Source organism: Micromonospora sp. DT63 (assembly GCF_049841615.1).
Taxonomy (GTDB): Bacteria; Actinomycetota; Actinomycetes; order Mycobacteriales; family Micromonosporaceae; genus Micromonospora.
Genome location: NZ_JBNCKQ010000004.1, coordinates 407,213 through 464,883, shown reverse-complemented (window position 1 = coordinate 464,883; position 57,671 = coordinate 407,213). Strand labels below are relative to the sequence as shown.

The following is a 57,671-nucleotide window of genomic DNA, read 5'->3' as shown; positions in this document are numbered from 1 at the left end:
CGTGCAACGCCATCCGGGTGGTCTGCAACGAGGAGGCGCAGTAGCGGGTCAGCGTGGCGCCCGGGACGGTGTCCAGCCCGAGCAGGGTGGCCACCACGCGGGCCATGTTGAAGCCCTGCTCACCGCCGGGCAGGCCGCACCCGAGGTAGATGTCGTCGATGGTGGTCGGGTCGAGTTGGGGGACCTTGTCCAGCGCGGCCTGGACGATGGTCGCGGCGAGGTCGTCGGAGCGGACACCGCGCAGGGACCCCTTGTGCGCCCGACCGATGGGGGAGCGGGCGGTAGCGACGATGACGGCGTCGCGGGACGACTCAATCGGCATGAGCCAACGTTAACCCGCCGGTAACATGGCACGGAAGAAGCAGGCGCGGCGGGAAATGTCACCCCGCCCGGACGTCGCTCTAGCGCCGGGAGGCGACCGCCGCCGCAGCAGCGACGGCCGGCAGCAGGGCGTGCGCCCACACCCGGTAGCCGTCGGCGGAGGGGTGGAAGCCGTCGTGGCAGAGCGTCCCCGCGTCGGCCCGGAAGACCGGACCGGTCTCGGTGGCCAGGTCGACCACCGCGCCGCCCGCCTCCAACACCGCAGTGGTCTGCGCGCGGGCCATCCGCCGCCCCGACCAGCCGACCAGCTGCCGCAGCGGCGGCGCGATGGCGCGTACGGCCCCGAGGTCGGGGCAGGTGCCCACCACCACCTCGACGCGCGCCTCCCGCAGCCGGTGCACCGCCGCCCCGAGATAGGCGGACGCGTCGGCGGGTCGGCGCAGCCCGGTCGCGTCGTTCGCGCCGATCAGGATCAGTGCCACGTCGGGACGCTCGCCGAGCAGGGCCCGGGCGACCTGGGTCGCCAGGTCCGTCGAGCGGGACCCGGAGACACCGACGCTGGACAGGTGCACCCGGCGACCGGTCGGACCCTCGGCGAGCAGGTTGGCCAACTGTCCGCCGATGGTGTCGTCGAGGCGGTCGACGCCCACGCCCAACGCCGACGAGTCACCGAGCAGCACCAGCCGCAGCGGCGCGGCGTCGGCCCGACCGATAGTGGCCCGCAATGCCAGCCCCAGCTCCGGCTCGGCGTAGCGCCGGTGCCGGGCGACGAACGCCTCACCGGCCAGGACGGCGGCGCCGCCCACCGTGCCGGCGAGCAGCGACATCGCCGCCGCCCGACCCAGGCGGCCGGGGAGACCGGCGGTCACGCTCCGCTCGCTGCGCTCGTTCATGCCAGTCCCTCCACTGTCGAGGTGTCCGTCGCGGAGCCGGACTGCGGCACCGTGTTGACACCGAAGAACGCCCGGCGACGCAGCTGCGCCCACCGGCCGGCCGGCCCTCGATCGCGGCCCCGGACCTGGGTGCCGCTGACCTCGGTGCCGGCGTGCCGGGCCGCCTCCTGCGCGGCCTTTGGCAGCGACCGTACGCCCTCGCCCCGCGCCGGTGTGGCCCGTCGCTCCGGCCCGGAGCCGAGCGCCGAGAGCATCGTCGGCAGCAGGGCGGCGGCGGCCATCGCGTACCCCTCGGCGGAGGGGTGGAACCGGTCCCAGGCGAACATCCGGTGCGGCTCGGCGGCGAACCGTGGGCCGAGCAGGTCGCCGAGGGACACCGTCGAGCCGCCCGCCTCGACCACCGCCACCGTCTGGGCGGCGGCGAGCTGGCGACTCCACCGGTGCGCCAGCCAGCGCAGCGGTGGCTGGATCGGCCGGATCGCGCCGAGGTCGGGGCAGGTGCCGACGACCACCTCGCAGCCGGCGTCGCGCAGCGCGTGGACCGCCTCGACCAGATAGCGCACCGCCAGGCCGCGCGGCGTGCGGTTGGTGATGTCGTTGCCGCCGATCAGGATCACGGCGATGTCCGGCGCGCACTCCAACGCCGCCTCCACCTGGTGCCGGAGCGCCGCGGAGATGGCGCCGACCACCGCGAAACGGCGCACCAGTACCGGCCGGTGCAGCCGTCGGGACAGCCCGGTGGCGAGCAGCGCTCCCGGTGTCTCCCGGCGGCGGTGCACTCCGTAGCCGGCCGCCGACGAGTCACCGAGCACGACCATGGTGAGCGGAGGGCCGGGGAACTTCGCGCCGTACATCCCGTCGCAGCGCGGCGGCGGGGCCTCGGCCATGGGGATGGTGCGCCGGGCCTGGCGGGCCTGGCCGAGCAGCACCCCGCCGGTGGCCATCGCGGCCGCCGCGGTGGCGCCCGTCCCGATGGCCGCCAGCCGGGCGATCCGCCAGGCCTGCCGCCAGCGCGGACCAACGGGTACGACAGAACCAGCCACCCCCATATGCCGACATTATCGCGCCGGCCCGACACGCCGCTGTCGTCGTCCCGGCTCGGGAGTGCCTGGAAACCGACGCGACGGGGTACCTGTCCGGTGGAGGCCGGCCGACTTGCGCCGACCCGCCACGCTGATCCGGCGGAGAGGAGCGCGACGATGGGGAAGACACTGAAGCGCAGCGCGGCGTTCACGGCCCTGGCGCGGGCACTGGCGGCGGGGGCGCGCGGCGGGCCCTCGTTGGGCACCCGACTCGCGGCGCTGCCCCGGATGATCCGGGCGACGACCCGGGGGCAGTACGACGGCGGCCTCCGGCTGGCCCTGATGACGGCGGCCACGGCGTACATCGTCTCGCCCATCGACCTGCTGCCGGAGATCCCACTGGCGATCTTCGGGCTGGCCGACGACGCGGTGATGATCACCTGGCTGGCCGGCAGCGTGCTCGCCGAGACCGACCGATTCCTGGAGTGGGAGGCCCGACGCAGCTCGGTCATCCCCGGGGGGCTGGTGCCCTGACGGCACGTACGCTGGTCGGCGAGGATACGTCTGCCCGGCCGCCGTCGCCGGCGCCGCAACGAAGGGCACACCGTGCAGTACTACGACAACGTCGTCGACATGATCGGCAACACCCCGCTGGTCCGCCTGCGCAACGTCACCGAGGGCATCCAGGCAAGCGTGCTCGCCAAGGTGGAGTACCTGAACCCGGGTGGCTCGGTGAAGGACCGGATCGCGCTGCGCATGGTCGAGGACGCCGAGGCGGCGGGCCTGCTGCGGCCCGGTGGCACCATCGTCGAGCCGACCAGCGGCAACACCGGTGTCGGGCTCGCCCTGGTGGCCCAGCTCAAGGGCTACAAGTGCGTCTTCGTCTGCCCCGACAAGGTCAGTCAGGACAAGCAGGACGTGCTGCGGGCGTACGGCGCCGAGGTGGTGGTCTGCCCGACCGCCGTCGCCCCGGAGGACCCGCGCTCGTACTACAACGTCTCCGACCGGCTGACCCGGGAAATCCCCGGCGCGTGGAAGCCCGACCAGTACAGCAACCCGGCGAACCCGCGCTCGCACTACGAGACGACCGGCCCCGAGCTGTGGAAGCAGACCGAGGGCGGGCTCACGCACTTCGTGACGGGCGTCGGTACCGGCGGGACGATCTCCGGCATCGGTAGGTACCTCAAGGAGGCGTCCGACGGTCGGGTGAAGGTCATCGGGGCCGACCCGGAGGGCTCGGTCTACTCCGGCGGCACCGGCCGCCCGTACCTGGTCGAGGGCGTCGGCGAGGACTTCTGGCCGGAGACGTACGACAGGGGTGTGGCCGACGAGATCGTCGAGGTCTCCGACAAGGCGTCCTTCGAGATGACCCGGCGGCTGGCCCGCGAGGAGGGCCTGCTGGTCGGGGGCTCCTGCGGGATGGCGGTGGTCGCCGCGTTGGAGGTGGCCCGCAAGGCCGGCCCGGACGACGTGATCGTGGTGCTGCTGCCCGACGGCGGCCGGGGCTACCTGTCGAAGATCTTCAACGACTCGTGGATGGCCCGGTACGGCTTCCTGGACAACTCCGGCCACGAGCCGACGGTCGCCGACGCGCTGGCCAGCAAGCCGGGCGGCCTGCCCGAGCTGGTGCACGTGCACCCGACCGAGACGGTCCGCGACGCGATCGACTACATGCGCGAGTACGGCGTCTCCCAGCTGCCGGTGCTCAAGGCCGAGCCGCCCGTGGTGACCGGTGAGGTGGCCGGCTCGATCGCCGAGCGGGACCTGCTCGACGCGCTGTTCACCGGTCAGGCTCACCTGCACGACACCATCGAGCGGCACATGGGCGACCCGCTGCCGATGATCGGCGGTGGTCAGCCGGTGAGCGAGGCCGTCGGCCTGCTGGAGAAGTCCGACGCCGCGCTGGTCCTGGTCGACGGCAAGCCCAAGGGCGTCCTGACCCGCCAGGACCTCCTGGCCCACCTCGGCGCCCACTAGCTGCCCCCGAGCTGCTACCGCCCCCGCGACGTGCCCCCGCAGGCTGCCCCTGCGGGGGCACAGGACACCCCGCGCGTCCTTTGCTCTGCTTCAACCCAGGCAACAGAAATGCCCGGTCACTGTTGCCTCCGCTGAAGCAGAGCAAAGGCTCTGCGTGAGGTGGGTGGGGTGGCCGGCTGGGCCGTTGCCGGGCCGGCGTTGAGGGTGGTCGGGCCGTTGCCGGCCGGTGCTCAGAGGGGGCGGGTGTAGCGGACCTGCGGGGTGCGGGCCGCGCCGATGTGCTCCTCGCGCTCCACGCCCGTCGACGTCCAGCCGCCGCGCTCATAGAAGGAGCGGGCGTGCGCGTTCTCCCGGAGCACCCAGAGCACCGCGCGGCGCCAACCCCGGGCGCGCATGGCGTCCAACGCGTCCACCATCACCAGGCGGCCGGTGCCCCGGCCCTGCTCGGTTGGTTCCAGGTGGATCGCGTTGAGCAGCCCCGTCGCCGGGTCGTCCTCGTCGTCCGGACCCAGGTAGCTGAACCCGACGAGCGCCCCGGCCCGCTCCGCGACCGTCAGTCGGTGGGTGTCCCGCTCCCAGCGCCACCGCTCGGTCCAGTACGCGCCCATCGCCTCCGGTGTCGGGTCGGCCAGGGCTTCGACCGGCAGGAAGGCGGAGTACGCGGCGACCCGGGAGCGCTGGTGCAGGGCGCCCACCGCCATCAGGTCGCCTTCGGTCGCGGGGCGGAGCGTGACGGTCATCCGGCCGAGGCTACCCGGCGCGGCGGGACCTGCACGGTGGTCAGATCCTCGGCGATGACCAGATCCCCGTCGAAGTGCGCTCGGGCCTCGTCGTAGAACCGGCGCGGGTCGGGGTAGCGCTGCGAGAAGTGCGTGAGCACCAGGGTGCGTACCCCCGATTCGGTCGCCACCCGCGCGGCCTGCGCCGCGGTCAGGTGCCCGACCTCGGCGGCGAGCGCGGCCTCCGACTCCAGGAACGTCGACTCGATGACCAGCAGGTCGGCGTGCTCGGCCAGGGCGTACACCCCGTCGCAGAGGCCGGTGTCCATCACGAAGGCGAACCGCTGCCCCGGTCGGGGCACGCTCACCTCGTCGCGGGTGACGCGACGACCGTCGAGGTCCAGGTGCCCGACGCGGATCAGCTCGCCGACGGCCGGACCGGCGATGCCGTACGCGGCCAGCTTGTCCGGCAGCATCCGGCAGCCGTCCGGCTCGATCAGCCGATAGCCGTACGTCTCGATGGGGTGCCGCAGCCGGCGGGCCTCCAGCGTGCCGCAGCTCAGGGCGATCTGTTGACCGTCGGTCTCGATCGGGGTGACGGCCAGCTCGGCCGTCTCGTAGAAGGAGGTGGCGTGCCGCAGTCGGGCGAAGTACTCGGCGCCGCCCGCCGGGAAGTGCACGGCGACCGGATGCGCCACCCGGTCCAGCGAGAGTCGCTGGATGGTGCCTGGCAGACCGAGGCAGTGGTCGCCGTGGAAGTGCGTGACGCAGATCCGGGTCAGGTCGGTCGCGGTGACAGTGGTGTGCAGGAGCTGCCGCTGGCTGCCCTCACCCGGGTCGAAGAGGATCACCTCGTCGTCCCAGCGCAGCACGTACCCGTTGTGGTTGCGCTGCCGGGTGGGCGCCTGGCTGGCCGTCCCGAGAATCACCAGCTCGCGCATCGACACACTGATCTCCCGCGGATATGGAGCGACCCCCGGGGCGCTCCACGCTGTCGCGCGGGCCGGCTGGACTTGGCCGGCACCCCGGGGGTCGGGTGGCTGTCTGGAATTCGCCGCACCGCTGCCACACGGTCTCGACGGTCGTACTGGTTGCCCGCCTCGCGGCGGACGGATCACTGTCGAGGACAGCGGCTAGCTGACAGCCACCTCACGAGTCCGATTGCTATACAAGTCTGGACCACCTCCTTTCACGTGTACCTGCACGCTATCGAGTCCCCGGCGGGCTCGGCAACGGATTTCGATCACAGGGCCGAACGGGAATGCCCGGCCACCTCGTCGGCAGCCGGGCATCGCGTTCACGCAGGTGGGTCAGCCAGCGGTACGGGCAACGCCGACCGGGCAGCTCAGGCCGTTCGGGCCGTGGTTGCAGTACCCGTTCGGGTTCTTGGTCGGGGCGAGGTACTGCTGGTGGTAGTCCTCGGCGAAGTAGTAGCTGCCGAGCGGGGCGATCTCGGTGGTGATCTCGCCCTTGCCGGCCCGCGTCACGATCGGCTGGAACGCGTCCCGGGACGACTCCGCGATGGCCCGCTGCTCGTCGGTGGTCGTGTAGATCGCCGACCGGTACTGGGTGCCCACGTCATTGCCCTGGCGCATGCCCTGGGTCGGGTCGTGGTTCTCCCAGAAGACCTTCAGCAGGTCCTCATACGTGATCTTGCTGGGGTCGTACACCACCTGGACGACCTCGGCGTGCCCGGTTCGGCCGGAACACGTCTCCTCGTACGTCGGGTTCCTGGTGATGCCACCCGCGTAGCCGGCGGAGGTGGTGTAAACGCCGGGCAGCGTCCAGAACAGCCGCTCAGCGCCCCAGAAGCAGCCCATGCCGAAGACCGCTACCTGCAGCCCCTGCGGGAACGGGCCCTTCAACGGGGTGCCCAGCACCTCGTGGCGGTCGGCAACCGGCATGGCGATCTGACGGCCCGGCAGGGCCTGGTCGGGCGAAACCATCTCGGCGTTCATACGGCGCAAAAACACGTGGGGATCTCCTCTCGTACCTCTCGCAGCGTGCAACACCGGTGGGTCCACCTTCCTTACCCGCACGGGTGTGAGTCAGGCAGCGCCCGAGAGCGCGGCGGCGACCCGGTGGGCGTAGGTCTGGGCCTCGGCGTCGTCCGCGTAGCGGGTGCGCGGCCAGAAGAACCCGCGCAGCCCGTCGCCCTTGGTGCGCGGCACCACGTGAGTGTGCAGGTGCGGGACGGACTGGGACACCTTGTTGTTCATCGCCACGAACGTCCCACCGGCCCCCAGAGCGGACTCCACGGCCACCGCCAGGCGCTGGACCAGCGCGAAGTAGCCGGGCAGCAGGTCGGCCGGAAGCTCGGCCAGGGTCACCAGGTGCACGCGCGGCACCACCAGCACGTGCCCCTTGAACACCGGACGGGTGTCGAGGAACGCCACCCCGTCCGGTTCGTCCGCGACCCGGAACGCCGGCACGTCACCCGACACGATCCCGCAGAACACGCACCCGCTCATCGCCCCAGGCTATGTCGCCGGCCACGCGGGGACGCGCGCCCCCCGCGCATCCATCGGCCGTGGTAGACATTTACCAGTCTGGATCAATACACGGGGGAAGGACGCACCTTGCACATCAGAAGAGGCACGACCCTGGCGCTGGCGGCACTGACCGCCGGGCTGCTCACCGCCGCGATACCGGGCGCCGCCCAGGCAGCCGTCGCGCCGACGGCCACTCCACTGTCGTTGCCGGCGGTGTCCGACGTGGTGTCCGCCGGTGACCGGGTCTTCGTCAGCGGTGGCCCCTCCTCGACCGACGTCGTGGTGGCCAGCGCGACGGGCGCGGTGGTCGGCACCCTGTCCGGCCTGCCCGGCCCCTCCGACCTGCTGCTCAGCGCCGATCGGCAGACCCTCTACGTGGCGCTGCCCACCGCCAACGCCATCGCGGCCTTCGACACCGGCTCACTTGTCGAGTCGGCCCGGTACGACACCGGCGCGGGCGCGTGCCCGTCGTCGCTCGCGCTGACCGGGCGGTACCTGTGGTTCGGGTACGGCTGTGGCGGTTGGGACGGCAACATCGGCCGGATCGACCTGGGCCGCCAGCCGGCCCGCGTCACCACGGGCCTGGACACCGGTAGCGGCTTCTACGGCGCTCCGCTGCTGACCGCCGCCAGCCAGAACCGTTCGGTGCTGCTGGCCGGGCAGCCGGGCCTCAGCCCCGCCTCGGTGTACGCGTACGCGATCGGCACCGGGGGCGTGCTGGGCCCGCCGAGCACCAACGACTTCATGGCGATCGGCAGCAACCTGCGCGACATCGCGCTCGACCCCACCGGCACCACCCTCTTCACCGCGTCCGGCGCCCCGTACGAGGTGCAGGCGTTCCCGGTCGCCGCCATCAGCACCCCCTCCGCGACCTACCCCACCGGCGCGTACCCCAATGCTGTCGAGGTGTCGCGGGACGGCACCCGGATCGCCGGCGGAGCGGACGCCTCCTACGACCCGGACGTGTTCGTCTTCCGCCCGGACGGCACCGAGCTGGCCCGCTTCGAGCTGGGCGACGAACTCAGCTCCGGCGCGCTGGCCTGGGCGCCCAACGGGGCCCGGCTCTACGCGGTCTCCTACGACTGGACCGGCGCCCACCCGGTCACCCTGCACGTCCTGCCCGTTCCGGCCGGCTGACCGGCCCGCCGGCCTCCCGGCCGGCACGCGGGGGCCGGGCCGAAAGGTCCGGCCCCCACCGGAGCACGGGTTCCGTTCCAGCCCGCCGGACGGGGGCACTAGCCTCACCAGAATGAGTCACGGCTTCGAGACGCTCGCCATTCACGCCGGTCAGGACCCTGAGGCCCGCACCGGCGCGGTGATCCCGCCGATCTACCAGACCAGCACGTACGCCCAGGACGCCGTCGGTGCGCCCCGGCTCGGCTACGAGTACAGCCGCTCGGGCAACCCGACCCGTGACGCCCTCCAGGAGTGCCTGGCCGCGCTGGAGGGCGGGCCCGTGGGCCTCGCCTTCGCCAGTGGCCTGGCTGCGGAGGACACCCTGCTGCGGGCGGTCTGCCAGCCGGGCGACCACGTGATCATCCCGGACGACGCGTACGGCGGCACCTACCGGCTCTTCGCCCGGGTCGCCCAGCGCTGGGGCCTGGAGTTCACCCCGGCCAAGGTCTCCGATGCGGCCGCGGTCCGGGCCGCCGTGCAGCCCGGCCGGACGAAGATCGTCTGGGTGGAGACGCCGACGAACCCGCTGCTCGGCATCGCCGACATCGCCGCCCTGGCCGCCGTGGCACACGACGCGGGCGCGCTGCTGGTTGTCGACAACACCTTCGCCTCGCCGTACCTGCAGCAGCCGATCGCCTTCGGCGCGGACGTGGTGGTGCACTCCACCACCAAGTACGTCGGCGGGCACTCCGACGTGGTCGGTGGTGCGCTCGTCGTCGCCGACGCCGGGCTCGGCGAGGAGCTGCGCTACCACCAGAACGCGATGGGCGCGATCAACGGCCCGTTCGACGCCTGGCTCACCCTGCGCGGCATCAAGACCCTCGGGGTACGCATGGACCGGCACTGCGACAACGCCGAGCGGCTCGCCGCGTACCTCGACGGGCACGCCAAGGTGGCCCAGGTGATCTACCCCGGGCTGCCCTCGCACCCCGGTCACGAGGTCGCCGCCAAGCAGATGCGTCGGTTCGGCGGCATGATCTCGTTCCGCGCCTCCGGCGGTGAGGACCACGCCGTCGAGATCTGCAACCGCACGAAGCTCTTCGTGCTCGCCGAGTCGCTCGGCGGCGTGGAATCCCTGATCGAACACCCGGGCCGGATGACACACGCAAGTGCTGCCGGCTCGCCGCTTGAAGTTCCCGGCGATCTCGTGCGACTGTCTGTCGGCATCGAGACGGTCGACGACCTGCTCGCCGATCTGGAGCAGGCGCTGGGCTGACCGCTGGGGAGGATGGCCGTGCAGGACATCATGGCGACCTGGGTCGGGGCGACCGCCAAGCAGATCGCCCGGGGCGTACGCCGGGGCGACGTCTCGGCCACCCAGGTCGTCGCCGACCACCTGGAGTACATCGCCTCGGCCGACCGCGAGCTGGCCGCCTTCCGCGCCGTTCGCGGCGGCGAGGCGATCACCGAGGCCGAGAAGGTCGACGAGCAGGAGGACCTGGCCAACCTCCCCCTGGCCGGGGTGCCGGTGGCGGTCAAGGAGAACACCCCGGTCGCCGGCCTGCCCACCTGGAACGGGTCGGCAGCCGTACGGACCGACGTCGCGGAGGCCGACCACGAGGTGGTGCGTCGGCTGCGCGGCGCCGGCGCGGTGATCCTCGGCGTCACCCGGATGCCGGAGCTGGGGCTGTGGGCACTCACCGATGACGACAGCGCGGTGACCCGCAACCCGTGGGACAACACGCGTACCCCCGGTGGCTCTTCGGGCGGCGCCGCCGCCGCGGTCGCCGCCGGCCTGGTGCCGATCGCGCACGGCAACGACGGGCTCGGCTCGATCCGGATCCCGGCGGCCTGCTGCGGCCTGGTCGGCCTCAAGCCCGGCCGGGGCGTGGTGCCCTGCCAGCTCGGCGCGGACGACTGGTTCGGCCTCACCGAGCACGGCATGTTGACCAGCACCGTCGCGGATGCCGCGGTCGGCTTCTCGGTGCTCGCCGGCCGGCGAGCGGAGAAGCTGGTCCCGCCGCAGCGGCTGCGGGTGGGTGTCTCACTGCGCTCCCCGGTGCGCGGCGTCTCCCCGGACGCGCCCAACCGGGACGCGGTGGCCACCGCCGGCCGGCTGCTCGCCGCCGCCGGGCACGACACCGTGCCGGCCGATCCGGTCTATCCCACGGCCCTGGGCCTGCAGGGCATCGCCACCTGGTTCGCCGCGGCCGCCACCGACGTCCGGGCCGCCGGGCTGGACCGACGCGGCCTCCAGCGCCGCACCCGGCGGCACGTCGCGCTGGGCGAGTGGGCGCAGCGTCGCGGTTACGTCCGGGAGGCCGACCGGGCCGCCTGGCGGCAGCGGTCGGTCGACTTCTTCACCGACCACTCGGTCGACCTGCTGCTCACCCCCGCGCTGGCCAGCGCGCCGCCGGAGGCCGGGCGCTGGTGCGAACGGTCCTGGCGGGCGAACATGTCGGCCAACATCCGGTACGCCCCGTACGCCGCGCCGTGGAACATCGCCGGCTTGCCCGCCATCGTGGTGCCGGTGGGCCGCCGGCCGGACGGCCTGCCGGTAGCCGTCCAGATCGTCGGCCCGCCCGGCTCGGAGCTGCTGCTGCTCGGCGTGGCCGGTCAGTTCGAGATGGCCGCCCCGTGGCCGCGGCACGCCCCCGGCTACCCCGTCGTCGGAACGGGGTCGCCGGCCACCGCATGATCGTCTACGGTGTCCGCGCAACGTCGCGCGGACCCGGGGGACACCAATGCGCTGCCAGACCTGCGGGGACCCCACGTCCCCCGAGCACAACGACTGCCAGCGCTGCCACACGCCGCTGGGCCAGCCCGCCGTCACGCCGGGCCTGCCGACCTACCGCGTACGCGGGATCGGCCTGGCCGCGAACATCGCCGTCGGCGCGACCGCCGTGCTCTACCTGGTGGTGGCGCTGTCCCCGCTGATCGGGATGGCGATGGCCCGGCAGGCCAGGGCCAACGACGACCCGGACCTGCTGCTCGGCCCGCTGCTCATCGGAGGGCTGCTGTCGCTGCTCATGCTGGTGGCGCAGCTCACCGCCGCCGTACTGGTGATCATCTGGACGTGGCGGACGCGGAAGAACACCGACGCCTTCCCCGGTGCGCTGCCGACGCTCGGGGCCGGCTGGGCGATCGCCGGCTGGCTGGTGCCCTTCGCGAACTTCGTGGTGCCGGCCCGGGTCGTGGCCAACGTGGCGCGGGACAGCCTCTGGCGGCGGTTCACGCCGACGCTGGTGGTCGTCTGGTGGTGTGCCTGGCTGCTGTTCAGCGTCGGCGACCGGGTGAGCAGCCGCCTGGACGATCGGGCGTACGAGCAGCTGCCGGAGACCCCGTCCACCGACGCCGGCTACCAGGCGTACGTCGACTACTACGGCGACTCCCTGCTCCGCAACAGCCTGCCCGCGCTGGGCTGCGCGATCGCCGCGGTGACGCTGATCGTGCTGATCCACCGGATCTCCGCCGCGCAGGAGGCCCGGATCGCCCGCGCCGCCCCGGTGTGGCCGACCGCCCCGGTCTGGCCAGCGGCCCCGGTGTGGCCGGCGACGCCATGATCCACTCGGGATCGCCGAGGTGGCGGTGTCGGGGCGCGGTTGACACCGCCACCTCGGGGACGTCGAGTGGATCAACCCGGTGTCGCCGCAGGGGACGCCGGAGCCGGGTGGCACGATCTGGGGCATGACGGAACTGGTCGGCCTCGACGACGTACGGGCTGCACGGAAACTGCTCGCCGACGTCGTCCGGACCACCCCGCTGGAGCCATCCCGGCCACTGAGCGCGGCACTGGGCGGCCCGACCTGGCTCAAGTGCGAGAACGTGCAGCGCGCCGGCTCGTACAAGGTCCGCGGCGCGTACGTGCGGATCTCGCGGCTGTCGGCGGCCGAGCGCAAACGGGGCGTGGTCGCGGCGAGCGCCGGTAACCACGCGCAGGGCGTCGCTCTCGCCGCCGGGCTGGTCGGCACGCACGCGACGGTCTTCATGCCGGTCAACGCGCCGCTGCCGAAGGTCGCCGCCACCAAGGGGTACGGCGCGCAGGTCGAACTGGCCGGCAACACGGTCGACGAGTCGCTGGTGGCGGCGCAGACGTACGCCGAGCGCACCGGCGCGATGCTCATCCACCCGTTCGACCACCGGGACGTGATCGCCGGGCAGGGCACGGTGGCGTTGGAGATCCTCGAACAGTGCCCCGAGGTGCGCACGATCATCACCGGGGTGGGCGGCGGCGGCCTGATCTCCGGCATGGCGGTGGCAGCCAAGGCACTGCGGCCGGACGTCCGCATCATCGGCGTCCAGGCGGCCGGCGCGGCGGCCTTCCCGCCCTCCCTGCTGGCCGGGGAACCGGTCCGGCTGCCCACCTTCGCCACGATCGCGGACGGCATCGCGGTCGGGCGGCCGGGGGAGATCACGTTCAACCATGTCCGCAAGCTCGTCGACGAGATCGTCACGGTCACCGAGGAGGACATCTCCCGGGCCCTGCTGATGCTGTTGGAGCGCGGCAAGCAGGTCGTCGAGCCGGCCGGGGCGGTCGGCGTGGCCGCGCTCCTGGCCGGTGTGGTGGAGGTGGAGACGCCAGTGGTCGCGGTGCTCTCCGGCGGCAACATCGACCCCCTGCTGATGATGCGGGTGATCGAGCACGGTCTGGCGGCCGCCGGCCGCTACCTGCGGGTGACGGTGCGCTGCTCCGACCGGCCGGGGCAGCTCGCCTCGCTGCTCAGCCAGATCGCCGAGCACCGGGCCAACGTGGTGGACGTGGAACACCAGCGGGCCAATCCGCACCTGGGCCTCGGCGAGGTCGAGGTGGCGCTGTCGGTGGAGACCCGTGGTGTGGAGCACTCCGACACGCTGATCAGCGCGTTGCGAGCCAGTGGCTATCAGGTGGTCTTCGCCGCCGAGGCGTGACACGGGTGGGTGTCACGCCTCGGCGGCGGCACACGTCGAACGGCGCTCAGGTGCCCGGAAAGGCGGCTCGGTGACCGCGGCACGGAGCCGGGTGAACGCTCAGCCGGAGAACGGCTCGAAGCTGACCACTGTCACCTTGATGTCGGCGCCGCTCGGGGCCGTGTAGGTGCAGGTCTGCCCGGAACGGCCACCCAGGATCGCCTTGCCGAGCGCCGACTCGGGGCTGTAGACGGTGAGGTCGGTGGTGGCGGCGATCTCCCGGGAGCCGAGCAGGAAGGTCTCGGTGTCGTCGGCGTCGTCGTCGAAGTAGATCGTCACGACCATGCCGGGCGACACCGCGTCGGCCGACGGGGCCTCGCCGACCTTTGCGGTACGCAGCAGTTCCTGCAGGTAGCGGATGCGACCCTCGGCCTTGCCCTGCTCCTCGCGGGCGGCGTGGTAGCCGCCGTTCTCGCGGAGGTCGCCCTCCTCGCGCCGAGCGTTGATCTCGGCTGCGATCGCCGGACGGTTGGCGATGTGCTCGTCGAGCTCGGCCTGGAGGCGGTCGTACGCGTCCTGGGACAGCCAGGTGGCGGGCGCCTCGTTGCCAGTGGACACAGGCGTTCTCCTCAGTTGTGCGTGGCTGGCTGACAGGTGAACTACCAAGTTACCAGTGCGGTACGACACAGCGTGTCGGCGATCACCGTCGGTGTCCGCATCCGGCACTCGCGGTCGACCCGCCGCGACGGGTTGCCCGGGGGCGTTGCGGGATGACGTTTCCGCAGCTCAGGCAGGGGCCCGACAGCGCAGCACCTCGCCGATGAACGGTCGGGCGGAGGTGCTCAGACGGTGCCGGGTGGTGACGTGCCGGTCGCCGGGTGCGGCGCTCACCGTGACCTCCTCGCGGGCCACCTCCACGCCGGCGCGGTCCCGGGCGCGCAGCACGCAGACCGCCGATCCGCCCGGCGGCACGGTCACCCGGAAGTCGACGACCACCTGGCTGTCCGTGATGTCGGTGTACGTGATCACCTGGGCGTCGTAGACCGGGTCGCCGTACTGCCGGTAGAGCCGCAGCGAGATCAGGCTCAGCACCGCCACCAGCACCAGGAGCACCAGCGCCGCCAGCAGCGTACGACGGCGGCCGTTGCCGGGCGCCCGGCGGCGTCCGTAGCGCCCGGCGGGGAAGACCGGGGTGCCCGGCGAAATTGTGGCGTGCGTCTCGGTCACCGGCGGGTATCTCCTGGCGTTGTTGTCGGCGGCATCGGCAAGAATGGCAGAAGCCCATCCTCCCAGCCCGGCCAAACGGCAGGAATGGCAGGTCGGGCCCCGCGGCGCCGACTCGCAGCGGGGCGAGGAGGGTCCCGGCAGGTCAGCCGGTCGAGCCCGGTCGGGTCCACCGGCCGGCACAGACGAGGAGCGCCGAAGTTGGCAGAGCAGCTGCGTCTCATGGCCGTCCACGCGCACCCGGACGACGAGTCGAGCAAGGGTGCGGCGACGATGGCGAAGTACGTCGCCCAGGGGGTGGACGTGCTGGTGGTGACGTGCACCGGCGGCGAGCGCGGCAGCGTGCTCAACCCCAAGCTCGACCGGCCCGACGTCTGGGCCAACATCGCGGAGATCCGGCGTGCCGAGATGGACGCCGCGCGGGCGATCCTCGGTGTCGACCAGGCCTGGCTCGGGTTCGTCGACTCCGGCCTGCCCGAGGGCGACCCGCTGCCGCCGCTGCCCGAGGGTTGCTTCGCCCTCCAGGACGTCGAGGTGGCGGCCGGCCCGCTGGTGCGCCTGATGCGTGAGTTCCGTCCGCACGTCGTGACCACGTACGACGAGGAGGGTGGCTACCCGCACCCCGATCACATCATGTGCCACAAGGTGAGCGTGGCCGCGTTCGAGGCCGCCGGCGACCCGGAGCGCTACCCGGAGCTGGGCGCCCCCTGGCAGCCATTGAAGCTCTACTACGACATCGGCTTCTCCAAGGCCAAGATCATGGCCCTGCACGAGGCCGTGCTCAGCACCGGCGCCGAGTCGCCGTACGTGGACTGGATCAAGCGCTGGGACGAGCGTCCGGACAAGGGCCCCCGTATCACCACCCGGGTGGACTGCGCCGAATACTTCCACGTCCGGGACGACGCGCTGCGCGCCCACGCCACCCAGGTCGACCCGGACGGCTTCTGGTTCCAGGTGCCCATGGAGCTGCAGCAACGTGCCTGGCCGACGGAGGATTTCGAGCTGGCGCGCACAGTGGTGGACAGCCCGCTGCCCGAGTCCGACCTCTTCGCCGGTGTGCGGGAGACGGCGCACGCGGGCTGATTCCGGCCGGGTCTACCCTGGTAGGCAATCGCACATCGGAGGAACGTCATGCTGACCGCTGCCCAGGTGCTCGCGGAGAACAACTTCGGGGACACCCGCACGGGTGGCCTGGCCGGGCCGATGGGTCTCTTCCTCATCCTGCTGCTGGCCGCCGCGACCATCCTGCTGATCCGCAACATGAACGCTCGACTGCGGCGTCTGCCCGACCGGTTTCCCCAGCAGGGGCGGTCGACCGATGCGACCAGGGCCGACGCTTCAGTCGTCGATCCGACAGACGGGACCAGCGCGCATGATTCATCCGCGCACGCTCCCAATGGGCACCAGCAGCAGCGGAACGGGTAGTCCGCGCATGATTCACGCCGAACCGGGTGGTGGACCCCTGTTGCGACCACCCGGTTTGGCTTAGCCTTCCGCCGGGGGGACCAAAAGTCCCCGAGCCGTGCGCGGGAGGGGGCGCCGATGTCCGTCACAGCACCGGCCGCCCGCCGTACCCTCGGTCGGTCGGCTGACGGGGGAGGTCGATGACCTCCGGCGCGGGCGGCGACCCGTTCGACCGGCTCGGGGTGCACGGCATGCCGGCCCGGCTGCTCGTGCTGACGACCGCGGTGACGGTGACGGCTCTGGCCGCCGCCGTGGTCGGTCTGACCCTTCCGGCCGGGCTGCCGTCCGACGATCCGCTCGGTGGACCGGCCCGCTTCGGCATCGCCGTCGCCGTCCTCGCCGTGGCCCAGCTCGCCCGGCTTCGCTTCCGCAGCTCCGCCGGCATGGTCAGCATCACCTGGGGCGAGGCCGCCCTGATCGTCTGCCTCTACCTCGCGCCGGCCGGCTGGCTGCCGTCGGCCACCCTGCTCGGCACCGGGCTGGCCTGGACGGCGCTGTCGCTGCACAGCGACCGCCGTCCGCCGCTGGAGATCGTCCGGATCGCCGCGTCGCTGACCGCCGCGTCGGCGCTGGCCGTGTCCGTGACCACCGCCCTGGGGCATCCGCTGCTCGCCGCGCCGACACCGATGCTGGCGCTGGCCGTGATCGCGGGATCGGTGACCTACCTCCTGGTGACCGCGTGGCTCGGTGGGGTGACGCTGGGCCTGCGGCACGGGCTGCCCATCGGACCGCCGCTGCTCGCCGCGCTGCGCGGCAAGCTGCTGATGTTCGTGGGCAACGTGGCGGTCGGCCTGGTCGTGATCGCGCTGCTGGAGCTGGACCCACGCTGGTTGCTGCTGCTCCCGCCGTTGCTCTGGCTGCTGCAGCAGACCTACCGCTACCGGCTGCGCGCGGACCAGGAACGCCGGACGTGGCGTGCCTTCGCCGAGGCCACCGCGGCTCTCAACCAGCTCGACGAGCGGGGCGTGGCCAGCGCGGCGGTGACCGGCGCGCTGGCGCTGTTCAACGCCGAGCTGGTCGACGTCGACGTGGCCCGGGCCGACGGCAGGTGGCGCCGCTACCGGGGAGACGCCGGCGGCCAGCTGCTCGACCGTGAGGTGGGCCCTCCGGACCGGTCGGAGCCGGACGAGTACGAGTTGGTCCGTCAGCTGTCGGTGGGCGCCGCGCCGGTAGGCCAGCTCCGGGTCCGGTTCCCGCGCTCCGCTCCACCCGCGACCCGGGAACGGGACGCGGTGGCGGCCTTCGGCGACGCGCTCGCCGCAGCCCTGCACGACGCCGCGACCCATCGTGAGCTGCGGCTGGTCACCGCCCGCTCGTCGTACGAGGCGGTGCACGACCCGCTCACCGGGCTGGCGAACCGTACGGCGATGCTCGGCAAGGGCGACCAGTCGCTGCGGCAGCTCGCCCACGACCACCCGGTGGCGTTGCTGCTGCTGGACATCAACCAGTTCAAGGAAGTCAACGACACCCTCGGGCACGCGGCCGGCGACCAGTTGCTGCGGCTGACCGCCAACCGGCTCAGCGCGCTGGCCCGCCCCGGTGACCTGCTCGGCCGGCTCGGCGGCGACGAGTTCGCGCTGCTGCTCACCTCGGTTCCCGTGCTCGGTGACCGGGCCGCGCCGATGGCGCACGCCCTGCGCCAAGCTCGCGAGATCGCCGAGCGGCTGGCCGCGCCGACCGAGGTGGCCGGGGTGCGGATGTCCATCGAGGTCTCCGTCGGGGTGGTGGTCGCCGACGCCGGCACCGCCGACCTGACCGAGCTGCTGCGCCGCGCGGACATCGCGATGTACCAGGCCAAGGAGGGCGGCGGCAGCGTCGCCGCGTACGACAGCACCCGGGACGCGGCCAGCACGGACCAGTTGGCCCTGCTGGCCGAGCTGCGCGAGGCGCTGAAGGTCGACGACCAGTTGGTGCTGGCGTTGCAGCCGGCTGTCGACCTGGCCACCGGCGCTCCCACCGGGGTGGAGGCGCTGATCCGCTGGCAGCACCCCCGGCGCGGCTGGCTGAACCCGGCCGACTTCATCCGCCCGGTGGAGAACAGCGAGCAGCTCGGCACGTTCACGCGCTACGTGCTGGACAAGGCGCTCGGCGTGGCCGCGGGCTGGGCCCGCGAGGGGCTGGACGTCCCGATCTCGGTCAACCTCTCCGCGCGCAGTCTGCTGGATCCGCGCCTGCCGGCGGAGATCGCCGACGCGCTGCGCCGACATCAGGTGCCGCCGCACCGGCTGGTCCTGGAGATCACCGAGACGGTGGTGATGAGCGAGCTGGAGATCATCGACGAGGTGCTCGCCACCCTCCGGTCGATGGGTGTGCAGCTTGCGGTGGACGACTTCGGCACCGGCTTCTCCTCGTTGACCTTCCTGACCCGGATCGCCGTGGACGAGTTGAAGGTGGACCGCTCTTTCGTGATCCGGATGGCCGACTCGCCGGAGGCCGCGGCGATCGTCCGGACCACCGTCGGGCTCGCCCACGAGCTGGGGCTGCGGGTGGTCGCCGAGGGGGTGGAGACGGCCGAGCAGCGGCTGGCCCTGGCCGAGCTGGGCTGCACGTCCGCGCAGGGCTACCACTTCTTCAAGCCGATGCCGGCGGACAAGATCGGCGCGGTGCTCGGGTCGCTGCGCGACTCGGCCGAGTCGAACGTCTTCCGCCTGCGCGCCGACGGCGCCTCCTGACCGCCCGGCGCGTCCCGACCGAGGTGGTTATGGTCGTCGGGTGAACCGACTCGCGGACGCCACCAGCCCGTACCTGCTCCAGCACGCCGACAACCCGGTCGACTGGTGGCCGTGGTGCGACGAGGCGTTCGCCGAGGCGAAACGGCGTGACGTCCCGGTGCTCATCTCGGTGGGCTACGCGGCCTGCCACTGGTGCCACGTCATGGCCCACGAGTCGTTCGAGAACGAGCAGGTCGGCGCCCTGATGAACGACAACTTCGTGTCGATCAAGGTGGACCGTGAGGAGCGCCCCGACGTCGACGCCGTCTACATGACCGCCACCCAGGCGATGACCGGGCAGGGCGGCTGGCCGATGACTGTCTTCGCCACCCCGGACGGCACCCCGTTCTTCTGCGGCACCTACTTCCCACGCGCCAACTTCATCCGGCTGCTCCAGTCGGTCACCACCGCGTGGAAGGACCAGCGGGACGAGGTGCTGCGCCAGGGCGCCGCAGTGGTCGAGGCGATCGGCGGCGCACAGGCCGTGGGCGGCCCCACCGCCCCGCTGGACGCCCCGCTGCTGGATGCCGCGGCGGCCAACCTCGCCGGTGAGTACGACGACACGAACGGCGGGTTCGGGGGCGCCCCGAAGTTCCCGCCGCACATGAACCTGCTCTTCCTGCTGCGCCACCACCAGCGCACCGGAGACCCGCGCAGCCTGGAGATCGTCCGGCACACCGCCGAGGCGATGGCCCGTGGCGGTATCTACGACCAGCTCGCCGGCGGCTTCGCCCGCTACTCGGTGGACGCGTACTGGACCGTGCCGCACTTCGAGAAGATGCTCTACGACAACGCGCTGCTGCTGCGCGTCTACACGCAGCTCTGGCGGCTCACCGGCGACCCGCTGGCCCGTCGGGTCGCCCGGGACACGGCCCGGTTCCTCGCCGACGAGCTGCACCGGCCGGGGGAGGGGTTCGCGTCCGCGCTGGACGCCGACACCGAGGGCGTCGAAGGGCTCACCTACGCCTGGACGCCGGCGCAGCTCGTCGAGGCGCTCGGCGACGAGGACGGCCGGTGGGCCGCCGACCTGTTCACCGTCACCGACGAGGGCACCTTTGAGCACGGCACGAGCGTGCTCCGGCTCGCCCGGGACGTCGACGACGTGGCGCCGGAGGTCCGGGCTCGCTGGCAGCGGGTCGTCGGGCAGCTGCTCGCGGCCCGCGACACCCGGCCCCAGCCGGCCCGCGACGACAAGGTGGTGGCCGCCTGGAACGGCCTGGCGATCACCGCGATCTGCGAGTTCCAGCAGGTAGCCGCGCTGTACGCGTCGCCGCAGGACGAGGACGCCAACCTGATGGAGGGCGTCACCATCGTCGCCGACGGCGCGATGCGCAACGCCGCCGAGCACCTGGCCACCGTGCACCTGGTCGACGGCCGGCTGCGCCGGGTCTCGCGCGACGGCCGGGTCGGCGAGCCGGCCGGGGTGCTGGAGGACTACGGCTGCGTGGCCGAGGCGTTCTGCGCGCTGCACCAGCTCACCGGCGAGGGTCGCTGGCTCAGCCTGGCCGGTCAACTGCTGGACACCGCGCTGGAGCACTTCGCCGCGCCCGGGGGTGCCTACTACGACACGGCCGACGACGCGGAGCAGCTGGTCGCCCGGCCCGCCGATCCGACCGACAACGCCACCCCGTCGGGCCGGTCGGCCCTGATCGCCGGCCTCGTGTCGTACGCCGCGCTGACCGGGGAGACGCGCTACTCCGAGGCGGCCGGGGCCGCGCTCGCCACCGTGGCGCCGATCGTCGGGCGGCACGCCCGGTTCGCCGGGTACGCGGCAATGGTCGGCGAGGCGCTGCTCTCCGGGCCGTACGAGATCGCTGTGGCGACCGACGACCCGGCCGGCGACCCGCTGGTGGCCGCGGCCCGGCGGCACGCCCCGCCCGGAGCGGTGGTGGTCGCCGGTCGCCCGGACCAGCCCGGGGTGCCGCTGCTCGCCGACCGGCCGCTGGTCGACGGGCGGTCCGCCGCGTACGTCTGCCGGGGTTTCGTCTGCCAGCGACCGGTCACCTCGGTCGAGGACCTGGTCGCCGAGCTGGGGTGAGCCGTAGCGCCCGGTAGTTGCCGGCGCTGGGTGCGGGGCGGCCGGTGCGGCCTTGTCGGGTGGGTCACCGGCCCTGCGCATCGGCACGTCGGCGGCCCGGATAGGCTGGCCGCGCTATGGATTCCCGTACCGGTCTGCCAGTTGTCGGCATGGTGGGTGGCGGCCAGTTGGCCCGGATGACCCACCAGGCCGCGATCGCCCTCGGCCAGTCACTGCGTGTGCTCGCGAGCGCCCCCGACGACGGCGCGGCGCTTGTCGCCGCCGACGTCCAGTACGGCGACCACACCGATCTGGCCGCCCTGCGCACCTTCGCCAAGGGCTGTGACGTGGTCACCTTCGATCACGAGCACGTGCCCAACGAGCACATCCGCACCCTGACGGCCGAAGGGGTGACCCTGTACCCACCGGCGGACGCGTTGCTGCACGCCCAGGACAAGCAGGTGATGCGGGAACGCCTCACCGAGCTGGGCGCTCCCAACCCCGCCTGGCGGCCGGTCGCTGAGCCCGCCGACCTGGTCGGCTTCGGTGAGCAGGTCGGCTGGCCGGTGGTGCTCAAGGCAGCCCGAGGCGGCTACGACGGTCGGGGTGTCTGGATGGTGGACGACGCCACCCAGGCCACCGAGCTGGCGACCACGCTGCTCGCCGGAGGCACCCAGCTGATCGTCGAGGAGCGGGTGCCGCTGCGTCGCGAGCTCGCCGTGCAGGTGGCCCGCTCGCCGTTCGGGCAGGTGGCCGCGTACCCGGTCGTCGAGACAGTCCAGCGTGACGGCATCAACGTCGAGGTGCTGGCCCCGGCGCCGGGCCTGGACGAGGATTTGGCAGTCGCCGCTCAGCAGCTAGCCATCGACCTGGCCACCGCGCTCGGCGTGGTCGGCCTGCTGGCCGTGGAGCTGTTCGAGGTGCGCGACGACGCGGGCCGGCCGGCGATCGTGGTCAACGAGCTGGCCATGCGCCCGCACAACTCGGGGCACTGGACCATCGAGGGCGCCCGGACCTCGCAGTTCGAGCAGCACCTGCGGGCGGTGCTGGACTACCCGATGGGTGACACGGCGCTGACCGCGCCGGTGGTCGTGATGGCGAACGTCCTGGGCGGCGAGCCGGGCGGGATCTCGATCGACGAGCGGCTGCACCACCTCTTCGCCGCCGAGCCGGGCGCCAAGGTGCACCTCTACGGCAAGCAGGTACGCCCCGGCCGCAAGATCGGGCACGTCACGGTGCTCGGCGACGACCTGGACGACGTACGGGCGCGGGCGGCGCGGGCCGCGCGCTGGATCCGCGAGGGGCACGAGTGACCCGGGCGGCCGCGAACCAAGGAGGACCCCGGTGACCACAGTCGGACTGATCATGGGCAGCGACTCGGACTGGCCCACGATGCGGGCCGCCGCCGAGGTGCTGGACGACTTCGAGGTGTCCTACGAGGTGCGGGTCATCTCGGCACACCGGACCCCGGTCGCGATGATCGACTATGGTCGCGACGCCGTCGACCGGGGGCTCAAGGTGATCATCGCCGGTGCCGGTGGCGCCGCAGCCCTGCCCGGCATGGTCGCCTCGGTGACGCCGCTGCCGGTGATCGGCGTGCCGGTGCCGTTGAAGCACCTCGACGGGATGGACTCGCTGCTGTCCATCGTGCAGATGCCGGCGGGGATCCCGGTGGCCACCGTGTCGATCGGCAACGCCCGCAACGCCGGCCTGCTGGCCGTCCGGATCCTCGGCGCGTCGGACGAGACCCTGCGCGCCCGGATGGCGAAATACCAGCAGGACCTGGAGCAGCTCATCAAGACCAAGGACGCAGCCCTCCAAGCCACCCTCCCGTAACCCCTCCCACGCCTCCCTCCTCCGCGATCTTGCACTTTCGGTCGCGGTAACGCGGCATTTGTCCCTCTATGCGGCGACAGAAAGTGCAAGATCGCGGGAAGGCCCAGGCGCGCGGACCCTGCCGTGACCCTCCGATTCATCTCATGCCGCGGAGCGCGGTCTGGAGGCGTTCCTGGGCGCGGCGGCGGCGTTCGTTGCTCGCCCCGAGGACGAGCAGCAGGAGCCCCACGGGGATCAGCGCCAGCCACGGGCCGAGGCTGAACAACGCGTGGATCGCGGCGATCGCGGTGACGGACGCGCCGACGATCACCGGGGCCTGCTGCCGGCTGGACGAGCCGAAGATCAGCACCGCGACCGCGCCGAGCAGCAGCAGCATCTGCCGCAACGTGCTGGAATCGGTGGCCAGCACGATCGCCAGCGTCGGCAGGAACGCGGCGACCAACGCCGGCCCGTACGCCACCCAGCTGCTCAGATCGGGGCGGTGCCGCAGTTCGAGCACACCGACCAGCAGGGCCAGCGCGGCGAACGGCAGCGTGTACGCCTCGGGCAGCGCCACGTCGGCGACGCGCATCAGGATCCACCAGGCGGTGATCTCGCAGAACACCACAGCCCAGAAGAGGATCCGGCGTTCCACCGGCCGCCGGCCGGGACGGGTCGCCGCCACGCCGAGCACCGCTCCCCAGGCGGCCAGCAAAGCGGCGATGTGCCGGGGGGAGTCGAAGGCGAGCGCCAGCGCGATCAGGGCCGCCGCGTACCCGCTCCACTGCACGGTGGCGGCCTCGCGCTGCGCCTCGGGGCGGCGCAGTCGGGGCAGGGTCGCGGCGAACACCTGCAGGACCGCTCCGACGGCGAGCACCCCGAACGCGGACCACACCGCAGCCAGCCCGACGACCAGGCCGGCGGTGAGCACGAAGAGCTGGGCCATCAGCGAGGCGAAGAGCCAGCCCAGGATGCGCGCCCGCTGGGTGGTGCCGAACAGGGCCGCCACCACGCCCACGCCTACCGCGCCACCGAGGGTGAACAGGGTCAGTTGCTCCTCGGCCAGGCTGCCGGCCAGGCCGGCGCCACCGGCGGCCAGGCCGATGGCGAAGACCAGCACCCGGGCCAGCCGCAGCGACCGGGCCGGCTCGACGAGGGGCGGTGGCGGGGTCAGGGCGAGGCCGAGCATCGAGATGGTGAAGACGGAGAGCGCCGCGAGGGTGCTCGCCGGCCACCCGCTGCCCAGCGCGATGGGCGCGATCAGCAGCGTGACGGCGGCGCCGGGCAGCACGACTGGTACGGCACGGGACCGTCGTCCGCCGCTGAACCCGGTGGCGGCCAGGGCCGCCGTCGCGGTGAGCAGCAGCGCGGTCAGCACGTGGGTCGGGTTGACCACGTCCGACGGCGGCGTGAGCAGCTCCGGCGGCGGACCCTGCCAGATCCGGCTCAACGTGCGGTGCGGCTCGACGAGGGCGACGACCAGGGCCGGCGCGATCGACGCGAGCGCCAGGGCGGTCGGCAGCGCGGCGGCCGCGAGCGCGCCGGCGGACGGGCTGACCCGCCACCGCCGCCGGTCCGGGTTGTCCGGCAGTCGCCGCAGCGCGCCGTCGAGGAGCACCGCCCAGCGGCGGACCGGCTGGGCGGAACCGGTGGGCGGCACGGTCGCCGCGCGGATCAGCTCGGCGAGGACACCGAGCAGCGCGGCGGCGGCCGCGTAGACCCCGGCCGGGAGCCCGGTGGGGATGGCGGCGAGTGCGCTGATGCTGGCACCGCCGACCACTGCCACGCTGACCCAGGGCAGGTACTGCGGAACGTGTCGGCGTACCGCGGCGACGCCGGCCAGACCGAGGCTGGACGCGGCGAGGGCGGCGGTCAGCACCACCTGTGCCGAGTGCTGGAACTCGACGGCCAGCGCCGCCACCGCGCCGGGCAGCGCGAGCAGCGCCGCGCCGGCCGCCGCGCCGCCGATCTGCGCCAGGTGCGGCGGCATGCCCTCGGTCTCCAGGTCGGTCACCTGCGGGCCGGCCAGGACGCGCGCCAGCGCGGCCACCACGACGCCGATGAGCGCGATGCTGCCCAGCGCCAGCGCGGTGGTCCACGGGCGGACCAGGCCGGCGCCGGCCCCGTGCAGCGCGACCACCCCGGCCACGGTGGCCCGGGACAGCCCGGCCCGGGCCTCCTCGCTGGCCACCGCCGCCATCCCGTAGACGGTGGCGACCATGGCCCCGACGAGCACCGGCGACCACCAGGGCAGGTCGAACGCGGCAGGTGCGCCGATCGTGGCGAGCACCACGGCCACCCCGGACGCGTCCCACCGCCAGGGCGGCGGGAGCAGGACGCCGGCGGCGACGGCCAACAGCACCAGCGCGATCGGCGCCTGCCAGGTCGCACCGCCGGTCGGCGCGGCCGGCCAGCCGCTCAGGTCGCCGTCCCAGATCGGCCCGGGGGTGGCCAGCACACCGACCCCACCGCGCAGCGCCGTCCAGCCGGCCAGCACCCCGATGAGTAGGCCGCCGACGGCGATGCCGAGGACGGGGCCGCGTCGCCACTCCTCCGGCATGGCGCGGGCGCCGACGGCCACCACCAGGACCAGGCCGGCGGCCACCGCCAGTTGCCCACCCGGCGCGAGGACCGCGGCGATCCGCACCATCGTGGCGATCAGGGCGGTGGTCACCGCCGCGGCGGCCAGGTCCGAACCGTCCAGGGTGAGATCCGAGCGGCGGCCGGCGTCGATCGACGGGGCCAGGAAGAGCAGCACCGCGGCGACCAGCAGCAGCGCCCCGACCCAGGCGTCGGCGACCGTCGCACCGGGTGCGCCGAAGGCGGCGGCGGTGACGACGAGCGCGCCCAGCCCGGTGCCGACCGACAGGGGCGCCGGGATGCGCCGCTGCGAGACCTGCACCATGGCGGCGTACCCGAGGGTCACACAGACGGCCAGGAAACTCGCCGCCAGCACCGGGACGGTCGCCTCGCGGAGGCTGGCCGGGGTGGGGGTCTCGTCGACGGGCATGGTGGCGGCCACGAACGCGGCCACCGCCCCGGGCAGCGCGAAGGCCGCCCCTCCGGAGGCCCAGTCCGTGACCGTGTCGGCGGCGGCCGACGCGATCCGGACCCGGGGTGCCAGCGCGACAAGCGCGCCGGCCGCGAAGAGGGTGAGCAGGACGGCGGCGGTGAGCGCGGGTCGGGACAGCCCGGCGCCCGCGGCGAACAGGCCCACCACGGCGGCGCCGACGGCGTGGGCCAGGGCGGCCCGGGTGGTACGCGCGGAGAGGCCGATGACCCCGATGCCGATCGCGGTGACCACCATCGGCCAGGGCGCCGAGGCCCAGCCGAGGCCGAACGACGCCGGTACGGCAAGCGCCGTCAGCGCCGCACCGGCGACCGCGAACTCGCGGCGGATCTCCGGTGGCAGGGCCACCACCGCGGCGATGGTGAGCAGGAACGCGGCGGCGGCGAGCTGCCAGGTGGTCGGGCCGACGGCGGCGGCCAGTTCGGTGGCGTACCTGTCGAGGTCGGCGTCCCAGGCGGGCAGTGCCGCCCGGACGGGGGCGACCCCGGCGCGCAGTGCTCCCCCGGCGACCACAAGTCCGCTGACGGTGAGGGCGACAGCCGAGGCGATCTGCGGGCCGCGTCGGGCCGTCTCGGGGACCGCGCGGACCGCCAGCCCGGTCACCGTGATCACCGCCGCGATCAGCAGCAACGACTGACCGGGCAGGGCCACCGAGACGATCCGGCCGAACGCGCCGATCACGGCCAGAGTGACGATGCCGGCCGCCACGTCGGGCAGCGGTGGGCGGCGCAGCACCAGCGCGCCGGCCAGCCCGACGGCGGCCGCCAGCAGGAGCACCAGCCCGGCGCCGGTCGCCGTCGGCACGGCCTCCGCCCGCAGCAGGGCGGTGACCGCGTACGCCAGGGCGACCGCGACGGCCACCGCGTGCAGCGACCAGGTCAGCTCGCGCAGCCCGGGCACCGGGCGGGCGGGCCGCGCGTCGACGGTGCCCGCGCCAGCATCGATCAGTTCGCCGGCCTCCTCCGGGTCGGCCTCCGGTCGGGCCTCGGCGTCACGCTGCCGAGGTGTCGCCGATCCGCTGGCGGGGCTCGGCAGGTCCTGTCGGACGGGGCGCTCCACCACGATCGGGGAGCGGGCCAGCCAGAGGTCGAGAAGGGCCACCAGGGTCAGCACCAGCGCCCAGCCGCCCGGCCCGGTGATCCGGTCGTACGCGAGCAGCGGCAGCACCGGCTGCGCGGCGACCACTGTCGCGAAGCGGGGCGCGCGCAGCCCGGTCCAGGCGGCGTACCCGACGGACACGGCGGCGGTGGCCGCGAAGATCAGACCGGCGAAGACGGCGCCGGAGGTGGCGCCGTCGTCGATCCGGTCCACCGCCCACAGCGCGTACCCGGCCAGCGGCACGAGCAGCAGACCCACCGCGGAGATCGTCTCCGCGGTGGAGGTGAGCCCGCGCCGGGCCAGCGCCGGCGGCGCGAGCAGCATCAGCACCGTGGCGACCAGCAGGACGCCGAGGCGGGCCAGCGCGTCCATCGAACTCGTCGCCACCGCGGCGAAGACCACCGCGGCCACGGCGAGCAGCAGCGCGCCCAACCCGAGAGGGATGTTCTGCACCTCCCGCGAGGACGCCTCCGGCGGGTGCTCGGGGTCGTCGGCGTCCAGCCAGGACGCCCTTGGCGGGGGCGGCGGCGGATCTTCCGGGCTGGGCGGGGTGCCCTGGCGCGGGACCCGGGGCGGGGCGCCGGTGGTGGCCGTCGGCGGGCGGCGACCCGGTCGGCGGCGCAGCACCCGGCGGGGCCGGGTGGCCTGCTTGATCCGCTCCTCACCGGCGTGGGCGAGGATGTCCCGTTGGAAGAGCGCGGCCTGCATCTTGGCGGCGATCTGCCGCTGTTCGCGGGCGATGGCGGCGTCGCGCGCTTTCATCTCCGCGATCGAGCGCTCGATGTCCGCCAGATGCTCGACCCACTGGGGCTGGTCGGCCCCGCAGTGCGGACACTGCACGGCCGGCTTGATCTCCCGACCGCACGAGGAGCATTGAAAGGTCGCCACGACACCCCTCCACCCGCACTGTGGACTCCCACTGTCGCAGCATGCCCAAAGCTGGCGCGGATTTCGACACTTGTCGGCGGGTCCGGGGCAAACAACATCACCGGCCGGCCGCGCAGGGGTGCGTCGCGACCGGCCGGTGAGTGGCGAAACGTCAGGGGCGGCCCATGCCCCGGTACTCCCAGCCGGCCTGGGTCCACAGTGTCGAGTCGAGGCAGTTGCGCCCGTCGACGACCTTGCGGCCGGCGACCAGCTCACCCAGGGCGACCGGGTCGGCGTTGCGGAAGTCCGCCCACTCGGTGAGGACGCAGACCAGGTCGGCGTCGGCGACGGCCTCGTTGATGCCGGCCTCGTACGTCAGCTCGGGCACCGCGCGGCGGGCGTTCTCGGCGCCCTGCGGGTCGTACACGTGCACGTCGGCGCCGGCCTTCTGCAACAGCGCGGCGACGGCGAGCGCCGGGGCGTCGCGGACGTCGTCGGTGTTGGGCTTGAAGGTGGCGCCCAGCACGGCGATGCGGGTGCCGGAGAAGTCCGGGCCGGCCGGCCCGGAGCGCCGGCCGAGCAGGTCCGCCGCGAGCTGGAGCACGCGGGTCCGGCGGCGCAGGTTGATCAGGTCGACCTCGTGCAGGAAGCGCAGTGCCTCGCCCGCGCCCAGCTCCTGCGCGCGGGCCTGGAAGGCGCGGATGTCCTTGGGCAGGCAGGCGCCGCCGAAGCCGAGCCCGGCCTGGAGGAACCGGTTGCCGATCCGGGGGTCGTACCCGATCGCGCGGGCCAGCTGGGTGACGTCGCCGCCGCTGGCCTCGCAGACCTCGGCCATGGCGTTGATGAAGGAGATCTTGGTGGCCAGGAACGCGTTCGCCGCGACCTTGACCAGCTCGGCCGTCGCGAAGTCGGTGACCACCAGCGGCACCTCGCGGTCCTCGGTGGCGGCCAGGTCGAAGACGCCCTTGTGCGCGGCGTAGAGCATGCCGTTGGCCCACTCGCTCTTCACGCCGACCACGATCCGGTTGGGGCGCAGCACGTCGTCGACGGCGAAGCCCTCCTGGAGGAACTCGGGGCTCCACGCCACCTCGACCTCCAGGTCGCCGGGGGTGTGCTTGCCGACCAGCTGCTCGACCCAGTCGGCGGTGCCCACCGGCACGGTGGACTTGCCGACGATCAGCGCCTTGCGGGTCAGGTGCTGCGCGAGGCTGGTCACCGACGCCTCGACGTACGACAGGTCGGCGCCCATCCCGTCGGCCCGCTGGGGGGTGCCGACGCAGATGAAGTGCACGTCGCCGAACTCGGCGGTCTCGGCGATGTCGGTCGAGAACCGCAGCCGGCCGGCGGCCAGGTTGCGCTTGAGCAGCTCGTCCAGGCCGGGCTCGTGGATCGGCACCTCGCCGGCGTTCAGCTTCGCGATCTTGTCCGCGTCGACGTCGAACCCGAGCACCTCGTACCCGAGTTCCGCGTAGCAGATGGCGTACGTCGCACCGAGGTAGCCGGTTCCCAGAAACGTCACCCGCGGCCGAGGTGCACCGGAAGGCGGCGTCACCGCGGCGATGGCGGGGGTCGGCTGGATGGTGGGGTAGGGGATCGTCACGCCTGTCTTCTCCGCTCGCACTGGCGGCGCGTCGTCGCGTCGCATTCTGCTGCGGCGCCTGACGGGGCACCGGAGGGTGGCTCACTGTCTGTCTCTCATCATCGCCCAGCGGCGCGGGTGCTCCGTCATGCCCATACCTACGCGCCGGTAACATCACCTGAACTGCAGTCGCTATCCTTCAGTCTGCGCGGTCGGCGGTCAGGGGAGGCCACAGACTGCGCATGATAGCGGTGAAGGGGAGGGGCCGACATGGCCGCAGGGGAGTCGTTCGACGTCTACCGGTTGCCCGAGGAGCACGAGGCGATCCGGGAGGCGGTCCGTGAGGTCTGTGCCGCCAAGGTGGCTCCGCACGCCGCCGAGGCCGACGAGACCGGGGAGTTTCCGAAGGCGTCCTACGACGCGCTGCGGGCAGCCGACTTCCACGCACCGCACATCCCCGAGGAGTACGGGGGCGCGGGCGCGGACGCGCTGGCCACCGCCATCGTGATCGAGGAGGTGGCGCGCGCCTGCGCGTCCTCCTCGCTGATCCCGGCGGTCAACAAACTCGGCACGATGCCGCTGCTGTTGTCCGGTTCCGAGGAGATCAAGCGCCGCTACCTGACCCCGGTCGCGGCGGGCGACGCCATGTTCTCGTACTGCCTCTCGGAGCCCGAGGCGGGCAGCGACGCGGCGTCGATGACGACCCGGGCGGTGCGTGACGGGGATCACTGGGTGCTCAACGGCGTGAAGCGCTGGATCACCAACGCCGGCGTCTCCGAGTTCTACACCGTCTTCGCCGTCACCGACCCCGCCGCCCGATCCCGGGGCATCTCGGCCTTCGTGGTCGAGAAGTCCGATGCCGGCGTGAGCTTCGGCGCACCGGAGAAGAAGCTGGGGATCAAGGGCTCCCCGACCCGCGAGGTCTACCTGGACAACGTGCGGATCCCCGCCGACCGGATGATCGGCGCGGAGGGCACCGGCTTCGCCACCGCCATGAAGACCCTCGACCACACCCGGGTGACCATCGCCGCGCAGGCCGTCGGGATCGCGCAGGGCGCGCTCGACTACGCCAAGGGGTACGTCGCCGAGCGCCGCCAGTTCGGCAAGGCGATCGCCGAGTTCCAGGGCATCCAGTTCATGCTCGCCGACATGGGCATGAAGCTGGAGGCTGCCCGGCAGCTCACGTACGCCGCCGCCGGCAAGTCCGAGCGGGGCGACGCCGACCTGACCTACTTCGGCGCGGCGGCGAAGTGCTTCGCCTCCGACGCCGCCATGGAGATCACCACCGACGCGGTGCAGCTGCTCGGCGGCTACGGCTACACCCGCGACTACCCGGTCGAGCGGATGATGCGCGACGCCAAGATCACCCAGATCTACGAAGGAACGAACCAGGTGCAGCGCATCGTCATGGCGCGGCAGCTGCTCAAGGGCTGATTCCGAGCTCTTCTGGCTGCTCTGCCTGGCGGGATTACCTCTGGTCCCCCAGAACGCTTCTCCTCGGCGTTCTGGGGGATTCCTGTTGTGTCGGTCGGGGTTCCGGGTGTGTCGCGGGTAGGGCCCACCCCACCAGCGTCTTCCCGCTCACCGGCTGTCATCCGGAAAGGCCGCTTCATAGGGTCACAGGACAGTCACCGAACACGATTGCTGTCCGTTCCGGAGGTTGTCACGTGAGCCACTCCATCAAGGACCCACCCGTCGGGAGCCGCGCGTCGTCCGGGACGCTCTCCCGGATCGTCGACGTCGACGCGTTGCGCGCCGTGGCGCTGCTCCTCATCCTGATCGTCAACATCGCCTTCTTCGCCTCCGGCTATCCCTTCCAGCTGGTCCCGGATCCCGCGTACGACTCGTGGGGCGACCAGGCGGTCCTGTGGCTGGTCGAGCTGCTGTTCACGATGAAGGCGTACCTGCTCTTCTCCTTCCTGTTCGGCTACAGCTTCACGCTCCAGCTCGATTCCGCCGCGCGACGGGGCGTCGACGTCGTCCCACGGTTCCGGCGACGGCTGGTCGGGCTCTTCGTGCTCGGCATCCTGCACGCGGTGCTGCTGTTCCAGGGCGACATCCTGACCGCGTACGCGTTGCTCGGTCTGGTCCTGCTCGCCATGCGGGGAGTCCGCGTCAGGACCGCGCTGCGCGTCGCCGTACTGCTGACCGGCGGGATCGGCTTCCTCCTCGCGCTCGCCGCCACGGGCGGGACCCAGCTGGTCACCGATCCGGCGACGGCGCTGGCGGCGGGGCAGCGGTCCACCGAGGCGCTACAGGGTGGGTTCGGCTCGGTGATCAGCGAGCACGTACGCCAGCTGCCGGCGATGCTCGGCACGCTCCTCGTGCAGGGGCCGCTCGCCCTCTCGGCCTTCCTCTTCGGTTACGCGGCCGGTCGGCGCCGGCTGCTCACCGACATCGCCGGGAACCGGCAGCTCCTGCGCCGGGTGCAGCAGCTGGGCTATCCGATCGGCCTGGCCGGTGCGGTGATCTTCGCGGCGGGCGGGGGCACCGCGAACCTGACCGGGCTGACGGCGGGCGTGCTCACCGCGCCGCTGCTCGCGGCCGCGTACGCCGCCACCCTGCTCCAGTTCTTCCAGACCGAGCGGGGTCGGCGGGTCGCCGCCGTACTCGCGCCGGCCGGGCGGATGTCCCTGTCGAACTACCTGGGCCAGTCGCTGCTCTGCGTGCTGGTCTTCACCGGCGTCGGGCTGGGCCTCGCCGGTGCCGTCGCGCCCCCGGTCGTCGTCCTCATCGCGGTCGCGATCTACTGCCTGCAGCTCGCCGGCAGCGCGGCGTGGATGGCCCGGTTCCGGTACGGGCCGCTGGAGTGGCTGTTGCGGGCCTGGACCGAGCAGCGGTGGCCGCGTCTGCGGGCCGCGGACCCCGCATAGGGCGGTGGGCGATCTTCCCCAGCTGTGACCGCAGCTCACAGCTGGGGCGGCCGGACGGAACCGCGTGACTCCCCACACACAGGGAACGTCGTACACGGCCGAGGTGTTGTCGACCCGGGAGAATCATCCCGGATCATCGCCCACCCGGCCAACCCCGCCACGGCCTCTGAGTCGTCACGTCCACGCCGCCCACCGCCGGGCATCCTCCGCCGCGTCCACGCGGTCCCGGTGACGCCCCGCGCCGCCGCTCGTGACGACGCGCCGGCTTCCGCAGAGAGATCGAGATGATGAAGCAGCTGGTGGAGAAGACCGCCCCCGAGCAGGATGTGCTGCCCGGCGACCTGATGACCAACCGCCAGCGGGCCCGGCTCGTGCTGGTGCTCGGCGCGTTGATCGCGATCGGGCCGTTGACCATCGACATGTACCTGCCGGCGCTGCCCGCCATCACGGCCGGCCTGCAGACCACCGAGACCGCCGTGCAGTTGACGCTGACCGGCACGCTGGTCGGCCTCGCGCTGGGCCAGTTGCTGATCGGGCCGCTCTCCGACGTGGTCGGGCGGCGTCTGCCGTTGCTCGCCGGGCTCGCCGCGCACATCGTGGCCTCCGTGCTGTGCGTCTTCGCGCCCAACATCGCCGTGCTCGGCGCGCTGCGCGTCCTGCAGGGCCTCGGCGTGGCGGCCGCCACCGTGGTCGCCACGGCCGTCGTGCGCGACCTGTTCAGCGGCGCCTCGTTCGCGCGGATCTTCTCGCGCCTGATGCTGGTCATGGGGCTGGCGCCGATCCTCGCGCCGACGCTGGGCAGCGGGCTGCTGCGCTGGACCGAGTGGCGGGGCGTCTTCGCGGCGCTGGCGGTGCTGGGCGCGTTGCTGATCGTCGTCGCGGCGTTGCAGCTTCCGGAGACCCTCGCGGTGGCCCGCCGCCGACACGGCGGGGTGGCGGCGACCCTGCGCGACTACCGGGCGCTGCTCAACGACCGGGCCTTCGTCGGTCTGGTGCTGGTCGCCGGGCTGGCCATGGCGTCGCTGTTCGCGTACGTCTCGGGGTCGTCGTTCGTGCTCCAGCGGGAGTACGGGCTCGACGAGCAGCAGTTCGGCCTGGCCTTCGGTGCCGGCGCCGTCGGCCTGATCGGCGCCACCCAGTTCAACGTCCGGCTGCTGCGGCGCTACACCCCGCAGCAGATCCTCATCAGCGCGCTGATCGCCGGAACGGCCGCCGGGCTGCTGCTGATCGCGTTCGCTGCCACCGGCTTCGGTGGCCTCGGCACCCTGCTCGCGTCGCTGTGGCTCGTGCTGGCCGCGGCGGGCCTGGCCCTGCCGAACGCCCCGGCGCTGGCCATGAGCCGGCACAGCGAGGCCGCCGGCACGGCCGCGGCGCTGCTCGGGGCCGTGCAGTTCGGCGTCGGCGCGGTGTCGGCGCCCCTGGCCGGCCTGTTCGGCACGGGGAGCGTACCGATGGCGGTCGTCATCGCGGGCGGCATGGCCGCGGCGCTGGCGGTCATGCTCCTGGTCGTGCCCCGCGCCACCCTCGGCGCGGTCGACCCGGACCTCGCCGTCGCCGTGCACTAGCGCGGCGGGTCTGGTCGGGCGGGCCGGGCCTCCCGGCCCGCCCGACGGTCAACGGATCTCGGTGGTGTCCTCGGGGCGGGACTGGCCCCGCGGCGGGGCGGACCACGGTGATTCGCCACCCACCCGGCGGGGCAGCGGCTCGGTCGGCGTCGGGTCGGCCGGGTAACCCAGGGTCAGCGGGGCGGTGTCGCGCTCCGCGGGCTCGGGCGACGGCCAGTCGGTGAGGGTGAAGTCGTCACCGCGCGGGCCGTCCGCCGGCGCCGGCGTCAGGGCCGGCGCGGTCGCGGCCTGCGGCCACTGCCGCCAGCGTTGGCCGCTGAACGTCGCCATGAGCAGCAGCAGGCCGATCAGGAAGAGCGTGCCGTTCTCCACCGGCAGCCGCAGCGGCAGCGGGTCACCGAACACCTTCCACCCCTGCGGGATCGCGTCGCGCACCTCGAACGGCGCCACGAACATCCCGACGTACGGGGTGACCAGCAGCAGCCCGGCCACCACCGGGCCCGCCGGTGAGAAGCGCAGTGTGCCGAGCAGCCCGAGCAGGACACCGCCGACGCCGAGGTACACGGCCGGTTCGATCAGGTTGGCGGTGTTGAAGGTGCCGATCTCCACCCAGCGGTCGACCGTCCGGCTCGACCCGTCCTGCCCGAGTGTGACAAGCGCCCACGTGATGGGTGCCACCACCAACCCGGCGAGGAAGCTCCAGAGATGTCGCATCCGCGCACCGTACCGTTTCCGGCATGACCGAGCACCTCTCCGCCGCTCCGACCGGCAAGCCGACGTCGTACTCCCGCGTCACCCTCAGCAAGATCATGACTGCGGTGGACGTGAACCTCTACGGAACCGTCCACGGCGGGGTCCTGATGAAGTTCGTCGACGACGTGGCGGGCGCCGCCGCAGCCCGGCACAGCGGCGGGACGGCGGTCACCGCGGCGATCGACGAGATCGTCTTCTCCGAGGCAGTCCGGGTCGGTGACCTGGTGCACGCGCACGCCCAGGTGAACTGGACCGGACAGACGTCGATGGAGGTGGGCGTGCGGGTGGTCGCCGAGCGGTGGGACTCGGCCGAGGACGCGCCGGTGCGGGTGGCCACGGCGTACCTGGTCTTCGTCGGCGTGGACGTCGGCGGTGCGCCGCGCATGGTCCGTCCGGTGCTGCCGGAGACGCCGGAGGACGAGCGCCGGTTCAAGGAGGCGGAGATCCGCCGTGCGCACCGTCTGGCCCGCCGCCGGGCCATCCAGGCGCACCGGGCGGGCTGAACCACATGGGTGGGTGGGCTGGAGTGTGGGCCGGGCACGCGTCGATAGGCGTACCCGGTGCGCAGAATGGCGCTTCGAGGTAGGGCAAGATGGCGCCACGGCCCATTCACAGTGTCGTGCGGGGCCAGGGGAGGGTGGAGCAGTGGGTGACGTGATGTGGACGCCGCCGGCGGACGTGCTGGAGCGGTCCCGGATCGGCGACTACCTGCGCTGGCTGGCCGAGCACCGCGGGCTGGACTTCGCCGACTACGACGCCCTGTGGCGGTGGTCGGTCACCGACCTGGACGCGTTCTGGCGCTCGATCTGGGACCACTTCGAGGTGATCGCGCACACCCCGCCGACCGCAACCCTGGCCGAGCGGGGGATGCCCGGGGCGCGCTGGTTCCCGGGCGCCACCCTCAACTACGCCGAGAACGTGCTGCGGATGCCGGGCCGCGCCGACGACGACCCCGTGGTCATCGCGCACGGCCAGACCCGCGAGCCGGTCACCCTCACCGCCGGGGAGCTGCGCGAGCAGGTCCGCCGGGTGTCGGCCGGTCTGCGCCGGCTCGGCGTCACCGCCGGGGACCGGGTGGCGGCGTACGCCCCCAACATTCCCGAGACGTACGTCCTGCTGCTGGCCACCGCCAGCCTCGGGGCCATCTTCTCGTCCTGCGCGCCGGAGTTCGGCACGCGCAGCGTCACCGACCGGTGGCAGCAGATCGAGCCGACCGTGCTCGTCGCCGTGGACGGCTACCGCTACGGCGACAAGCCGGTCGACCGCCGCGCCGAGGTCGCCGCGATCCGTGCGGCCCTGCCGTCGCTGCGCCACACCGTGAGCATCGGCTACCTCGACCCGGCGGGCCCCGCCCCCGAGGGCGCGCTGGGCTGGGCCGAGCTGGCCGCGCCCACCGACGAGCCGTCGACGTTCACGCCGGTGCCCTTCGACCACCCGCTGTACGTGCTCTACTCCTCGGGCACCACCGGGTTGCCGAAGCCGATCGTGCACGGCCACGGCGGCATCCTGCTGGAACACCTGAAGATGCTCGCCCTGCACCACGACCTCGGCCCGGCCGACCGGTTCTTCTGGTTCACCACCACCGGTTGGATGATGTGGAACTTCCTGGTCTCCGGGCCTGCGGTGGGCGCGGCCATCGTGCTCTTCGACGGCAACCCGGGCCACCCTGACCTCGGCGGCCTGTGGCGGCTCGCGGCCGAGACCGGCACCACGTACTTCGGCACCTCGGCGCCGTTCCTGCTGGCCTGCCGCAAGGCCGGCCTGGTGCCCCGCGAGGTCGCCGACCTGTCCGCGCTGCGCGGCGTGGGTTCCACAGGTGCGCCGCTGCCCGCCGAGGGCTTTCACTGGGTGTACGAGACCGTCGGCGACCAGGTGCAGCTCCAGTCGCTCTCGGGCGGCACCGACGTGTGCACGGGCTTCGTCGGCGGGGTGCCGCTGCTGCCGGTGTACGCCGGCGAGATCGCCTGCCGCGCGCTGGGCGCCAAGGTGGAGGCCCGCTCGGCCGACGGCACTCCGGTGATCGGCGAGCTGGGCGAGCTGGTGATCACCGAGCCGATGCCGAGCATGCCGGTGGGCTTCTGGAACGACCCGGACGGCACCCGTTACGCCGAGGCGTACTTCTCCGTCTACCCGGGCGTCTGGCGGCACGGTGACTGGATCACCATCAACTCCCGGGGCGGCTGCGTGATCACCGGCCGCTCCGACGCCACCCTCAACCGTGGCGGGGTCCGGCTCGGCACCGCCGAGTTCTACTCGGTGGTCGAGGGCCTCGACGAGGTCGTCGACTCGGTGGTGGTGCACCTGGAGGACGACGAGGGAGGCGCGGGTGAACTGCTGCTCTTCGTGGTGCTGGCCGACGGGCTGACTATGGACGACGCGCTGCGCAAGAAGATCTGCCGCGAACTGCGTACGGCCCTCTCACCCCGGCACGTGCCCGACGAGATCCACCAGGTACGCGCCGTGCCCCGCACCCTTTCAGCGAAGAAGCTGGAGGTGCCGGTCAAGAAGATCCTCACCGGCACCCCGGTCGACCAGGCCGCGGCCAAGGGCGCGCTGGTGAACCCGGATTCCCTTACCGCCTTCGCAACCTTCGCAAAGTCCCGCCCCCACCCCTAACCCCCACCCCCCCGCCCCGCCCCCGCCCCCTGGCGTCGATCATGGAGTGGTGGTGCCCCGCAAAAGGTGCATCCCGCCGTGATCCGCCCACCACGACTCCATGATCGACCCGGGCTGGCGCTGGGCTTCCGCGATCTTGCACTTACTGTCGCGGCATACGGGGCATTCCACGCGTCTCGGCGACAGGAACTGCAAGATCGCGGGGCGCGGGGCGCGGGGCGCGGGGGGCCAGGGCGGGGCGTAGGGGGTTAGGGGAGGGGGTGGGTTACTTTTTCGCTGGTTAGCCGGGTGGGTAGGCGGGCCGGGTCGGGGTTGGCGCACAGGACCACGGTCGCCGCCCGGGTCAGCGGCGCGAGGAGCCAGTCCACCGGGTCGGGGTAGCGGTCGGCGTCGATCAGGACCCGGGCACCTGGATCGATGCCCAGGTCGGTGGCGCGGGCCTCGGCGCGGGCCAGCAGTTGCGCGTCCGCGGGGCCGGGACCGGACCGCGGGGTGAAGTGGTCGCCGTGCCCGCGTACCTCGACCACGTAGTCGGCGAAGCCGGGCGGCACCTGCCGCAGCGGGGCGGCGAGCGGGGCGAGGCCCAGGGCGTACCGCTCGTCGGCGGGCCAGGACTGTGCTTCGTCGAGCCGGTCGGCGGCGGCGAAGAGCACGTCCACCCGGCCCGGTGTTTCGGCGACTGTCACCTTTGCCGACCAGCAGCCCAGCAGGACGGCGGCGGTCTGCCAGTGCGGGGGGAGCAGCACGCCGGCCGGTGTGCCCGGCGCGAGGCCGACCTCGTCGACGAGGAGGTTGGCGGTCTTCGACACCCAGTTCGCCAGGGTCGCGCCGGAGAGTTCGGTGCGGTCGCCGGTGGAGTCGTCGTACCAGGTCAGCAGCGGTCGGGTCGGGTCGGTCGCGATCGCGTCGGCGAACACCCGGGCAATGTTGTCGGCCATCGGCGCGAACGATACGCCTCTGCGGCCCGTACTCGATGACGATGACAAGTCGGCGTACCGTCGGGTCGCAGTCAGCGTCGGCCCCGTACTCCGGCGTAGGCTTTACCCCCGGAGTGTTGTTCCCCACAGACCCACCTTCAAGGAGTCGCCCCGTGACCGCCGGTCGCCCGCCCCGCGTGCTCATCGACGCCACGAGTGTCCCCGCCGACCGTGGTGGTGTCGGTCGATACGTCGACGGTCTGCTCGGTGCCCTCGGCAAGGTGTGCGGGTCGGGGGTGGAGTTGGCAGTGGTGAGCCTCCGCACCGACCAGGAGCGTTACACCCGTATGCTGCCCGGCGCGGAGATCATCCCCGCTCCGGCCGCCGTGGCGCACCGCCCGGCCCGGCTCGCCTGGGAGCAGACCGGCCTGCCGCTGCTCGCCCAGCAGGTCGGCGCGCACGTGCTGCACTCGCCCTTCTACACCTGCCCGCTGCGGGCCGGGTGCCCCGTCACGGTCACCGTGCACGACGCGACGTTCTTCACCGAGCCGGAGCACTACGACAAGTCCCGCCGCACGTTCTTCCGCAGCGCCATCAAGACCTCGATGCGTCGCGCCAACCGGGTGATCGTGCCCAGCAAGGCGACCCGCGACGAGCTGATCCGGCTGCTCGACGCCGACCCGACCCGCATCGACGTGGCCTACCACGGCGTCGACCACGACGCCTTCCACGCGCCCGGCGAGGAGGAGAAGGCCCGCGTGCGCGCCCGGCTGGGGCTGGGCAACAGCACGTACGTGGCTTTCCTCGGCGCCAAGGAGCCGCGCAAGAACGTGCCCAACCTGATCCGTGGCTGGGCCCGTGCGGTGGCCGACCGGGTCGACCCGCCGGCACTGGTGATCGCCGGTGGGCAGGGGCACGACGACGACATCGACCGGGCGGTGGCCGAGGTCCCGTCCCACCTGCGGCTGCTGCGCCCCGGCTACCTGCGCTACGCCGACCTGCCCGGCTTCCTCGGTGGCGCGCTGGTGGCCGCCTACCCGTCGTACGGCGAGGGGTTCGGCCTGCCGATCCTGGAGGCTATGGCGTGCGCCGCCCCGGTGCTGACCACCCCCCGGCTGTCGCTGCCCGAGGTGGGTGGCGACGCGGTCGCGTACACCTCGGAGGACCCGGGCCAGATCGCCACCGACCTGGCCGCCCTGCTCGACGACGAGCAGCGCCGGCTGTCGCTGGCGAAGGCCGGCTTCGACCGGGCCAAGGAGTTCACCTGGGAATCCAGCGCCGAGGTGCACATCGCCGCCTGGAGTCGCGCCCGGTCGTGACCGTTCGGGCCTCTCGTGGTGACCCGTGCCACTGCGGGCGGATACGTCGGGCATGATGTGCGGATGCTTTATGCGGTCATCCCGGCAGGTGGCAGCGGCACAAGGTTGTGGCCGTTGTCCCGCGCCGGCCACCCCAAGTTCCTCCACCCGCTGACCGGTACCAGCGCCTCGCTGCTCCAGGCGACCGTGGAGCGGCTCGCGCCGCTGACCACACCGGATCGGACCCTCGTGGTCACCGGCGCCGCGCACGTCGCGGCGGTCGCCCGGCAGCTGACCGGGCTGCCGGAGGAGAACATCCTGGTCGAGCCGTCCCCCCGGGATTCCTGCGCGGCGATCGCGCTGGCCGCGGCGGTGATCGCGCAGCGTGACCCGGACGCGGTCATGGGGAGCTTCGCGGCGGACCACCTGATCCGCGACCCGGACAGCTGGGTGCGCACGGTCCAGGAGGCGGTCCGGGGGGCCGAGCAGGGCATGCTGATGACTGTCGGGATCACCCCGACCCGGCCGGAGACCGGCTACGGCTACCTGGAGACCGGCGACGAGGCCGAGGGCACGCCGTGGCGCCAGGTGGCCGAGTTCAAGGAGAAGCCGGCCGCCGAGGTCGCCGAGGCGTACGTCCGCTCGGGCCGGCACCTGTGGAACGCGAGCATGTTCGTCTGGCGGGTGGACGTGTTCCTCGCCGAGTTGGCCCGCCAGCAGCCGGCGCTGCACGCGGGGGTCACCGCGATCGCCACCGCCTGGGGCACCCCGGAGCAGGACGACGTGCTCGGGACGGTCTGGCCGACGCTGCCGAAGATCTCCGTCGACTACGCGGTGATGGAGGGCGCGGCCACCGCCGGTCGGGTCGCCACAGTGCCTGGCGATTTCGGCTGGAACGACGTCGGCGACTTCCACACGCTGGGTGAGGTGCTGCCCGCCGACGACGCGGGCAACGTGGTGCTCGGCACCGACGCCAAGCCGGGCGTACTCCTGCGGGACACCGCCAACCTGGTGGTGGTGCCGCAGTCGGGCCGGTTGGTGGCGGTGCTCGGCGTGCGCGACCTGATCGTGGTGGACACCCCGGACGCGGTGCTGGTCTGCCCGCGTGACCGGGCCCAGGACGTCAAGCTCCTCGTCGACGAGCTGAAGGAGCGGGGCGAAGAGGGCTACGTCTGACCCTCGACCCCGGCGGGTGACCTCGTAGCGCCGGCGATGGCGGTGCAAGCCGCTGTCGCCGGCGTACTCGTGCGCGGGCCACGACGAGGTGTCACCACCTGCCCAGCGCCGCGAGGGCCGGCTCGACGAGTTGCGCCGTCCCGCCGGCCAGCGGCTCGGGCAGCCGATCGGGCGGGAACCACCCCAGCTCCTCGGCCTCGTCGCTGACCTGCTCGACGGCGCCGGGCGGGGCGACCACCGCGAACCGGACGTCGTAGTGGCGCGACCCACCCTGGCAGAGCACCTCGTGCACGTCGATGTCGATCGGCACCGGATCGATGCGCAGGCCGTCGATGCCGGACTCCTCGATGGCCTCGCGCAGCGCGGCCCCGACAAGCGTCCGGTCCACCGGCTCGCAGTGCCCGCCGAGCTGCACCCAGCGGCCGAACTTGGCGTGCAGGCAGAGCAGCACCCGTGCGCCGGTCGGGTCGAGCACCAGCGCGCTCGCTGTGACGTGGCCGGGGCGGTGCTGCCGGCTCATCGCCACCGGCCCGGCGGCGAGCAGCGCGAGGGTCCGGTCCCGCGCGTCGGCCGCCGCCGGGCTGGTCGGCTGCCAGCCCTCCAGCAGGGCGACGGCGTCGGCGTGCAGCGTCGCGTACGACGCGGGATCGGTGGGGTCGACGGCGGGTCCGGTGAGCGCGGTGTCAGGCACCCCGTCACTGTACGAGCGCGCTCTCCGTACGCTGGCGCGGTGACCCTGCGACTCGTCGAATTCGTGGTGGCCGGCAACGAGGCCAGCGATCTGCTGCCGGTGCGCTCGTCCGCGCTGCTGCGGTCGTACGGTGCTCGGCGCGGTTTCTGGACGGTGCTGGACGAGGGCCCGGTGGAGCGCTGCCTGGCCCTGCTGCTGGAGTTGGACGACGGCGAGTGGACGGCCCGGCACGTCACGGCGGACGCCGGGGTCGAGAACGGCCGGACCGAGGACGGTGAGGCGCTCGCCCACCACGACGGCTGGGTGTACGTCTTCGGCTCCCACTTCGGCTCGAAGGCGGGCCCGCTGCGCCCCCGTCGGGCGTTCGTGGCCCGGTTCCGCGAGGACGACGCGGCGGCCGGCACGCTGCCGGTGCACGTGGTGCGCAACCGGTTCCGGCTGCACCGCGCGGTGAACGACGCCCTCGCCGCGTCGCCGCTGACCCTGCTGCCGCCGGGCAAGCGGGTGCGCGACCGGTTCATCGTGGAGACCCTGGCGCGGGGGACCAGTCGGGCGAAGAGTTGGGTGACGCGCCTGACCCCGGACGACCTCCCGTTGAACGTGGAGGCCGCGGCCTTCACGCCGGACGGCACGGTGCTGCTCGGGTTGCGGTTTCCGGTCACCGGGGCCGGCGAGCCGGTCCTGGTGGAGGTGTCCGGCGTGCCGGGCATGTTCGCCGCGGACCCGGTGTGGCCCCGGGCGTTGGGGGCGTACGCGGTGACCGGGGTGACCCCGCCGGGCGAGCTGACCGGCTTCCGGGCGATCGCGCCGACGCCGGACGGCGGGTACGCGGCCGTGATCGGCTCGATCGACGCGCTGGGCAAGGGGTCGGTGCTGCTCGACGACCATCCGGGCGGCGGCGCGGTCACGTCCCGGCACGTGCGGTTCCGGTTCCCGGCGGGGCGCACGGGCGACGCGTGCCGGCTCGTCGGCGAAGAGGTGGCCGACCTGGCGCCGTTTCACCACGTCGAGGGCCTGGCCGAGCTGGACGGGCGGCCGTTCTACGTCACGGACGAGGACCATCGGGTCGCGCTCTGGGTCGGCTGAGCGGGGCCGACGCACCGCGTCGACGGGATGACCGGACGGCACCTCTGCGGAGCAAGGGCCGCAGACCCTCGTGGTGCCGCCCGATCACCGGTCCCTCCCCGGTCCCCGGTGCCCCGGCGCCGGTCACGTCCGTGACGTGTCGGTGCCGTGCTCGGGCACTGGAAGCATGCCTAACTGGCCGGGGAGGCGTCGAGGTTTTTCAGTTCAGGCTTAAAGATGGAGATAACTGCCGGCCGGGTAGAGTCGAACGGTCGCTCGGCATCCCTCTGCCGGCGACACGGGAGCGCTCCATGCTGAAGATCCACTTTTCCGGCGAGGACATCCTCCGGACCCGGGTGGCGCCGGCGGCCGACCCGGTCTGGGAGCTGGTCCTCAGCCTGCACGTGTTGCAGGGCCGCAACCGCGATCCGTTGACGTCGACCTGGCGGCGCACCGTGACCCGCGGGCTGCGCCAGGACGTCGCCTCCGATCAGCTCCGACTGCTCTTCGCCCTGAACCCGCCGCGCGGCTACTTCCCCGACTTCCTGACCCCGTACGCCAGCGTGGAGGGTTTCGCGGCGGGGCTGGAAGCGGTGCGCAGCACGCCGACCCCGCTGCTCCAGCGGGATGTGACCCTGCTGGCCGCCGAGAACCAGCTGCCGTCCTCGGCCGCCGCGCTGGCCCGCGGTGACGTGGCGACGCTGCGCCACCTCGCGGATTCCATGGAGCAGTACCGGTCGCTGGCGATCGACCCGTACTGGAGTCGGATCCAGTCGGCGGTGGCGGCGGACCGCACCCGCCGCGCACGGGCACTGCTCGACGGCGGCGTCGAAGGGCTGTTGGCCAGCCTCCGCCCGCGCATGCGCTGGGACAGCGGGGTGCTCGAGGTGCGCGACTACCCGCACAGCCGGGAGCTGCACCTGGACGGTCGAGGGCTGCTGTTGGTGCCGTCGTTCTTCTGCGCGGGCACCCCGGTCGCCCTGCTCGACCCGGCGCTGCCGCCGGTGCTGGTCTATCCGGTGGACCGGCTGGGCGGGCTCGCCGCGACCGACGGGGACGCGTTGGCCACGTCGAGCGCCGGCCGCGACTCGCTGGCCGCACTGCTCGGCCGGACCAGGGCGGCGGTGCTGGAGGCCAGCCACGACGGCTGCACCACGGGCGAGGTGGCCCGCCGGCTCAACATCTCACCGGCGGCGGCCAGCCAGCACGCCACAGTGCTGCGCAACGCCGGCCTGCTCGTCAGTCACCGCGACCGCAACACCGTGCTGCACACGCTGACCCCGCTGGGCCGGGCCGTCCTGGACGCGTGAGTCCGGCCCGGCCGCGCGGTCACAGGGCGAGCGCGGCGCTGGCCGGGCTGCCGGCCGGCGGAGGCAGCAGCGTCGACCGGACACCCTCGGCGGCCAGTGCGACGCGCAGCCGGTGCAGGTCGGCGCCGAAGCGGACCAGGTCCATCGGGTCGACGGGCGCCGGCGCGGTGCCGAGCACCAGCGCGCTGGCGTCGGCCGGCCAGCCCGGCACCTCGGCGACCAGGCCGGCGCGTACCTCCGCCTCGTCGACGAGGGTGAAGACCGTGCCGGGCGTCACCACCTCGGCGACCGCGTCGAGCGCCCGTCGCACCGCGGCCGGGTCGACCGGCTCGGGGTCGATCGCCTCGGCGAGGGTCGCGGCCTCGGCCAGCCCGGCCGCCCGCGCCTCGGCGGTGCCCAGCGAGAACAGGTCCTGCGCGGCATCACGGATGAGCGTCCGCGCGCCGTCGGAGTCGTCCGCGCGGGTCGCCGCGAGGTAGCCGCGCACCACGGCCACGGGGACCTGGTCACACTTGCCCTTGATCAACTCGCCGGCGCCCGCCAGCTCGTCCACCACCGCCATCTGGGTCAGCTGCAGCTCGTTGCCGTACGGGTCCACCTCGCCCCGATGGTCGCGGATCGCCGGCATCCCGGCCACCCCGAGCGCCACGTCGATAAGCCCGTTGCGCCAGGGCCGGCCCATCGTGTCGCTGATGATCACGGCAACGTCCAGGTCGTACCGCTCCCGCAGCGCGGCGCGCAGCTCCCGCGCCGACGCGTCCGGATCCACCGGCAACAGCACCAGCCGGGTCTTGTCGACGTTCGACGCGTCGATCCCGGCAGAGGCCATCACGAAGCCGTGGTGGGTCTGCACGATCCGGGTCGCCCCGCGGCTGGCCACCACCCGGGCGGTCTCACCGGCCAGCACCTCCTCGCGCGCGGCGAGCCGCTCCGGCCCGTCCGCCGGGACGTCCACCAGCCGTCCCTCCGCCTTGGAGACGATCTTGCTGGTCACCACCAGCACGTCGCCGTCGCGCAGCCACGGCGCAGCGGTGGCGATCACCGCCGCCAGGTCGTCACCCTCGGTCACGTGGCCGATGCCCAGCACCGGCAGAATCTCCAGCCTCACGTCAACTCCACCGCGGCGCGGACCATCGCCGCCGTCGCCGCCTCGTCGGTCATCCGCAGCGGCATCGCGCGGACCGTCACCTCCGGTACCACCGCGTCGGCGTCCTCCTCGGCCACCAGCCAGCCGTCCAGCAGCCCACCCGCAGCCCGAGGGCCGTAGAGCCGGCCCACACCGGCCGCGCTGCACTCGACCCCGAGCACGGCGAGACAGCGGTCAGCCATTCCCCGGACCGGAGCGCCGCCGATGATCGGCGAGACACCCACCACCGGCGCCGGGCCGTCGGTCACCGCCTCGCGCATCCCCGGTACGGCAAGCACCGGCGCGATGCTCACCACCGGGTTGCTCGGCGCGATCAACACCAGGTCGGCCGCACCGATCGCCTCCCGCACCCCCGGCGCCGGCTGCGCCGTCTCCGCGCCGACGAAGACGAAACGGTGGGTGGGGATGTCGGCCCGGTACCGCACCCACCACTCCTGGAAGTGGATCGCCCGCTGGCCCTCGTCACCGTCGCCGACGACCGCGTGGGTCTCCAGCCGGTCGTCGGTCGCCGGCAGCAGGCGTACGCCGGGCTGCCACCGCGTCGACAGCGCCTCGGTGACCGCGCTCAGCGGGTAGCCGCCGTTGAGCATGGTGCTGCGCACCAGGTGGGTGGCGATGTCCTTGTCGCCGAGGCCGAACCAGGTCGGCTCCGCCCCGTACGCGGCCAACTCCTCCTTGACCGTCCAGCTCTCGCCGACCCGGCCCCAGCCCCGTTCGGGGTCGGCGCCGCCGCCGAGCGTGTACATGACGCTGTCCAGGTCGGGACAGATCTTCAACCCGTGCAGCCACAGGTCGTCGCCGACGTTGACCACGGCGGTCACCTCGGCGCCGACCTCGCGGGCGTACGCCCGGACGCCGAGCAGGAACCGGGCGCCGCCAATGCCGCCGGCCAGAACCACGATGCGCATGTCGACCATCCTCGCGTACGAGACGCCTCCGGTCCGCCGGTGGCGTGGGAGACTAGGCTCACGTGCGCCCTGTCCGTTATTGCCCCGAGGGGGAGCTCGTGACCAGCCCCGCCGAGCCCGCGTCCGCCGACGCGACGCAGGCCCGCCAGCTGACCAAGCCACTGCGCGAACTGGGTGCGCTCGCCCTGCTCGGCGCCAACGCCGTGTTCCTCTTCGTGGGGCTGCTCCGGCTGCTCACCCCGAACGACTACCGCGACTTCACCGACCGGGCGGGCGACCAGTTCTCCGCGTTCATCGGGGTGGAGGCGGTGGTGCTGCCGCTGCTGGCCGTCCTGCTGGCCACCCACGTCGCGCCGGTCCTGCCGAAGGCGAAGCTGATCACGCAGGTGGCGCTTGGTGAGTACGCGGTCAGCGCGCTGCTCGGCACGCTCACCATGCTGATCTGGACGGTGGGCCGCCTCGCCGAGACCGAGATCCTCGACGCGTTGCTCGGCCTTCTCGCCCGGTTCGCCTGGCTGGTGATCTTCGCGGTGGCCGCCTGGGTGGTGTTCACCATCTGGCGGGCGTTCTACTACGTCCCCAAGCCGAAGCCGCAGCCGGGCGTCTACGGCCAGCCGCAGCCGGGTTGGCCGCAGCAGCAGCAGGGCGGTTGGCCGGCTCCCGGTCAGCCCGGCGGTCAGCCGCAGGGCGGATGGCCCGCTCCCGGCCAGCCGGGCGGTTACCCGCAGGCCGGCCAGCCGGGCGGTTACCCGCCGGCGCAGTTCCCCGGCCAGTACGGCCAGCCGTCGCCGCCGTTCCAGGCCCCGCAGTCCGCGCCGCCGCACCCGCAGTCGGCCCCGCAGTCCGCGCCGCCGTTCCAGGCCGCTCCGCAGTCGGCGCCGCCGTTCCCGCAGTCCGCGCCGCCGGCCAACCCCGCCCCGCAGTCGGCGCCGCCCGCGCCGCCGTTCGGGCAGCCGCCGTCGGCGGACCCGACGCAGGCGATCCCGCGCCAGTCCGCCGAGCCGGCCTCCGCCGACCCCACCCAGGCCATCGGGCGCCCGGCCGACCCCGACCGCACCCAACACATCAACCCCGCCACGCACCCCGACCAGCCCCGCTGAGCCGCCAGCACCTCCGGGCTGGTGATGGTCGGGTCCTCCTTTGCTCTGCTTCAACCGAGGCAACAGCCGGCGTCCGGATATCGGACGCGCGGTGTTGCGTAGGTTGAAGCAGAGCAAAGGAGCCGCAGGCGGTGCCCGCCCCTCCACCGACGCATCAAGTGATCATGGGGTGCGGTTTCCCACGGTGCGGGCTGGGTCTGGTGGGTCGGGCCCGCGCTGCGCATAGGCTGAGTGGATGGTTGATCGCACCCACTCCGGTCCGAGCGAGGCGAGCGTGCGGCGGGCCCTGGGCCGGGCCGCGACCGGGCGCGCGCTGGACGTCGACGAGGCGACCGCGCTTCTCGCCGCCCGTGGCGACGCGCTCGACGAACTGCTCCGGACCGCCGGGGGGATCCGCGACGCCGGGCTGCGTGACGCCGGGCGGCCGGGCGTGGTCACGTACTCGAAGAAGGTCTTCATTCCGCTGACCCGGCTCTGCCGGGACCGCTGCCACTACTGCACGTTCGCGACCGTGCCGCACCGGCTGCCGGCGCCGTTCCTGGACCGCGACGAGGTTCTGGCGATCGCGCGGGCAGGCGCGGCGCAGGGTTGCAAGGAGGCCCTGTTCACCCTCGGTGACCGGCCGGAGGAGCGCTGGCCGGCGGCCCGGAGCTGGCTCGACGAGCGCGGCTACGACTCCACTCTGGACTATCTGCGTGCCTGCGCGGTGGCCGTGCTGGAGGAGACGGGCCTGCTGCCGCACCTCAACCCTGGGGTGCTGTCCTGGTCGGAGCTGCAACGGCTCAAGCCGGTCGCGCCGAGCATGGGCATGATGCTGGAGACCACGGCCACCCGGCTGTGGTCCGAGCCGGGCGGCCCGCACTACGGCTCGCCGGACAAGGAGCCGGCGGTCCGGCTGCGGGTGCTCGACGACGCGGGGCGGGTCGGGGTGCCGTTCACCACCGGCATCCTCATCGGCATCGGCGAGACGCCGGCCGAGCGGGTGGACGCGCTGTTCGCGATCCGCCGCGCGCACCGGGAGTACGGCCACCTCCAGGAGGTGATCGTGCAGAACTTCCGCGCCAAGCCGGACACGGCGATGCGGGGCATGCCCGACGCGGAACTGCACGACCTGGCCGCCACGGTGGCGGTGGCCCGACTGCTGCTCGGCCCGAAGGCCCGCATCCAGGCTCCGCCGAACCTCATCGCCGGCGAGTACGACCTGTTGCTGCGCGCCGGCATCGACGACTGGGGTGGCGTCTCCCCGCTCACCCCCGACCACGTCAACCCGGAGCGCCCGTGGCCGCAGATCGAGGAGTTGGCCCGGCACACCGAGCTGGCCGGGTTCACGCTGCGGGAGCGGCTGACCATCTACCCGGAGTACGTGCGCGCCGGTGACCCGTGGCTCGACCCGCGGCTGCTGCCGCACGTGAGCGCCCTCGCCGACCCGGCGACCGGCATGGCTGTCGAGTCGGCCCTCCCGCAGGGGCGTCCCTGGCAGGAGCCGGAGGAGACGTTCGGCGGGCGCACCGACTTGCACGCCACCATCGACACCACCGGCCGCACCGACGACCGGCGCGGCGACTTCGACAGCGTCTACGGCGACTGGTCCGAGGTCGCCGGCAAGGTCACTCCCGAGGCGGCGGCGCGACGTGCGGGCGTACCGCCGGAATCGACCGGCAGTGGCGCGGACCGTGACGTGGCGGCCGGGCTGCGGCTGGCGGCCGACGACCCGGCGGCGCTGCTCGATCCCCGGCACACCGACGCGGCGCTGGCGCTGTTCGGCGCCGACGGGCCGGCGCTGGACGAGTTGTGCCGGCTCGCCGACGACGTACGCCGCGACGCGGTCGGCGACGACGTCACCTACGTGGTCAACCGCAACATCAACTTCAGCAACGTCTGCTACGTGGGCTGCCGGTTCTGCGCGTTCGCCCAGCGTGAGCGGGACGCCGACGCGTACCGGCTCTCCGTCGACCAGGTCGCCGACCGGGCCGAGCAGGCGTGGGCGGCCGGCGCCAGCGAGGTGTGCCTCCAGGGCGGCATCGACCCGAAGATGCCGGTCACCGGGTACGCGGACATCGTGCGCGCGATCAAGGCCCGCGTGCCGGAGATGCACGTGCACGCGTTCTCCCCGATGGAGATCGTCACCGCCGCCGCGAAGGCGGGCGTGCCGGTGCGCGAGTGGCTGACCCGGCTGCGCGAGGCGGGGCTGGACACCATCCCGGGCACCGCCGCCGAGATCCTCGACGACGACGTGCGCTGGGTGCTCACCAAGGGCAAACTGCCGGCCGCCGCCTGGGTCGACGTCGTCAGCACGGCCCACGAGCTGGGCATCCGGTCCAGCTCCACGATGATGTACGGCCACGTCGACCACCCGGGGCAGTGGCTGGCGCACTTTAGGGTGCTGGCCGGCGTGCAGGACCGCACCGGCGGGTTCACCGAGTTCGTGGCGCTGCCGTTCGTGCACACCAACGCGCCGATCTACCTGGCCGGCATCGCCCGCCCGGGGCCGACCTGGCGGGAGAACCGGGTCGTGCACGCCATGTCGCGGCTGCTGCTGCACGGCCGGATCGACAACATCCAGTGCTCCTGGGTGAAGCTCGGCGACGAGGGCACCGTGGCGATGCTCCAGGGCGGCTGCAACGACCTGGGCGGCACCCTGATGGAGGAGACCATCTCCCGGATGGCCGGCTCCGACAACGGGTCGGCGCGTACCGAGGAGCAGTTGCGGGCCATCGCGAAGGCCGCCGGTCGTCCGGCGCGCAAGCGGTCGACTGCGTACGGTCACGCTCCGCGCTGAGGTCGAACCTTTTCCCGCCGCCGGCCGTACCACGCGGTGCCGGCGGCGGTCGCGGCGAGGACCGCCGCCGGTGTCCCCTTCAGGGGCCCGGCGGCGTCACCGCGACGGCACCGGACCCGTCCGTCACCGCGGGCGCGTACGCGCCGCCGCCCGAAAGGTTGCCCATGACCAGTGATCAGCGGAAGCGGCAGTGGCCGCGACTGACCCGCCGGCAGACGTTGACCGCCGCGGCCAGCGCCACCCTCGGCGCCGCCGCGCTCACCGTGCCGGGCCTGTCGGCGGCGCAGAACGCGCCGGGCGCCGCGGGTCGGGCCGATGAGCCGATCGTCGTGCACCTGCGCGACGCCGCGTCCGGAACGATGGACGTCTTCGTCGGTGAGTCCCGGATCGAGGTACGCGACCGTGGCCTGGCGGACCGACTGCGGCGCGCAGCCCGGCGCTGACCCCGCACCGTCCCGACCCGCCATCAGTCCCCGCCCAGTGAGGTTGGTCCGCCATGTCTTCCCACCGCGAGGCCCCGGAGATAGCCAAGGATCCGGTCGCCGACAGCTCCGACCTTTACGCGTTCGTCAGCCCCGACAAGCCCGACACGGTCACGTTGATCGCCAACTACGTGCCCTTGCAGCTCCCGTCCGGCGGGCCGAACTTCTTCGAGTTCGGCGACGACGTGCGCTACGAGATCCACATCGACAACGACGGTGACGGTCAGCCCGACGTCACCTACCGGTTCGAGTTCACCACCGAGATCACCAACCCGAACAGCTTCCTCTACAACACCGGGCCGATCGAGTCGCTTGACAGCAGGAACTGGAACCGCCGGCAGTTCTACAGCCTGACCCGGGTGACCGACGGCCGGGAGCACCGCCTCGCGCACAAGCTGCCCTGCCCGCCGTGCAACGTCGGCCCGCTGTCCACCCCGAAGTACGCCGACCTCGTCCGGCAGGCCACCTACACCCTGTCGACGGGGGAGCGGGTCTTCGCCGGCCAGCGTGCGGACGGCTTCTTCGTCGACCTGGGGGCGATCTTCGACCTCGGCACGTTGCGGCCGTTCCAGCAGCTGCACGTCGCCGGTAAGAAGATCTTCAAGTCCGAGGGGGAGCCGGTCAACGCCACCGACCGGATGAACGTGCACAGCCTCGCCGTGCAGGTGCCGCTGAAGCAGGTGCGTCGCCGTGCCAGCCGGTACGGCGCGGCCGACCCGGCGTCGGTGCTCGGCGTGTGGACGTCGGCGTCGCGCCGGCAGGTCCGGGTGCTCGGTGACCGGGTCGCGCAGGACACCTCCACCGGCCCGTTCACGCAGGTCTCCCGGCTGGGCAATCCGCTGTTCAACGAGGTCATCGTGCCGATGTCCAAGAAGGACCTGTGGAACTCGCTGCCACCGTCGGAGGACAAGCGGTTCGCCCAGTTCGTCGAGCGGCCCGAGTTGGCCGCGCTGCTGCCGGCCCTGTACCCGGACGTCTTTCCCAACCTGGACAAGCTCAACAAGTCGAAGAAGGCCCGTGCCGACCTGGTGGCGATCCTGCTCACCGGCGTGCCGGCCGGGCTGATCGACGGCTTCACCAACGCCACCGGCGACCTGCAGGCCGACATGCTGCGGCTGAACACGGCGATCGCGCCGAACCGCAAGCCGGACCGGTTCGGGGTGCTCGGCGGCGACCTGGCCGGCTTCCCCAACGGGCGGCGGGTCGGCGACGACGTGGTGAGCATCGCGCTGCGGGCGATCGCCGGGTTGACCGTCCCGCTGGTCGACAAGACGTTCCGCCCGGACGCGGCGGCCGCCGCGGTCACCCCGGGGTTGAGCGCCGCCGACGTGACCGCCCCGTTTCTCGCGAGCTTCCCCTACCTCGGTACGCCGTACGACGGGTTCAACAACCCGCCGGCGTCGTCCTGATCGTCGGCGGGGGGAGCGGCGGATGCACGAGCACACGTACGGGCCGTCGGAGACGGGGAGTGTCGTCCTCGAACTGGGTGGCGACACCGGCGCCCTGATCGTCTACACCGGTCGGGATCTGCACGGCCGGGAGATCGAGATCAGCCGCGGCGATGATCGACGCGTCCACTCGGCGGTACGGGAGCGCCGGGTGCGGGACGGGTCGTTCCACAGTGCGGTCTATCCCGATCTTCCCGCCGGGATGTATACCGTCTGGTGGGACGAGGACACGTCCGCCGGCGTCGTTTCTGTCCATGGTGGAGGGATCGCCGAGTTCGTGTGGCCCAGCAGCGGTTTTGGGGCCACCGGCTGACCCCGGAGCGCCATTTTGCACTCGCACCCCGTCCACATCGTGGGCGGGGTGCGAATGCTGTCCACGGCTCGACGGGCGGTCTGCGCCGCGCCGCGTTAACCTGTCCCCCACCAAGATCAGCTTTGCGAGAGGGGGCTGGCGGTCTCCCGTCGGGGGGAGCGCCACGGCAGAAAAGTCGGGCAACTCGCCGGAGAGGGCGTTACTCGGCCGGGGTCTGAATCGATAGGGCAGGTTGCGAGGCTGGGACGGTCCTGGTGGCCGACCAGGGGTGTCGGGAGGGCGACTCCATTATCAAGTTTGGCTTGACGGCGCACGCATTACACGCGTGTAATTTGAATGGGGTTGTTCGCACGGAACGCAACAAAAGGGACCGGACGGACAAGCACGCCTTTCGCGTGGGGGGTTGCAGCGGCGATGACGCCGGTGCGCGACAAGGAGGCATTTGATGGACGGCCAGCTTGAGGTGGCCGACCTGCTCGGAAACGCGCCGGAGTGGCAGGAGCGGGCCTTGTGCTCGCAGACCGACCCCGAGGCGTTCTTTCCCGAGAAGGGCGGCTCGACCCGCGAGGCGAAGCGAATCTGCTCGCGCTGCGAGGTCAAGACCGAATGCCTCGAATACGCTCTCGGCCACGACGAGCGGTTCGGCATCTGGGGTGGGCTCTCCGAGCGGGAGCGACGCAAGTTGAAGCGGCGGGCCGCCTGAGCGGTGCAGGGTCGGGGCGGTGGGGGCCGCCCGGCTCAGCCGTCGTACGGGCGCGCGGTTCGCTGGCGCGTACGGCTCAGGCCAGCTCGTCGGGATCGACCCCGAGCAGGTTCGCCACCTGTTCGATGATCACGTCGTGGACGAGGTCGGCCAGATCCTCGCGGTCCATGGCACGGAACTCCAACGGTCGCCGGTACAACACGATGCGCGGCGGCACCTCCTGGCGGCCGGGGCGGCCGGGCAGCAGCCGGGCCAGCGGCACCTCGCCGTCCTCCAGCACGTCGGAGTCGTAGACGTTCAGGTCCGGTGGGACGTCCTCGACGGCGAACTCGACACCGGCCAGCTCCTTGGCGAACCGCCGTTCCAACGTCTCGACGGTGTCCAGCACCAGGTCGTCGAAGACCTCGGCCTTGGTCCGCGCCAACGGCACGGTCGCCGGCACCAGACGCCCGCGCAGGCCACGCCCGTGCCGGTCGCGGTGCGCACGCCGGCCGGGGCCGGGGCGGCGGTGTTCCGGGCTCGTCATGAGGCAAAGGGTAGTCCCCGTGCCGGGCCGGCCAGCGGCAGCGGCACTTCATGGCGCGGCGCGACCCGAACCGGGAATTGTGATCACCACGACGGGCGTGTCGCAACGCGAAGCGATGCGCCGGACCCGGTAATGGAGATACCCTGCCGCCGTGAGGTCACCACGGCGCTGCTCCCGTAACGGCTGCCCCCGGCAAGCGGTCGCCACATTGACCTATGTCTACAACGAGTCGACAGCAGTGGTGGGCCCGTTGGCGGCGTTCGCCGAGCCGCACACGTACGACCTGTGTGAGCAGCACGCCCGCAGCCTCACCGCTCCGCGCGGCTGGGACGTGGTGCGGCACGAGGGCGAGTTCGAGCCGCCCCCGCCCACCACCGACGACCTGGTGGCGCTCGCCGAGGCGGTTCGCGAGGCCGCCCGCCCGGCGCCCCGCCCTCCGGAGCCCGACCAGGCCCACCCGGAAGGCCCCCACCAGACGGGCCGCCGGGGCCACCTCCGGGTGATCCCCCCGAACCACTGAACCCGGTCACTGCCCCAGGAGGCGGGAGAGTGTCCTGGCGCGGCGGGAAGGTCGGTCGGTCCGGTTCTCCTTGGCGTCGGCGCTGGTCATGACGCGCAGGGCCGCGTTCATCGCCAGCCAGCGCAGGGGTTCCGGCTCCCACCCGGGGGAGCGGTGGTTGACCCAGGGCAGGCCCGTCAGCTCGCTGCGCTGGCCGCGGATCAGGTCGGCCAGGGTGCGGCCGGCGAGGTTGCTGGCGCCCACCCCGTCCCCGACGTAGCCGCCCGCCCAGGCCAGCCCGCTGGCCCGGTCGAAGCCGACCGAGGCGGCCCAGTCCCGGGCCACCCCGAGCGGACCGCCCCAGGCGTGGGTCACCGGGACGTCCGGCCCGAGCACCGGAAACAACTCGCCCAGGGTCCGTCGCAGCGCCGCGAAGACCCGTGGCTCCCGGTCCTGGCCGGGAGAGACCCGGGACCCGAAATGGTACGGAGCGCCGCGCCCGCCGAAGGCCAGCCGACCGTCCGCCGTCCGCTGGCCGTAGATGATCACGTGCCGGTGGTCGGAGAACGTCTCCCGATCCGCCAGGCCGATCCGCTCCCAGGTCTGTGCCGGCAGCGGCTCGGTGGCCACCATCAGCGAGTACACCGGCGCCACCGTGCGCCGCAGGCCGGGCAGCATGGGCGTGTACCCCTCGGTGGCCCGAACCACCACCGACGCCCGGACCGTCCCCGACGGGGTGCGAGCCGCGCCGGCCCGGATCGCGGTCACCGTGGTCTGCTCGTGGATCCGCACCCCGAGGCGTTCCACCGCCCGCGCCAGAGCACGCACCAGCTTCGCCGGGTGCACTGTCGCGCAGTGCGGGGTGTACGTCCCACCGCGTACCCCCTCGGCGCCGCACCGGGCCGCGGCCTCGTCGGCGTCGAGGAGCGCCAGGTGTTCGGCGCCGAAGCCGAACGCGCGGGCCTCATCCACGGCGGCCCGGGCCCGGGCGAGCTGCGGGCCGGTGCGGGCGAGCGTGACGGTGCCGCCGTCGGCCCAGTCGCAGTCGATGCCCTCCGCCGCGACCACCCGGCCCACGGCACGGACGGTGTCGTGCAGCGCCCGTTGCATGGCGACAGCCGCGTCGCGGCCGTGCCGGCGGGCCAGCCCGGTCAGTGACGTGGGAAAGAGCGCCGAGCACCAGCCGCCGTTGCGCCCCGACGCCCCGTACCCCACGATCTCCCGCTCCAGGACGACGACCCGCAGCGTCGGATCGGCCCGGGCCAGGTGGTACGCCGTCCACAGCCCGGTGTAGCCGGCGCCCACGATCACCACGTCGGCGTCCGTGTCGCCGGGCAGCGCGGGTCGAGGGGTCAGCGGCTCGTCCAGGGTGGACAGCCAGTACGACAGGTCCTCGTAGCGCATGGTCAGAGCCGCGACCACGCCTCGGTCAGCACCGTGCGCAGGATCTGCTCGATCTCGTCGAAGTGCTGCTGCTCGGCGATCAGCGGCGGGGCGAGCTGGATGACGGGGTCGCCCCGGTCGTCGGCCCGGCAGTAGAGGCCGGCCTGGAACAGCGCGGTCGACAGGAAACCACGCAGCAGCCGCTCCGACTCGGCCTCGTCGAACGTCTCCCGGGTCGTCTTGTCCTTGACCAGCTCGATGCCGTAGAAGTAGCCGTCGCCCCGCACGTCGCCGACGATCGGCAGGTCGTACAGCTTCTCCAGGGTGGCCCGGAACGCGGCCTCGTTGGCGCGTACGTGCCCGACGAGGTCTTCACGGGCGAAGACCTCCAGGTTGGCCAGGGCCACCGCGCAGGAGACGGGGTGGCCGCCGAACGTCACCCCGTGGGCGAACATGCCCGTCTCGGTGAGGAACGGCTCCATCAGCCGGTCGCTGGCGATCATCGCGCCGAGCGGGGCGTACCCCGAGGTGATGCCCTTGGCGGTGGTGATGATGTCCGGCTGGTAGCCGTAGCGGACGGCGCCGAAGTACTCGCCGAGCCGACCCCACGAACAGATCACCTCGTCGGAGACGAGCAGCACGTCGTACGCGTCGCAGATCTCCCGGACCCGCTCGAAGTAGCCGGGCGGGGGTGGGAAGCAGCCGCCGGAGTTCTGCACGGGCTCCAGGAAGACCGCGGCGACCGTGTCCGGCCCCTCCCGCTCGATGGCCCGGCCGATCTCGTCGGCGGCCCAGCGGCCGAACGCCTCCGCGTCGTCGCCGTGCTCGGGCGCCCGGTAGAAGTTGGTGTTCGGCACCTTGATCGCGCCGGGCACCAGCGGCTCGAAGTCGCTCTTGATGCCGGGCAGACCGGTGATCGACAGCGCGCCCATCGAGGTGCCGTGGTAGGCGATGTACCGGCTGATCACCTTGTACTTGTTGGGCTGACCGGTGCGCTTGAAGTAGGCCCGGGCCAGCTTCCACGCCGCCTCGACGGCCTCCGAGCCGCCGGTGGTGAAGAAGACCCGGTTCAGGTCACCCGGGGTGAGCGAGGCGATCTTCTCGGCCAGCTCGACGGCCTTCGGGTGCGCGTACGACCAGAGCGGGAAGTAGGCCAACTCACCGGCCTGCTTGGCGGCGGCCTCGGCCAGCTCGGTGCGACCGTGACCGGCGTTGACGACGAACAGCCCGGCGAGCCCGTCGAGGTAGCGGCGGCCCTGCGCGTCCCACACGTACGCGCCCTCGCCGCGCACGATTGTCGGCACCTCGCCGGCGGAGTAGCTCGCCATCCGGGTGAAGTGCATCCAGAGGTGGTCGGTGGCGTTGGCCATGTCAGCCCCATCGGTCGTCGGGCCGGTCAAAGGGTGAAGCCGGCCGCTCTGCCAACGGTTATCGCACAGTCTTGGGCTCATAGGCAAGTGGTATCAGTGGCGTGATGGGCCAGGCACGACGGAATCAGCGAGCGGTTGCAGTCTCGGCAACGGATTTCGCATCGCTGCGTGACCTGCTGGTGTGGGGTTCCAGTCCTGTCGAGCTGCCCCAGATGTGGGGCACGCGCCTGACCTGCGCCGCCGTTCGCCCCGCGCGCCACCGTTCGCCCCGCGCCGCACGGTTGATCCACTCCAGTTCGCCGATGTTGTGCCATCGGGGCGTGGTTGATACCGCGATTTCGGCGACGTCGAGTGGATTATCGGCAGGGGCGGTGCGAGGTGAGCGTCGGGACGCTGGTGGGACACCTCGGGGGCGCTCGGTGGGCGTCCTGGATGCACGCCAACACGTCCCACCGCAACACGCCGGTAGGCCGGAGACATCGACACTCAGCGTGGCTATCGTGCGCCGCAGCGTGTGCCGAGCGGGGCGGCACAGCTTGCTCCACGCGGGGCGGCTCAGCACCCGAGCGGGGCGCTGCTCTCTACCGAGCGGGGCGGCGCAGCGGGCATGACGTGGCTGGGCGCTCCGTACCGAGCGGAGTTGTGGTGTGTGTCCGGCGGGCGGGAGGATCCGAATGGCGAACGAGGCGTTGCGGGTGGCGATGGCCGAGGCGGGGGAGACGGTCGAGTCGCTGGCCGAGAAGGTCGGCGTCGACCCCAAGACGGCGGCGCGGTGGCTCGCCGCGGGGCGCATTCCGCACCCGCGTACCCGCATCGCGGTGGCGGAGGTCCTACGCCGCGACGCCGCCGACCTCTGGCCGGAGCCGTTCCGCCGCCGGGACCTGCCGTGGTTCCGGCCGTGGGCTGAGCTGGAACAGGACGCGACCTCGATCCGCTCCCATCAACCGCTGCTCGTGCCGGGCCTGCTTCAGACCGAGGGGTACGCCCGGGCGGTCCTGAACACGGGCGGGCTGGTCCCAGTCTCCGAAGTGGACCAGATCGTGGCGAGCCGGATCGACCGGCAGGCGGTCCTCTGCCGCGATGCCCCACCCCAGCTCGTAGCGGTGATCGACGAGGTGGTGCTGCGCCGGCCGGTCGGCGACGGGTCGGTGATGGCCGGGCAGCTCCGGCACCTCGCCTCGGCTGCCGAGTGGGAGCACGTGCAGGTCCGGGTCATCCCCGCCGAGAGCCCGTGGCACACCGGCCTCGCCGGGCCGTTCGTGCTGGGCCGCCTGCCCGACGGGACGGAATTGGCGTATCTCGACAACCAGCTCCGCGGTCAGATCGTGACCGATCCTCTCGACGTCGCTAGCCTGGGACGCAGGTGGGAGAGCGTCGCCGGTGAGGCGCTGCCCCAACGCCGGTCGATCGAGCTGATCAGGGAAGTGGCCACGACATGGACATGACCGACGCCCGTTGGCGCACCTCGACCCGCAGC

The 57,671-nt window shown here is 72.9% G+C and carries 48 protein-coding genes and 1 pseudogene (1 of these 49 cut by a window edge); 30 read left to right on the top strand and 19 right to left on the bottom strand.

Going from position 1 to position 57,671, the window contains the following annotated elements; translation table 11 throughout:
- From ACLQ27_RS17925 to ACLQ27_RS17915, 3 genes and pseudogenes are all read right to left on the bottom strand, one after another.
- Positions 1 to 322: the start of an acetyl-CoA C-acetyltransferase gene (locus ACLQ27_RS17925; protein WP_357573299.1), read on the bottom strand. Its footprint begins 941 nt before the window's first position; the window shows 322 of its 1,263 coding nt (coding positions 1–322); it begins with the start codon at positions 320 to 322; the stop codon falls past the left edge of the window.
- 79 nt (positions 323 to 401) lie between these two features.
- Complete coding sequence (locus ACLQ27_RS17920; protein ID WP_374109273.1) at positions 402 to 1,148, bottom strand: SGNH/GDSL hydrolase family protein; 747 nt, start codon at positions 1,146 to 1,148, stop codon at positions 402 to 404.
- A gap of 33 nt (positions 1,149 to 1,181) precedes the next feature.
- A pseudogene (locus tag ACLQ27_RS17915) lies at positions 1,182 to 2,263 on the bottom strand (SGNH/GDSL hydrolase family protein); the annotation flags it as partial.
- A 150-nt stretch (positions 2,264 to 2,413) separates the two neighbouring features.
- Between ACLQ27_RS17915 and ACLQ27_RS17910 the strand changes: the two are divergent.
- Both ACLQ27_RS17910 and ACLQ27_RS17905 read left to right on the top strand, forming a co-directional pair.
- Positions 2,414 to 2,770: a YkvA family protein gene (locus ACLQ27_RS17910; RefSeq protein ID WP_234584087.1), complete on the top strand. Its 357-nt coding sequence runs from the start codon at positions 2,414 to 2,416 to the stop codon at positions 2,768 to 2,770.
- Positions 2,771 to 2,842: 72 nt separating this feature from the next.
- The gene (locus ACLQ27_RS17905) at positions 2,843 to 4,213 is read left to right on the top strand and encodes a cystathionine beta-synthase (protein WP_425867707.1); all 1,371 of its coding nucleotides are present in this window, start codon (positions 2,843 to 2,845) and stop codon (positions 4,211 to 4,213) included.
- Positions 4,214 to 4,443: 230 nt separating this feature from the next.
- Here the strand turns inward: ACLQ27_RS17905 and ACLQ27_RS17900 are convergent, their stop codons facing one another.
- The 4 genes from ACLQ27_RS17900 to ACLQ27_RS17885 all read right to left on the bottom strand — a co-directional run bounded on the left by ACLQ27_RS17900 (position 4,444) and on the right by ACLQ27_RS17885 (position 7,403).
- Positions 4,444 to 4,953 carry a GNAT family N-acetyltransferase gene (locus tag ACLQ27_RS17900; protein WP_425867705.1) on the bottom strand — a complete coding sequence of 170 codons (510 nt, stop codon included), beginning with the start codon at positions 4,951 to 4,953 and terminating at the stop codon, positions 4,444 to 4,446.
- Entirely contained in the window at positions 4,950 to 5,879 is a 930-nt protein-coding gene (locus ACLQ27_RS17895; RefSeq protein ID WP_425867703.1) for a ribonuclease Z, read from the bottom strand. The genes ACLQ27_RS17900 and ACLQ27_RS17895 overlap by 4 nt, the downstream gene beginning before the upstream one ends.
- Positions 5,880 to 6,242: 363 nt before the next feature.
- On the bottom strand, positions 6,243 to 6,905 hold the full coding sequence (msrA, locus tag ACLQ27_RS17890) for a peptide-methionine (S)-S-oxide reductase MsrA (RefSeq protein ID WP_234584083.1): 663 nt from the start codon (positions 6,903 to 6,905) through the stop codon (positions 6,243 to 6,245).
- Positions 6,906 to 6,980: 75 nt separating this feature from the next.
- A complete protein-coding gene (locus tag ACLQ27_RS17885) occupies positions 6,981 to 7,403 on the bottom strand; it encodes an HIT family protein (protein ID WP_357493698.1) in 423 nt (140 codons plus the stop codon).
- 108 nt (positions 7,404 to 7,511) lie between these two features.
- Here ACLQ27_RS17885 and ACLQ27_RS17880 point away from each other — a divergent pair, with 108 nt between their 5' ends.
- The 5 genes from ACLQ27_RS17880 to ilvA all read left to right on the top strand — a co-directional run bounded on the left by ACLQ27_RS17880 (position 7,512) and on the right by ilvA (position 13,448).
- The gene (locus ACLQ27_RS17880; protein ID WP_357573297.1) at positions 7,512 to 8,561 is read left to right on the top strand and encodes a YncE family protein; all 1,050 of its coding nucleotides are present in this window, start codon (positions 7,512 to 7,514) and stop codon (positions 8,559 to 8,561) included.
- 112 nt (positions 8,562 to 8,673) lie between these two features.
- Positions 8,674 to 9,816 (top strand): cystathionine gamma-synthase, encoded by a 1,143-nt coding sequence (locus ACLQ27_RS17875; protein ID WP_234584077.1) that lies wholly within the window; start codon positions 8,674 to 8,676, stop codon positions 9,814 to 9,816.
- Between the two features lie 12 nt (positions 9,817 to 9,828).
- Positions 9,829 to 11,238, top strand: coding sequence for an amidase (locus tag ACLQ27_RS17870; protein WP_425867701.1), 1,410 nt, complete (start codon positions 9,829 to 9,831; stop codon positions 11,236 to 11,238).
- 46 nt (positions 11,239 to 11,284) lie between these two features.
- Complete coding sequence (locus ACLQ27_RS17865) at positions 11,285 to 12,103, top strand: DUF4328 domain-containing protein (RefSeq protein WP_425867699.1); 819 nt, start codon at positions 11,285 to 11,287, stop codon at positions 12,101 to 12,103.
- Between the two features lie 124 nt (positions 12,104 to 12,227).
- Entirely contained in the window at positions 12,228 to 13,448 is a 1,221-nt protein-coding gene (gene ilvA / locus ACLQ27_RS17860) for a threonine ammonia-lyase (protein WP_425867698.1), read from the top strand.
- A 99-nt stretch (positions 13,449 to 13,547) separates the two neighbouring features.
- Here ilvA and greA read toward each other — a convergent pair whose 3' ends face one another.
- Positions 13,548 to 14,045, bottom strand: coding sequence for a transcription elongation factor GreA (greA, locus tag ACLQ27_RS17855; RefSeq protein WP_234584069.1), 498 nt, complete (start codon positions 14,043 to 14,045; stop codon positions 13,548 to 13,550).
- A gap of 168 nt (positions 14,046 to 14,213) precedes the next feature.
- Positions 14,214 to 14,654: a DUF4307 domain-containing protein gene (locus ACLQ27_RS17850; protein ID WP_357493709.1), complete on the bottom strand. Its 441-nt coding sequence runs from the start codon at positions 14,652 to 14,654 to the stop codon at positions 14,214 to 14,216.
- 198 nt (positions 14,655 to 14,852) lie between these two features.
- Between ACLQ27_RS17850 and mca the strand changes: the two genes are divergently transcribed.
- The 6 genes from mca to purE all read left to right on the top strand — a co-directional run bounded on the left by mca (position 14,853) and on the right by purE (position 22,679).
- Complete coding sequence (gene mca, locus ACLQ27_RS17845) at positions 14,853 to 15,734, top strand: mycothiol conjugate amidase Mca (protein WP_357493711.1); 882 nt, start codon at positions 14,853 to 14,855, stop codon at positions 15,732 to 15,734.
- Positions 15,735 to 15,782: 48 nt separating this feature from the next.
- Entirely contained in the window at positions 15,783 to 16,076 is a 294-nt protein-coding gene (locus ACLQ27_RS17840; protein WP_234584066.1) for a hypothetical protein, read from the top strand.
- Between the two features lie 230 nt (positions 16,077 to 16,306).
- Positions 16,307 to 18,787, top strand: a complete 2,481-nt coding sequence (locus ACLQ27_RS17835) for a putative bifunctional diguanylate cyclase/phosphodiesterase (protein WP_357494274.1) — start codon at positions 16,307 to 16,309, stop codon at positions 18,785 to 18,787.
- A 40-nt stretch (positions 18,788 to 18,827) separates the two neighbouring features.
- Entirely contained in the window at positions 18,828 to 20,864 is a 2,037-nt protein-coding gene (locus tag ACLQ27_RS17830) for a thioredoxin domain-containing protein (RefSeq protein WP_425867696.1), read from the top strand.
- 116 nt (positions 20,865 to 20,980) lie between these two features.
- Entirely contained in the window at positions 20,981 to 22,156 is a 1,176-nt protein-coding gene (locus tag ACLQ27_RS17825) for a 5-(carboxyamino)imidazole ribonucleotide synthase (protein WP_425867694.1), read from the top strand.
- 31 nt (positions 22,157 to 22,187) lie between these two features.
- Positions 22,188 to 22,679 carry a 5-(carboxyamino)imidazole ribonucleotide mutase gene (gene purE / locus ACLQ27_RS17820; protein ID WP_357493717.1) on the top strand — a complete coding sequence of 164 codons (492 nt, stop codon included), beginning with the start codon at positions 22,188 to 22,190 and terminating at the stop codon, positions 22,677 to 22,679.
- Between the two features lie 136 nt (positions 22,680 to 22,815).
- Here purE and ACLQ27_RS17815 read toward each other — a convergent pair whose 3' ends face one another.
- Together ACLQ27_RS17815 and ACLQ27_RS17810 are read right to left on the bottom strand one after the other, a co-directional pair.
- A complete protein-coding gene (locus ACLQ27_RS17815; RefSeq protein ID WP_425867691.1) occupies positions 22,816 to 27,714 on the bottom strand; it encodes an SCO7613 C-terminal domain-containing membrane protein in 4,899 nt (1,632 codons plus the stop codon).
- Positions 27,715 to 27,865: 151 nt separating this feature from the next.
- Positions 27,866 to 29,293 carry a UDP-glucose dehydrogenase family protein gene (locus ACLQ27_RS17810; protein WP_425867690.1) on the bottom strand — a complete coding sequence of 476 codons (1,428 nt, stop codon included), beginning with the start codon at positions 29,291 to 29,293 and terminating at the stop codon, positions 27,866 to 27,868.
- Positions 29,294 to 29,542: 249 nt separating this feature from the next.
- Between ACLQ27_RS17810 and ACLQ27_RS17805 the strand changes: the two genes are divergently transcribed.
- The 3 genes from ACLQ27_RS17805 to ACLQ27_RS17795 all read left to right on the top strand — a co-directional run bounded on the left by ACLQ27_RS17805 (position 29,543) and on the right by ACLQ27_RS17795 (position 33,710).
- Entirely contained in the window at positions 29,543 to 30,706 is a 1,164-nt protein-coding gene (locus tag ACLQ27_RS17805) for an acyl-CoA dehydrogenase family protein (RefSeq protein ID WP_357493721.1), read from the top strand.
- Positions 30,707 to 30,939: 233 nt separating this feature from the next.
- Entirely contained in the window at positions 30,940 to 32,145 is a 1,206-nt protein-coding gene (locus ACLQ27_RS17800; protein ID WP_357493723.1) for a DUF418 domain-containing protein, read from the top strand.
- Between the two features lie 284 nt (positions 32,146 to 32,429).
- Positions 32,430 to 33,710 (top strand): multidrug effflux MFS transporter, encoded by a 1,281-nt coding sequence (locus ACLQ27_RS17795; RefSeq protein ID WP_425867687.1) that lies wholly within the window; start codon positions 32,430 to 32,432, stop codon positions 33,708 to 33,710.
- Between the two features lie 48 nt (positions 33,711 to 33,758).
- Here the strand turns inward: ACLQ27_RS17795 and ACLQ27_RS17790 are convergent, their stop codons facing one another.
- Positions 33,759 to 34,424, bottom strand: a complete 666-nt coding sequence (locus tag ACLQ27_RS17790) for a hypothetical protein (RefSeq protein ID WP_357493727.1) — start codon at positions 34,422 to 34,424, stop codon at positions 33,759 to 33,761.
- A 23-nt stretch (positions 34,425 to 34,447) separates the two neighbouring features.
- On the opposite strand from ACLQ27_RS17790, the gene ACLQ27_RS17785 reads away from it, so the two are divergent.
- Together ACLQ27_RS17785 and ACLQ27_RS17780 are read left to right on the top strand one after the other, a co-directional pair.
- Positions 34,448 to 34,966, top strand: coding sequence for an acyl-CoA thioesterase (locus tag ACLQ27_RS17785; RefSeq protein ID WP_357493729.1), 519 nt, complete (start codon positions 34,448 to 34,450; stop codon positions 34,964 to 34,966).
- Positions 34,967 to 35,108: 142 nt separating this feature from the next.
- Positions 35,109 to 37,079: an acetoacetate--CoA ligase gene (locus ACLQ27_RS17780; RefSeq protein ID WP_425867685.1), complete on the top strand. Its 1,971-nt coding sequence runs from the start codon at positions 35,109 to 35,111 to the stop codon at positions 37,077 to 37,079.
- Between the two features lie 248 nt (positions 37,080 to 37,327).
- Here ACLQ27_RS17780 and ACLQ27_RS17775 read toward each other — a convergent pair whose 3' ends face one another.
- On the bottom strand, positions 37,328 to 38,017 hold the full coding sequence (locus ACLQ27_RS17775; RefSeq protein WP_425867684.1) for a TIGR03089 family protein: 690 nt from the start codon (positions 38,015 to 38,017) through the stop codon (positions 37,328 to 37,330).
- Between the two features lie 152 nt (positions 38,018 to 38,169).
- On the opposite strand from ACLQ27_RS17775, the gene ACLQ27_RS17770 reads away from it, so the two are divergent.
- Together ACLQ27_RS17770 and ACLQ27_RS17765 are read left to right on the top strand one after the other, a co-directional pair.
- Entirely contained in the window at positions 38,170 to 39,315 is a 1,146-nt protein-coding gene (locus tag ACLQ27_RS17770; RefSeq protein WP_425867683.1) for a glycosyltransferase family 4 protein, read from the top strand.
- A gap of 63 nt (positions 39,316 to 39,378) precedes the next feature.
- Positions 39,379 to 40,470, top strand: a complete 1,092-nt coding sequence (locus ACLQ27_RS17765; protein WP_234584042.1) for a mannose-1-phosphate guanylyltransferase — start codon at positions 39,379 to 39,381, stop codon at positions 40,468 to 40,470.
- A 91-nt stretch (positions 40,471 to 40,561) separates the two neighbouring features.
- On the opposite strand, the gene ACLQ27_RS17760 is transcribed toward ACLQ27_RS17765, so the two are convergent.
- On the bottom strand, positions 40,562 to 41,098 hold the full coding sequence (locus ACLQ27_RS17760; RefSeq protein WP_425867882.1) for an NUDIX hydrolase: 537 nt from the start codon (positions 41,096 to 41,098) through the stop codon (positions 40,562 to 40,564).
- 102 nt (positions 41,099 to 41,200) lie between these two features.
- Here ACLQ27_RS17760 and ACLQ27_RS17755 point away from each other — a divergent pair, with 102 nt between their 5' ends.
- Entirely contained in the window at positions 41,201 to 42,247 is a 1,047-nt protein-coding gene (locus ACLQ27_RS17755) for a hypothetical protein (RefSeq protein WP_357493736.1), read from the top strand.
- Positions 42,248 to 42,537: 290 nt separating this feature from the next.
- Positions 42,538 to 43,536 (top strand): winged helix-turn-helix domain-containing protein, encoded by a 999-nt coding sequence (locus ACLQ27_RS17750; RefSeq protein WP_234584040.1) that lies wholly within the window; start codon positions 42,538 to 42,540, stop codon positions 43,534 to 43,536.
- 19 nt (positions 43,537 to 43,555) lie between these two features.
- Here the strand turns inward: ACLQ27_RS17750 and ACLQ27_RS17745 are convergent, their stop codons facing one another.
- Both ACLQ27_RS17745 and cofD read right to left on the bottom strand, forming a co-directional pair.
- A complete protein-coding gene (locus tag ACLQ27_RS17745; RefSeq protein ID WP_425867680.1) occupies positions 43,556 to 44,644 on the bottom strand; it encodes a coenzyme F420-0:L-glutamate ligase in 1,089 nt (362 codons plus the stop codon).
- Complete coding sequence (gene cofD, locus ACLQ27_RS17740) at positions 44,641 to 45,591, bottom strand: 2-phospho-L-lactate transferase (protein WP_234584038.1); 951 nt, start codon at positions 45,589 to 45,591, stop codon at positions 44,641 to 44,643. Before cofD ends, ACLQ27_RS17745 begins: the two co-directional genes overlap by 4 nt.
- 98 nt (positions 45,592 to 45,689) lie before the next feature.
- Between cofD and ACLQ27_RS17735 the strand changes: the two genes are divergently transcribed.
- The 6 genes from ACLQ27_RS17735 (at position 45,690) to ACLQ27_RS17710 (ending at position 52,416) form a co-directional block, all read left to right on the top strand.
- Positions 45,690 to 46,691, top strand: a complete 1,002-nt coding sequence (locus ACLQ27_RS17735) for a hypothetical protein (RefSeq protein WP_425867678.1) — start codon at positions 45,690 to 45,692, stop codon at positions 46,689 to 46,691.
- A 235-nt stretch (positions 46,692 to 46,926) separates the two neighbouring features.
- Entirely contained in the window at positions 46,927 to 49,470 is a 2,544-nt protein-coding gene (locus tag ACLQ27_RS17730) for a bifunctional FO biosynthesis protein CofGH (protein WP_425867676.1), read from the top strand.
- 164 nt (positions 49,471 to 49,634) lie between these two features.
- Entirely contained in the window at positions 49,635 to 49,913 is a 279-nt protein-coding gene (locus ACLQ27_RS17725) for a hypothetical protein (protein ID WP_234587743.1), read from the top strand.
- Between the two features lie 53 nt (positions 49,914 to 49,966).
- On the top strand, positions 49,967 to 51,361 hold the full coding sequence (locus ACLQ27_RS17720; protein ID WP_425867674.1) for a DUF4331 domain-containing protein: 1,395 nt from the start codon (positions 49,967 to 49,969) through the stop codon (positions 51,359 to 51,361).
- 22 nt (positions 51,362 to 51,383) lie between these two features.
- Complete coding sequence (locus tag ACLQ27_RS17715) at positions 51,384 to 51,713, top strand: phospholipase (protein WP_357493747.1); 330 nt, start codon at positions 51,384 to 51,386, stop codon at positions 51,711 to 51,713.
- Between the two features lie 445 nt (positions 51,714 to 52,158).
- Complete coding sequence (locus ACLQ27_RS17710) at positions 52,159 to 52,416, top strand: WhiB family transcriptional regulator (RefSeq protein ID WP_007455784.1); 258 nt, start codon at positions 52,159 to 52,161, stop codon at positions 52,414 to 52,416.
- A 76-nt stretch (positions 52,417 to 52,492) separates the two neighbouring features.
- On the opposite strand, the gene ACLQ27_RS17705 is transcribed toward ACLQ27_RS17710, so the two are convergent.
- A complete protein-coding gene (locus tag ACLQ27_RS17705; RefSeq protein ID WP_007455785.1) occupies positions 52,493 to 52,942 on the bottom strand; it encodes a metallopeptidase family protein in 450 nt (149 codons plus the stop codon).
- 151 nt (positions 52,943 to 53,093) lie between these two features.
- Between ACLQ27_RS17705 and ACLQ27_RS17700 the strand changes: the two genes are divergently transcribed.
- Positions 53,094 to 53,462, top strand: coding sequence for a DUF3499 domain-containing protein (locus ACLQ27_RS17700; RefSeq protein WP_234587740.1), 369 nt, complete (start codon positions 53,094 to 53,096; stop codon positions 53,460 to 53,462).
- Positions 53,463 to 53,468: 6 nt separating this feature from the next.
- Here the strand turns inward: ACLQ27_RS17700 and ACLQ27_RS17695 are convergent, their stop codons facing one another.
- A complete protein-coding gene (locus ACLQ27_RS17695; protein WP_425867880.1) occupies positions 53,469 to 54,845 on the bottom strand; it encodes an NAD(P)/FAD-dependent oxidoreductase in 1,377 nt (458 codons plus the stop codon).
- A 2-nt stretch (positions 54,846 to 54,847) separates the two neighbouring features.
- Entirely contained in the window at positions 54,848 to 56,194 is a 1,347-nt protein-coding gene (locus ACLQ27_RS17690; RefSeq protein ID WP_357493749.1) for an aspartate aminotransferase family protein, read from the bottom strand.
- A gap of 674 nt (positions 56,195 to 56,868) precedes the next feature.
- Here ACLQ27_RS17690 and ACLQ27_RS17685 point away from each other — a divergent pair.
- Positions 56,869 to 57,639, top strand: coding sequence for a helix-turn-helix domain-containing protein (locus ACLQ27_RS17685; RefSeq protein ID WP_425867671.1), 771 nt, complete (start codon positions 56,869 to 56,871; stop codon positions 57,637 to 57,639).
- Positions 57,640 to 57,671 lie beyond the last annotated feature (32 nt).

Coding starts and splice junctions, on each gene's coding strand:
- ACLQ27_RS17920 (WP_374109273.1), bottom strand. CDS start 1,148: ATGTCGCTGCTCGCCGGCACGGTGGGCGGCGCCGCCGTCCTGGCCGGT.
- ACLQ27_RS17910 (WP_234584087.1), top strand. CDS start 2,414: ATGGGGAAGACACTGAAGCGCAGCGCGGCGTTCACGGCCCTGGCGCGG.
- ACLQ27_RS17900 (WP_425867705.1), bottom strand. CDS start 4,953: ATGACCGTCACGCTCCGCCCCGCGACCGAAGGCGACCTGATGGCGGTG.
- ACLQ27_RS17885 (WP_357493698.1), bottom strand. CDS start 7,403: ATGAGCGGGTGCGTGTTCTGCGGGATCGTGTCGGGTGACGTGCCGGCG.
- ACLQ27_RS17875 (WP_234584077.1), top strand. CDS start 8,674: ATGAGTCACGGCTTCGAGACGCTCGCCATTCACGCCGGTCAGGACCCT.
- ACLQ27_RS17870 (WP_425867701.1), top strand. CDS start 9,829: ATGGCCGTGCAGGACATCATGGCGACCTGGGTCGGGGCGACCGCCAAG.
- ACLQ27_RS17865 (WP_425867699.1), top strand. CDS start 11,285: ATGCGCTGCCAGACCTGCGGGGACCCCACGTCCCCCGAGCACAACGAC.
- ilvA (WP_425867698.1), top strand. CDS start 12,228: ATGACGGAACTGGTCGGCCTCGACGACGTACGGGCTGCACGGAAACTG.
- ACLQ27_RS17840 (WP_234584066.1), top strand. CDS start 15,783: ATGCTGACCGCTGCCCAGGTGCTCGCGGAGAACAACTTCGGGGACACC.
- ACLQ27_RS17835 (WP_357494274.1), top strand. CDS start 16,307: ATGCCGGCCCGGCTGCTCGTGCTGACGACCGCGGTGACGGTGACGGCT.
- ACLQ27_RS17825 (WP_425867694.1), top strand. CDS start 20,981: ATGGATTCCCGTACCGGTCTGCCAGTTGTCGGCATGGTGGGTGGCGGC.
- ACLQ27_RS17805 (WP_357493721.1), top strand. CDS start 29,543: ATGGCCGCAGGGGAGTCGTTCGACGTCTACCGGTTGCCCGAGGAGCAC.
- ACLQ27_RS17795 (WP_425867687.1), top strand. CDS start 32,430: ATGATGAAGCAGCTGGTGGAGAAGACCGCCCCCGAGCAGGATGTGCTG.
- ACLQ27_RS17790 (WP_357493727.1), bottom strand. CDS start 34,424: ATGCGACATCTCTGGAGCTTCCTCGCCGGGTTGGTGGTGGCACCCATC.
- ACLQ27_RS17785 (WP_357493729.1), top strand. CDS start 34,448: ATGACCGAGCACCTCTCCGCCGCTCCGACCGGCAAGCCGACGTCGTAC.
- ACLQ27_RS17775 (WP_425867684.1), bottom strand. CDS start 38,017: ATGGCCGACAACATTGCCCGGGTGTTCGCCGACGCGATCGCGACCGAC.
- ACLQ27_RS17765 (WP_234584042.1), top strand. CDS start 39,379: ATGCTTTATGCGGTCATCCCGGCAGGTGGCAGCGGCACAAGGTTGTGG.
- ACLQ27_RS17750 (WP_234584040.1), top strand. CDS start 42,538: ATGCTGAAGATCCACTTTTCCGGCGAGGACATCCTCCGGACCCGGGTG.
- cofD (WP_234584038.1), bottom strand. CDS start 45,591: ATGCGCATCGTGGTTCTGGCCGGCGGCATTGGCGGCGCCCGGTTCCTG.
- ACLQ27_RS17730 (WP_425867676.1), top strand. CDS start 46,927: ATGGTTGATCGCACCCACTCCGGTCCGAGCGAGGCGAGCGTGCGGCGG.
- ACLQ27_RS17725 (WP_234587743.1), top strand. CDS start 49,635: ATGACCAGTGATCAGCGGAAGCGGCAGTGGCCGCGACTGACCCGCCGG.
- ACLQ27_RS17720 (WP_425867674.1), top strand. CDS start 49,967: ATGTCTTCCCACCGCGAGGCCCCGGAGATAGCCAAGGATCCGGTCGCC.
- ACLQ27_RS17715 (WP_357493747.1), top strand. CDS start 51,384: ATGCACGAGCACACGTACGGGCCGTCGGAGACGGGGAGTGTCGTCCTC.
- ACLQ27_RS17710 (WP_007455784.1), top strand. CDS start 52,159: ATGGACGGCCAGCTTGAGGTGGCCGACCTGCTCGGAAACGCGCCGGAG.
- ACLQ27_RS17705 (WP_007455785.1), bottom strand. CDS start 52,942: ATGACGAGCCCGGAACACCGCCGCCCCGGCCCCGGCCGGCGTGCGCAC.
- ACLQ27_RS17695 (WP_425867880.1), bottom strand. CDS start 54,845: ATGCGCTACGAGGACCTGTCGTACTGGCTGTCCACCCTGGACGAGCCG.
- ACLQ27_RS17690 (WP_357493749.1), bottom strand. CDS start 56,194: ATGGCCAACGCCACCGACCACCTCTGGATGCACTTCACCCGGATGGCG.
- ACLQ27_RS17685 (WP_425867671.1), top strand. CDS start 56,869: ATGGCGAACGAGGCGTTGCGGGTGGCGATGGCCGAGGCGGGGGAGACG.